The organism is Francisella hispaniensis FSC454, from assembly GCF_001885235.1.
GTDB classification, from domain to species: domain Bacteria; phylum Pseudomonadota; class Gammaproteobacteria; order Francisellales; family Francisellaceae; genus Francisella; species Francisella hispaniensis.
Map to the genome: position 1 here is coordinate 1557131 of NZ_CP018093.1, position 57671 is coordinate 1614801.

The window sequence follows — 57671 nt, forward strand, 5'->3', positions numbered from 1 at the left end:
ATAGCTAAAACTAACTAGTTTTAAGGACTTTCGCACAGAATGAGGTACCACTTTTTAGTGTAGATATTATACTATTCTCAGGAGCCACACTGTAGTGTGACTAGCTTAACTCTTTAAGGTTTTTAACTCAACTTAAGGTTAATATAATAAAGTAAAAAAGCTGGCTATTGCATTCAAATATTAACTAGGATATAAAATTGAATTTTTTTAAATTAGGCTTATCCCCATTACCTCCTCATCTTCGACAAATCAGTTTGTATAAGTTTCTATTATTGCACCATTTTTCAATAATTGCGACTCTATCTTGAATAGAAAAATATGGTTCTAGAAGAATACTTTTGTCTTTATAGCTTGGTCAAGGTCGGAACCTTATAACAATATGAGGCATAGTCTGTATATGCTTATTTTAGTGGCATTTCGGTCCAAAGCGAGGATATTGCACCTTCCAGGCAACTTCTCCCTGAGGTATACATGTCCATGCTAGGACTATAACGCTCTCCTTGTCTTTGGGCTCAGTAACTGGAATTCCAATATGATGATATTTATAATTCCACAAATTCCCCTTAGAAAATATCTGTTTTTACAAATTAGGACATAACTTCTCGAACGAAAAGAATTAAAATAGAAAAAATACCTTATAAAATAAAGGGTAGTTTTGTTTATAGTCTAATTTATTATTCATTAATGTACCGGAGTTAGCTAAATAAGATATCTAGCATCAATTCACAACATGTTTTAACATCATAATCGATACTAGAAAGTTTTTTTATAATTCATTTACAGCAATAATACCAGTTACACTTCCATCTGTAGCACTGAAAATTCTTGCTCTTGATTATCAAGTATACCAAAGCATAACATCCTTGTAATTAACTTTTTGAAAATGTTTTATCAGCAGTATACTTAATCCCCATAGTATTTAAGAATGTAGCCAAATCTTTACTCTTGAATTGGCTCAATCGTTTCAAAATATAATAACAAAAAACCATTCTTAAGAGTGGATATTCTCGTTGAATATTTTCACTATTAGCTGCATACTGGAGAACTTTTAGCTGAGTTATAAGTTCTTGAGTATTATTCTGTTCGATGTTCCTAAGTATTTCTACTGTTTAATTCTCAAACTTTTTTACGATATAGATCTAATATTATTACTATCACTAAACCAAAACTAATGCCAATATCAGTGTCATTTTATCTAATACATAATTTTTATACTGGATGTATTATATATATAAAGATTATAAAAATTAAGATTTTTCTATCATAGTATCTAATACTTGAATGATCTTACTCTCAGTATCAATAACCATTTCTTTGTGAATTTTTTTCAAATTCATCTACTACTATAATCATTACGTTGTTTATCATCAAATAATCTTTTTAACTCACTAAATAAGTTATCTACCGTACAGTCTTCTTTGTATTAATTCTTTGATAATTTCACTTTTATGCAAGATATTAGGAAAAGCCCAATAACTGTGATTGCCGCCAACAAGCATTCTACCAAGTAAAGCTGACAGCCATGATAATTTATAACCTACAACCATAGGTAATTTGCATAACATAGCCTCTAACGTGGCTGTTCCTGATGCCAATAAACTTAAATCAGATGCTTTTAAAACCTCATGTGAATTCGTTTCAAAACTTCCCGATGCCTAAACGATCAATTTGCTCTTTGTATTTAGCAAATGGCTTTAATGATGGTTTAGCTAAGGGGCATAATTGCCTTAAATTTATATCCAGCATCTACAAGTTTTTGCAATACTAATAAAAATAGCGGCAACAATCTTGGAAACTTCGGTCGTACGACTTCCTGGTAAAACTGATAATATTGGTAAAGAATTACTTTTTAATCCAAGTTTATCTCTGTATTTAGTTCGGTCAATATGTATTGGAATATTCTTCGCTAATGGATGCCCAACATAGATAGCTTCAAAATTATGTCTATTTTTATAATATTCAGTTTCAAAAGGCAGAATTGCTAATATTTTATCAGTTGCTTTGCGTATCTTCTTAATGCGGTATTCACGCCAAACCCATATTTTAGGACTTACATAATGTATAGTCTTAATACCGAAGCTCTTAACTCTTTTCAACTGTAAGGTTAAAGTCAGGAGCATCTATACTATGAAAATATCTGGCTTATTCTGCTTAAAGTAGTTAATAATTTTGTGGCGAATACTTAATATGCGTAGACCTTTTGAAATAATTTCCAAGAAACCAATTAAAGATAATGCATCCATTGGATAAAGGCTTTTAAAACCAGCTGACGCCATTTTTGGTCCGCCAATACCTCAATTTTCGCATTAGGGTATCTTTGCTTTAAAGCCTCAACTAGGGTACCACCCTAATTGGTCACCTGACAACTCTCCAGCTACAATACCTATTCTCATTACCTTAGTATACCTCTTCGCGAAGTACCAATCACATCAACAAAAGGCTCTAGAACTTTATCTTCTTTTGCCATTTCTTTGATTATCTCAAAAGCTTCTTTTATCATTAAACCTTTACGATATAATATCCTATAAACTTCTTTGATTTTTCATCTCTTCAGGTGTAAAGCCACGACGTTTTAAGCCTTCACTATTTATACCACAAGGAGTTGAACCAGCATTCACAGCAGTAACCATCAGATGTGGAGGAACATCCTTACCAACTAGCGCTGCGTGAGCAATAAAAGCATGTCTACCAACTCTACAAAATTGATGAACACCAACATTAGAACTTAATATTGCATAATCATCAATATGTACATGCCCTGCTAAACCAACACCATTAACTAAGTTTATGTAGCTACCTATTTTACAATCATGCCCAATATGCACATAACACATAATAATATTGTTGTTACCAACAGATGTTACCCCGATTTCTTTTGAAGTTCCACCATGAATCGTAGCACACTCTCTGATAATATTATTATCGCCAATTACAACTTGAGAAAAATCGCCTTTTTTATATGTATAATCAATTGGATCATCACCAATTGAGGCATATTGGAAAATGCGATTATTTTTACCTATAACTGCATTATCACCAATTGTTACATGGCTTTTTAATTCAGTGTTCTCGCCAATAACAACATTCTTCCCAATAACACAGAATGGCCCTATTATAGCACTATCGGCTATTTTGGCGCTCTCATGTACTACTGCCAAACTATGTATCACGATTAGTAGTCCTTATATGCTGCCATTAATTCAGCTGAACAAACAACTTGTCCATCAACTTTTGCCACTGACTCTGCTGTGCAGATGATATTTTTCTGTTTCACCATACGTGACTCAATAACTAAAACATCTCCAGGTACTACAGGTCTTTTTAACTCTTACTTTGTCAATACCAGCTAGCATAAAAGTTCTTCTACCACCACCAGCTTTCTCTACCACATGCGCAAACAATGTTTCCGCCATTAGCTCACCAAGTATAGCTGTCGCTTGAGCCATTGCTTCAACTATTAATACTCCAGGCATAACTGGGAAATCAGGGAAATGCCCATTAAAAAAATCCTCATTTATAGTGACATTTTTTTGTGCAATAATCGTTCTATCTTCAATACTCCAATCAACTATCTTATCCAAAAGTGCAAAAGGATACCTGTGAGGTAAGATTCTTCTAATCCCCATTACATCTATCTGTTTATTTTCTTCATTAAACTGGCTCATTAAACAATCCTTACTTATTTAATTTTTTCTAGTTGTTTTACTTTTGTTATTAGAGTGTCAATCTTAGCTAATTTTGCTACAAATCTACCCCATTGAATTCTAGGCTTAGCTTCAAACGCAGCATAATACATTCCTGGATTAGTGATCGACTTACCAATATTAGATGCGCCACCTATTATAGTATTATCACAAATACTAATATGTCCAGTTATCGCTGACTGACCTCCAATAAGGCAATTATCACCGATCGTTGTACTACCTGCAACAGCTGTAACTCCTGCTAAAAGCAGTGTTTTTGCCAATAGTTACATTATGAGCTATCTGTACTAAATTATCAATACGTGCACCTTTTTTAATTATCGTATCGTCAATAGCGCCTCTATCAACAGTTGTTCCAGAACCAATCTCAACATTATCTTCAATAACTACTCTGCCCAGTTGAGGAATCTTTGTCCAACTACCATCCTCATCTCTTGCATTACCAAAGCCATCACAGCCAATTACTGCATTTTGATGAATAATACATCCAGCGCCAATTATAACATCGTGAGCTATAGATACATTACTCTTTATCAACGTATCATTACCTATCTTAGTACCATTATCAATTGTTGCACAGGCTCCTATACAAACATTATCACCAATAACTACATTTTCACCAACAACAGCATTAGCACCTATAGTAACATTTTCACCAATTATTGCACTAGCGGCTATTACTGCTTTACTATGAATTTTACCATCTGGACGCGGTGATCTATCGAATAGTTCCATAACCTTTGCTAATGCCATATAAGGATTTGACAGTACTACTGCGTTTGTATTGCAAAACTCTAGTGCTTCTTCTGTTATTAAAACTGCCGAAGCTTTTGTTTCCAGATAATGCCTTTAAATATTTAGGGTTAGTACAAAAAGAAATATCACCCTCACGAGCTTGAGATAAAGTAGCAATCTTATTTATCTCAACATTCTTATTACCCTTAACCTCACCATCAAGCTTTGACGGCTAGAAAATCTAAAGTATACATTAATAAAACTCCCTAAACTAATCAGAGTCTTTTATTCATTAACTCCAACAACTTGGCTAGATATATCATCAACATTATTAACATACGCTAAAGCTTGTGTTGTAAGCACAACATTATAATTTTTTTGCTTTGCTATAGTTTGAACAGCTTTATCAAACGAGGCTTTGGAATTTCTTTGACAACTTATCTTTTGCCATATACTCTTTTGTTGTAAAATTCGCGCTCTCAGCAAAGCTTTGTTGTTCTTGTTGGATTTGCTGCTGTTTTTATCTAATTCATTCTTAGTCATAGTTGCAGGAATTATCTTGCAGAGTTTTCATCTGCTGCATAATATTATCTTGTTCTTGTTTGAGTTTGGTAGCTTCTGGCTTAAGGTCATTTTCAAGTTTTTTAACACTTACAGATCCTAGATCAGAATCATTGAAGATCTCAACTGGATTAACCACAGCCATTTTAGTGTCTGCATACGCTGCGGTAAATGCACTCGCTAAAACGCATATTGATAAAGCAATTTTTTTCATTAAGAAGATCTCCTTTAAATTTAACACAGTCATTTAACAATAAATTCTAACACAATATTATCAAATTTGTTAAACCGTTTTAAATACCAGATAAAATTAATCTGGGTTTTTCTTAAAGAAAATATCACGTCTAATTTAGAAATTTTGTCCTAATGAAAATTGGAATACTTGAGTTATATCACCTTTTTGTACATTAAACGGCTGAGCAAATGATACAGCTAATTGTCCCATTGGCGAAGCCCATCTAAACTCAACCCCAATAGAATATTTCAAGTTAGAAAATGAAGGAGTAGTTTCTTGCTTTGGTTGATCCGCTACAACACCATTTAAATTATAAGTTGTATATGTATTACCTATATCCAAAAAAAGCACCTATTCTCATCTTAGAACTATCCTTAATAAAAGGTACTGGGAATAATAGATCATAGTTATTATAAATATTAAGGTTACCGCCAATTGAATTACCAACTGTACCATTCTGCAAATTTATATCACGCGGACCTAATGAACCCTGTAGGAAACCACGTACGCTTCCCCAACCACCTCCGTAGAAGTTCTCGTAAAAAGGCAGTTGTTTTGTTTTACCATAGCCACCACCGTACTGAACTCCACCCCTAATAGTTAATGCCGACATGTCAGTATTTGGCACTGCTATATTATAAGTTCCACCAACCTCTATCTTATAAGCATTAATATTACTGATAACTGGAATATTAACTGAACCATTTAAGTTAAATGATCCACCATCTGTAGCAAAGATATATTTATTTGAATTATCATAACTCCAGCCTGCTGTTAGTGCTGGCTCATTAAAGTTGTTTCTACCACCTTGTTGCTCGATAAACCATTGTACAATCGAAGACTGGTAACCACTTGATTGCTTAACTGTATTATTAGCAAAAGTTATACCCCCTGAGACATTACTAAATGTTGATATAGGCACACCATACATCAACCTTGCACCAATCGTATCTAACTGATACGCAGCAACAGCATTTGTCTTAGCAAAGTTTGATCTATTTATATATGCAGAAATACTTTGGCTAACTCCTGATGTAGTAAAAAATGGATCAATATAACTTATGTCTAACTGCTGGAAAGGAATAGAAAGTTGCGCATTAAGGTTAAAAGTATTACCTGTACCAAAAACGTTAGGCATATTTAGCCTACCGCCTATCATAAATCCATATAAATCTGAGAAGCCTAAACTTCCACTTACAGAATTAGCATTTCTTTCTTTGATATTATAATTTACATCAACCAAATCATCAGATCCTGCAACAGGAACAAGCTCCATATCAGCTGCGCCAACATACGGTAGTTGCTCTAATCTTCTTTGAGACTTATCTATTGCTTCTTTGTTATATTGACTTTGTTCATAATATTGTAACTGACGACGAAATACATAATCATTAGTGACATTATTACCAAAGAAATTTATTCTATTTACATAAACTTTCTTTCCTGCATCAACAACAATCTTAAAAGAAACTATATGATTATTCTTATCAACAGTAGGAATAGGGTTAACAGTAGCAAAAGCATATCCTTTACTACCTAGTAGAGTCTTTATACCTTCAACTGTCTCAACTAATTTAGCCTTTGAAAATACCTCTCCTTGTTTTATCTTCACTAGAGACTCTAATTCTGATTTTGGTAAAATAAACTTACCTGTTAAGGAAACACTTCCAATCTTATAAATTTCACCTTCTGCAACATCAAAAGTAATATACGAATGCTCGCGATCCTTAGACATTGATGCTTGCTTTGAGGTAACCTTAAAATCTAAGTAACCTCTGTCTAGATAATAATTGGTTATACCTTGGACAGACTGATTCATACCGTCTGGTGAATAACTATCAAAGGGAGATAAAAAACCCCATAAATTCCATATCGATGGTACTTGGAAGGCAACACTACTATCTAAATCACTATCCTCAAAACTTTTATTACCAACAAAGTTTATCGAATCAACAGTCGCTGGTTTACCCTCTTGAAAGTTTATATTTATATCAATTCTATTATTTGGTAGCTTTCTAATATTCTCTTCTATCTTTGCTCCATATAAACCCATCATAGAGTATTGATTAAGTAAAGATTGCTTAAGCAAAAACATCGTATTAGGATTATAAACATTACCTACATATATACCGGCATCAGTAAATACTTTCTCAAGATTATCCTTACTAAGCTTTTTATTACCAGTAAAACTAAATCCTGCTATAATCGGTCTTTCTTTGACATTAATAAAAAGATTACTACCTTTACGGTATAGATCAACACTATTGAAAAATCCAGTACCATAAAGGTTATTAATAATCTGGTTTGTATCTTCAGGAGTAATGTAGCTACCTTTTTTATAGCCAATACGGCTCTTAACTACATCACTTTGTAGACCCTCTAAGCCATTAATAGATACATTATCTAATATAAAGCTATCATTATCAGCCCAACCATTAAATGCAATACCCACAAGAAGAGAGGCTAATACAAACTTCTTTCTTAAAAAAAACACTCAATTTACCCCAAAACAGAATCCACATATTCACGAGTTTTTCTATCTATTTCAAAAACTTCCTCTATATTTTTCGGATTCTCAAAATTTAACTCTTTTGTTACTTTTTTGTTTACTTCTATTATCTCTAAATATTTAATTTTTTTGTCTAAGAATGCAGCAACTAACTCTTCATTAGCAGCATTAAAAACTATGTTAGCAGCATAATTTTTATTTTTTAAATTATCAAAAACTATTTTTAAAGCTTCGAATCTATCAAAACAAACTTCTCTAAAAGTTAGCTCATGTTTTGTGAAATCTAAACTTCCAACATTAACTGATCCTCTCTTTGGATAATACATCGCATTAGCTATAGGTGTTTTCATATCGGGCACGCCCAACTGTGCTATATAGCTACCATCAACATATCTGACCATTGAATGAACTACACTCTGCGGATGAATCAGAACGCCTATTTTATCAGCTGAAACAGAAAAAAGCCAATATGCTTCGATAATTTCTAGAGCTTTATTTACCATTGTTGATGAATCAACCGATATTTTTCTACCCATTTGCCAATTAGGATGAGCACATGCCTGCTCAGGTGTAACATCAGTTAGATCACCTAATTGCTTATCTCTAAAAGGTCCTCCAGATGCTGTCAAAATTATCTTATCAATCTCTGTAGTGTATTTCTTGCTAGGGTTATCAATACACTGAAATATAGCATTATGCTCACTATCGACAGGTATCAATTGAGCATTATTTTTCATAACTTCATCTACTAGCAAGTGCCCCGCTGTTACTAAAGATTCCTTATTTGCAAGTAGAATTTTCTTACCTGCTTTGGCAGCTGCAAAAGTTGGTTTTAACCCTGCTATACCAACTATAGCAGACATAACAATATCAACCTCGGCTAAGCTAGATACTTTTTTAAGCCCACTTTCGCCAACCAAAACCTCAACACCAGTAACTAATGATTGTAACTTTTGTTTCTGAACCAAATTTGGAACTACCGCAAACTTAGGTTTAAACTCTTGGCATAGGTTTGCTAGTTTTTCAATATTACTAAATGCTGTTAATGCAAAAACCTCAAAATCATTACTATCTCTAATTACTGCCAAAGTGCTATCACCAATAGATCCTGTAGCCCCCAGTATAGTAACCTTAGTTTTATTAGACATGTCGACTATTCACTCTGCATAGTATCATCAGAAGACTCTATATCTTCACCATTATCAACATCATCCTGCTTAACTACTTTTAAGCTAATAAGCTTTTCATTATTTCTTAGATTAATTAATCTAACTCCTTGAGCAGAGCGTCCACATTCTCTAACCTCATCAGAGGATGTTCTCACCAAAGTACCATTATCAGTGATCATGACAATATCTTCATCATTCTCAACTAGAACAGCTACTACAACTTTACCATTTCTTTCAGAGGTTGATATAGCTATCACACCTTGACTTGCTCGTTTAGTCTTACGATATTCTGAAACCGCAGTACGCTTACCATATCCATTCTCTGTTGCAGCTAAAACAACTCCCTCATCAGGGTTCGTCACTAGCATTGAAACTATCTTTTGATCAGGATGAATACGCATTCCAGTTACTCCAGCTGCTGAACGACCCATTGCTCTGACATCAGATTCATCAAAACGGATTGCCTTACCCGCATCAGAAAACATCATGATCTGCTTATTTCCATCTGTAAGAGCAACATAAGATAACTCATCACCATCATTTAAACCAATAGCTATCTTGCCTGTAGAGCGTGGTCTAGCAAACTCAGACAGATCAACTTTCTTGACTCTACCAAGTCTAGTCGCCATAAACACATACCAACCTTCATTAAATTGAGAAATTGGCATCATCGCAGTTATTCTTTCATCTTTCTCTAGTGGCAAAATATTATTAATTGGTCTACCTTTAGAAATTCTACTTGCGACTGGAAAATCATAAACTTTTGACCAGTAAACTCGACCTAAACTTGAAAAACACAACATTGTATCATGAGTCGAAGCAAGCATTAGTTTAAATATACTATCTTCCTCTTTAGTTTTGGTTGCAGATTTACCTACTCCACCTCGTTTTTGTGCATTATACATACTTAGAGGTTGTGTTTTAACATAGCCATCCATAGATAGAGTTACAACCATATTCTCTTCTGCAATAAGATCTTCTCTAGTTAGATCTAATCTTGACTCTATAATCTCTGATTTTCTCTCATCACCATAATTATCTCTAATTTCAACAAGTTCTTCTTTAACAACTCGTATCAACTCATTCACATCACTTAAAATACCTATCAGATACTTAATTCTCTCAATAAGTTCTTTGAATTCATTAGTTATTTTGTCTTGTTCTAAACCTGTTAGTCTATGTAGTCTTAAAGCAAGGATTGCTTCGGCTTGCTCCTCTGTTAGATTATAAGAACTATCAGACTGAATACCATAATGAGATGCTAATGTTTCTTTACGATACATTTTAACATCTACACCTTCTAACATACTCTTGACCATAGAGCCATTCCATGACCTAGCAAGCATAGATTCTTTTGCATCAGCCGGTGATGGTGATGCTTTAATTAATTCAATCATCTCATCAATATTAGCTAACGAAAGCAGTAAGCCCTCTAAAATATGCGCTCGCTCTTTTGACTTTCTTAGCTCAAAAATTGTTCTTCTCGTTACAACTTCCTTTCTATGTTTGATAAACTGCTCTAAAATTTCTTTAAGATTCAATAACTTAGGTCTATTGTCACTAAGAGCAACCATATTAATCCCGAAACTACATTGTAATTGTGTTTGAGCATATAATGTATTTAATACAACTTCAGGCGACTCATCTCTCTTAAGATCGATTACAACTCGAATTCCATCTTTGTCAGACTCATCTCTTAACTCAGATATCCCTGTTACTTTTTTATCTTTTACAAGCTCGGCAATCTTTTCAACAAGCTTTGCTTTGTTTAATTGGTAAGGTATTTCTGTGACTACTATCTGTGCTTTACCAGATGCTTCATCTTCATGGATATCTGCCTTTGCACGCATAATCACGCGACCACGACCAGTTTTATAAGCCTCTAAGATACCATCTGTACCATTAATGTATGAGCCCGTAGGGAAATCTGGAGCTGGGATATAGTGGATTAAATCTTCTATTGTAAGTTCTGAGTTATCGATAAGAGCTATAGTTCCATTAATAACTTCAGTCATATTATGTGGCGGAATATTTGTCGCCATACCAACAGCAATACCAGATGAACCATTTACCAAAAGATTTGGAACTCTTGTCGGTAAAACATCAGGAACTAGTTCGGTGTTATCATAGTTAGGTGAAAAGTCTACAGTTTCTTTATCAATATCAATTAAAAGCTCATGCGTAAGCTTCTGCATTCTAATCTCAGTATAACGCATTGCTGCTGGAGAATCGCCATCAACAGAACCAAAGTTACCTTGACCATCGACCAATGTATAGCGTAATGAAAATGGCTGCGCCATTCTAACAATGGTATCATACACTGCTGTATCGCCATGAGGGTGATATTTACCGATTACATCACCGACAACCCTTGCAGACTTTTTATATGGCCTGTTATAGTAATTAGATAACTCATTCATCGCAAAAAGTACACGACGGTGAACAGGTTTCAAACCATCTCGCACATCTGGTAAAGCACGACCGACAATTACACTCATCGCATAATCAAGATACGATTGTTTTAGTTCTTTTTCGATATTTATAGATGATGACTCTTTAGTGATTATAGACATTAGTTATCGCTTTTAATGAAGATAAAACATATAGCCAATATTTTAACATAATAGATAGCAAAAAGCACTCTTTAGCAATCTATTCAAAAACCTAGCAAAATCTAGCCTTCAAAAATAACTGTCCTAGCAAAATATAAACCTTACCTTATCAATTTTTAACAGCTGTTATTAATAACTGATAAGGAAAATCTTACAAGAAAATCTATAATCTGAAACCATCTATCTAAAAACCTATTTTTGAGTAAAACAAGGGAAAATAATGAAGAAACTTATTACTAGTTCGATAATCGCATCAATTATGTTGCCAGCTGCAACTTTTGCTGATAATAAACAATTAAGCCAAGGAGAGGTTGCCTATCATAACACCTTCCCTATCAGTCAGTCAGAGGCATATGATATTTTTATTACCAATACGGACTACGCAAATACAGTTATTATGTCAAATACCATAGCTGGTGTGATGTACGGCTATTTGATTAAGCAAAAATATCCAAAAATGAAGTTTAACAAAGACTATTTATATGGTTCGTTGATAGGACAATTAATGCAAGAGTCTGACATGTCTAGCCAAATAGCTCAAAACTTTGATCCAAATAATCCTGATCAACTGATTCATAACGACACATATGCAAATATATTACTACAAGCTGGACAAGGCGGTCCTTATCAGATTAACGACTATTCAAAAAGACTACCTTCAGCCGAAGCTAAAGGTGCCCTTGGTCTAGTAAACTACGATGCTGTAGCCGCAATACTGGGTTATTCAATACAAGATCAAGATGATGGCTCACAGACAAAAAAAATAGGTCCTGAAGCATTAGATAATGTCTATTCTGGACCGATGATAACTACTTTCTATCATTTTAATGATATCAACAGAATGAATGTTAACTCAACAAATGATTGGTATGTATATCATGTTCAATGGAACAAATGTTTAGAAAACTCTCAGAAAAATACAGCTGGTGGTTTAACATTCCCATTTGTAATGAATGTTGTTTACAATGCTGGTGACTATAGTCCAGTACTTAAGACATATTTAAATATCTGTGCTGAAGGTAGCAGTGATACTAAAGAGTATAAAAATATCAATAATTGGTTATTAGATACGATCAGCTATCAAACTAGAATTGGCTCTGAAAAACCTAATACTGGTGAAGCTACATATTACAGATATCCACGCCAAGTTTCTTTTTACATCAACCAAATATTCAATAACAATAATAAAAAGCTTGAAGACACAGGTATTACAGTAAATAATCAAGTTACTTTCTCTGTATCAAGACTAAAACAAGTATTTGATATGGTCATGCATAAATTATCTTATCGAGATAATAATGATGATCTTCACTTTATCAGTATAGAAGATGCTAACAAAGCTTTCGATCAAGCTATTAATCAAATAACAGCAACAGATGGACAAATACCACAAGAGTTAAGTTTCTCAAATACTCAAAAGACAACAAACCAGCAAAGGTTATTGATTTATAAAATAATTCAAACAGCGATAACCAAACTTGCTCAAAACAATGATATCGATTTCACTAAAACTTATGATGCAAGCAAACCAGGTCCAGAACCTGGACCTACTCCAACTCCATCTTATACTTATCCAGATGGTATTGGTAATTATGTAAATGGAACTGTAGTAAAAGCAGGAGATAGTGAATATAAATGTAAAGAGGCTAACTGGTGTAACAATCCTGCTTATACTCCATTAGGCAACTTCTCTGAGGCTGCCTGGGAAAACTTAAATCCTCAACCTAAACCAACACCAGTAGGCACATGGAGTTCAGATAAGGTTTATGTAGAAGGTGATACTGTAAAAATTGATGATATAACATATACAGCTAAATACTGGAATAAAAACAACAACCCAACACTAGCAGGTAATAATTGTCAATACGGTTGTCCTTGGTGGGATGGTTCAACCAAGTAAGCTCCAATCTATCTTCTGATCTTTCTTTTCAACCAAATACTTATTACAATCAACAAAATGATTACAGCCTAGAAAACCTCTATGTGCTGATAATGGCGATGGATGTGTAGACTCTAAAATCAAATGCTTTGAACTATTAATAAGAGCTTTTTTCTTACGTGCATGCGAACCCCAAAGCATAAACACAACATTGTGTTTATTTTCTGAAATTTTGCTAATTACAGTATCTGTAAAAGTCTCCCAACCTATATCTTTATGCGAATTTGCTTTATGAGCTTCAACTGTTAAAGTAGTATTTAATAAAAATACTCCTTGTTTTGCCCAATCAACTAAATAACCATGATTTGGAATTTCAAACTCTGGAATACTGCGAGCAAGCTCTTTATAGATATTTTGCAATGACGGTGGAATATCTACCCCTTTTTGTACTGAGAACGCTAAACCATGAGCCTGATTATAGTTATGGTATGGATCTTGCCCTAAAATGACTACTTTTAGATTATCTAGCTCAGTATATTTAAAAGCATCGAAAATATTTTCCTTGGCTGGGAAAATCACCTTACCTTTAGAGATTTCACAAGCTAAAAAGTCAAGTATTTGTTTAAAATAAGCTTTCTGTTTCTCTTCTGATAGAATATCTGACCAAGTCATTTTTGGCACTCCTGTAAAATTTGATTACTTAAAATCATTTAAATAAGCCTATAACTAGTAAATATTTAGGCATAACTATCGTTATAGACTATTTTTTAGAATTTTTATGATTATAACAAAATGAGATATATAAAAAGAGAAAATTTTATAGAGTTAGAATTTTATAACAATTACTTTTTCTTTTGTGGCGGAAGATCTGTTGCAGTACCTTCATAGACTTCTGTAGCCATCATTAAGCTTTCAGATAGAGTTGGATGAGGATGAACTGTAAGAGCGATATCTTCAGCATCACAACCCATTTCTATTGCTAGAGCCGCCTCTGAAATAAGCTCACCAGCGTTAGTACCGACAATAGAGGCACCAATAATTTTATGATTTTCATCAAATAGAATTTTTGTCATACCTTCTGATCTATCGATACTTAATGACCTACCACTAGCTGCCCATGGGAATACACCTTTTTCATACTTGATACCTTTTGCTTTTGCAGAAGTCTCAGTCTCACCAACCCAAGCAACTTCTGGATCAGTATAAGCAACTGAAGGAATCACTAAAGGATCAAAACTATGATTTAGACCAGAAATAACTTCAGCAGCTGTTCTACCTTCTGGTACAGCTTTATGAGCAAGCATAGGCTGACCAACGATATCTCCTATTGCGAAGATATGTGGCACATTTGTACGAAGTTGCTTATCTACAGGGATAAAGCCTCTTTCATCAACTTTAACACCTGCTTTTTCTGCATCGATTAGTTTACCATTTGGCTTACGACCGATAGCCATAAGTACTCTATCGAATCTCTCATTCTTAGCAGGATGATCACCTTCCATAGTTACATAGATACCGTCTTCTTTAGCTTCCATAGCTGTTACACCTGTTTTCAGACGCACATCATAACGACTATTTACTTTTTGGTATGCTTTGACTAAATCTTTATCAACACCATTCATAAGCTGATCGGCAAACTCAACAACTGTAATCTTAGTACCTAACTCAGAATAAACCTGTGCCATCTCAAGACCAATGATACCACCACCTACTACGAGCATAGTCTCTGGGATTTCTTTCATCTCTAGAGCACCAGTAGAGTCAATTATTCTATCATCTTTAGGTACAAATGGTAAATTAATTACGCTCGATCCTGCCGCAATAATACAGTTATCAAAAGCAATCTTCGTAACTTTACCATCAGCAGCTTCTACAGCAAGCTCTTTATCAGAAGTAAATTTACCATAACCTTGTACGATTTTTACTTTTCTCATCTGAGCCATGCCTTTTAGACCGCCAGTAAGCTTACCGATAACACCATCTTTATACTTTAAAAGGTTTTCTCTGTTGATCTTAAGGCCACCCATCTCGATGATACCTAGAGATTCTAGATGACGCGCTTCATTGATAACTTTAGCAATATGCAACATAGCTTTAGATGGAATACATCCCACATTTAAGCACACACCACCAATCTCGGCATATCTCTCTACTAAAACAACTTCTAATCCTAAGTCAGCTGCTCTAAAAGCCGCACTATATCCACCAGGACCACTACCTAAAACTACAACTTGTGTTTTAATATCACTCATTTTAAAACTCCGCGTTTACATTATGATTTCACGTAAATCAGATAAAATCTGACAACATCTAGTTAAGAACTTAGCTGCTAATGCACCATCAATTACCCTATGATCTGCTGACATAGATAGAGGTAGCATAGTTCTAGGTTCAAATTCTTTACCATTCCACACTGGTTTCACAGCTGTTTTTGAAACACCCATAATAGCAACTTCTGGCATATTAATAATTGGTGTAAATGCTGTAGTCCCAAGCACACCTATACTAGAGATAGTAAATGTAGCGCCTGTCATATCTTTGGCACCAAGCTTACCATCACGCGCTTTACCAGCTAATTCCATAATATCTTTTGATATTTCAACAATACCTTTTTTGTCAGCATCCTTGATAACTGGAACCATTAGACCAGCTGGAGTATCTGCAGCAAAACCAATATTATAGTATTTCTTCAATATCAAGTTTTCACCATCATTTGATAATGAGCTATTCATTCTCGGGAACTCTTGAAGTGCAACTGCAGCAGCTTTGACCAAGAATGATAATGGAGTAATCTTAATGCCTGTTTTCTCAGAAAATGCTTTTTTAGACTTTCTAAACTCTTCAAGATCAGTAACATCTGCATCATCATAGAACGTAACGTGAGGAATCTTAACCCAGTTTCTATGCAGATTTTTTGCACTAATTTTGTTGATACGAGTCAATGGTTGAGTTTCAATCTCACCAAACTTAGCGAAGTCTACCACTGGATCATCTAGAAGATCTAAGCCACTGCCACTAGCAGCAACTTTACCAGTCTGAACTTGTGTTACAGCATGCTTAATGTAGTTATAACAATCTTCTTTTGTTACACGTCCTTTACGGCCTGTAGCTTTGACCTTGCTTAAATCGACATTTAAAATTCTAGCTAGCTTTCTCACCGCTGGGGAAGCATGAGCATTAGAATTATCTACCGCATAGTCATTAACATTAGTTTGAGCTGGAGCAGGTGCTAACGGTTTAGACTCTTGCTTAGGAGCTTCTTGCTTAGCTGGCTGACTAGGCGCTGCTACTGGAGCTGCACCTTTTGTCTTGACCTTAAGAATCAAGCTACCCTGAGAAACTTTATCACCAACTTTTGTAATAATTTCAACAACTTCACCAGCTACTGGAGATGGTACCTCCATACTAGCCTTGTCTGTTTCTAATGTAATCAATGAATCCTCTTCTGCAATTGTATCACCAACTGCTACTGATACTTCAATAACATCAACACTATCATAATCACCAATATCTGGAACTTTGACATCAATAACTTCTTCAGAAGCAGGTTGTGCAGATGTAGCTTGCTGTGCTGGTGCTTGTGTAGGTGCTGAAGCACTTGCTCCAGTTTCAACTTTTAATATTAAGCTACCCTGAGAAACCTTATCGCCGACTTTTGTGATAATCTCAACAACTTTTCCGGCAACAGGAGATGGTACCTCCATACTAGCTTTATCTGTTTCTAATGTAATCAAAGAGTCCTCTTCTGCAATCTCATCACCAACTGCTACAGATACTTCAATAACATCAACACTATCATAGTCACCAATATCTGGAACTTCTACATCAACTATTGCTGTAGCTTGCTGCTGTTGTGGCGCTGGAGCAGCTTCTTGCTTAGACTCAGCTGCTGTTGCATCACCCTCAACCTCTACTTCCATAATAGCTGAACCTTGAGAAACTTTGTCGCCAACTTTTACAGTCAACTTAACAATCTTACCAGCTACAGGAGATGGAACCTCCATACTAGCTTTGTCTGTTTCTAGTGTAATCAAAGAATCTTCTTCGGCGATGACATCACCTTCAGCAACATTAACTTCGATCACATCTACACTATCATAATCCCCGATATCAGGAACTTTAACTATCTCTATAGACATTAATATCTCCTTACCAATTAGCTATAAAAAGGTGCCATGCGCTCTGGATCTATATTGTACTTCTCGATCGCAGCTTTAACTTCACTAGCCTCAACTTTACCGTCTAGATATAGCGCATATAATGACGCAACAACAACATGATATCTATCAACCTCAAAGAAACTTCTTAATGCCGCACGAGTATCAGATCTACCAAAACCATCAGTACCTAAGTTTACAAAAGTATGCGGTATAAACTCTCTTAACTGATCAGTATAAAGCTTAATATAGTCAGTAGAAGCGATTACAGGACCTTGCTCATTTCTAAAACACTTCTCGATATAGCTTTCTTTTTTCTCTGCTGTTGGATGAAGCATATTAGTTCTAGCTACGTTTTTAGCTTCTCTATAAAGCTCATTAGCAGAAGTCATACTCCAAACATTAGAAGTAATACCATACTCTTCTTTTAGCATCTTAGCCGCAGCTTCAACTTCTCTTAGAATAGAGCCTGAACCTAATAACTGTACATGTTTAGCCGCTGGCTTCTTCTCTTCATCTAACTTATACAGACCTTTGATGATACCCTCTTCACAGCCCTCTGGCATTGCTCTATGAGAGTAATTTTCATTCATTACAGTGATATAGTAATATACATGATCACCATCAACATACATTCTCTTCATACCTTCGCCAAGGATTACAGCTAATTCATAAGCATAAGTAGGATCATAAGAAATACAATTAGGTATAAGTCCAGCTTGGATATGGCTATGACCATCCTCATGCTGCAGACCTTCACCATTTAGAGTTGTACGTCCTGAAGTACCTCCAATGACAAAACCTTTTGCCATCGAATCACCTGCAGCCCATGCAAGATCACCAAATCTTTGGAAACCAAACATTGAGTAGTAAATCATGAAAGGAATCATTGGCACTTTATGCACGCTATATGAAGTAGCTGCTGCTATCCAAGAACAAAAGCCTCCTTGCTCATTGATACCTTCTTGTAAAATCTGACCATCTACAGATTCCTTGTAGAACATTACTTGCTGTTTATCTTCTGGTACATATTGCTGACCTTTAGGGTTATAGATACCTAACTGTCTAAATAGACCTTCCATACCAAAAGTACGTGACTCATCTACCGTGATTGGTACAATATGCTTACCTAATTTCTTATCTTTCGCTAAGTGAGATAATATCCTTACAAAAGCGGTAGTAGTTGAAAATTCTCTATCACCACTATCATCCAATAAGCTCTTAGCAAAATCTTTATAGCTCGGAATCTCTAATGCTTGCTTATTCTCTAATCTCTTAGGAATATAACCACCCAGGTCTTTTCTCTTAGAGTGTAGATATTTCATCTCTGGCGAGTTTTCATCTAGCTTGATAAGTCTATAGTTTTCAATATCCTCTTTTGAAGCTGGAACATTAAATCTATTTTTAATATGCTCAAGCGCATCAGTATCAAGTTTTTTAACATTGTGAGCAATATTTTTTGACTCACCCCACTCGCCTAACCCATAACCTTTAACAGTCATAGGAAGAATTAGTGTTGGACGACCATTTGGATTCTCTACCGCCTTTTTGTATGCTGCATAAATTTTCAATGGATCATGCCCACCACGACGCAGTGCTTGAATATCATCATCTGTCATATCCTTAGCTAGCGCTTCTAAATCTTCATCGCCGCTAAATACTACTCTACGACACTCAGCACCGCCGTGAGCTTTGATTGTATGGAATTGTCCATCATTTAACTCACTTAATCTTTGAGCAAGCTTTTTACCAGCTTTTTGATCTTGTAGTAATCTATCCCAATCACTACTCCATAGTACTTTGATAACATTCCAACCAGCACCGGCAAATACATCCGCTAACTCTTCAACTATATTACCATTACCATTTACAAGACCATCTAATCTTTGTAAGTTACAATTAACGACAAAAATCAAGTTATCTAGGCCTTCACGACCTGCTCTAGTGATAGAACCAATTGATTCTGGCTCATCCATTTCACCATCACCACAGAAAGCCCAAACTTTACGATCAGATGTTTTTGCTAAACCTCTAGCCTCTAGATATTTCATAAATCTAGCTTGATAAATAGCTTGAAGTGGACCCAATCCCATAGAAACTGTAGGGAATTGCCAATAAGTAGGCTGTAAATAAGGATGAGGATATGAAGATACCGCATTTTGTCCATTAAATGCCTGCTTTCTAAAGTTCTCTAACTGTTCTGCTGTTATTCTACCCTCTAAGAATGAACGTGCGTAAACAATCGGAGAAAGATGTCCTTGATAGAATATCAAATCACCAGCATGTTGATCGTTTGGTGCTTTCCAGAAGTGGTTAAAACCGACCTCATAAAGCGTCATAGCTCCAGCTCCAGTACCAATATGGCCGCCTATCGAACCATCTTTTTTGTTAGCTGCAGCAACTATAACTGTAGAGTTCCATCTATTGATAGCTTCAATCTTTTGTTCAAGTTCTATATCACCTGGATAACTTGGTTGTTCAGAAACATCTATAGAGTTAACATAATTCTTAACTTTAGCAGTTGAATAAGCACTTTCTATACCAAGCTCCGAACCTTTGGTAAGCAGCTGTTCAAATAAAAACTTAGCTCTATCAGCACCTTCTCTTTTTATGACATCTTCAAAAGCCTCAAGCCACTCTTGGGTTTCTAAAACATCAATATCTTTAGTGAAATCCGACATCCTTTATCCTCCGAATTAATCGAATATTAACGAAATTAAAACTTATTGCTCGATTATAAGTCAATAGATAGACAACATCAACCAGTAACAAGCTTGTTAACTATTAATACTTAGTAATTATAATCTTGTAAAAATTTATTAACAACTTCAATAATCTCAAAGATTACCACATCATTTTTATATTTTTTAAAAAACAACTTAGTTTATGAGATTTTTAGCTCAATTAAATCGTAGTTTACATTCCGCTGCATACCACAATCCATAAAACCAATGAGGTAAAATCCAACTATACGTTTGATAATCTACAACAAATAATCAATATTATCTTGATTATCAAATACATCTAAAACAAATCAAAGTCCAATGAAAAAGCAATAACTTTAAAGACTTCTGCAAGTTTGTCATTAAACAATAAATCTTTTATATCATTGCTATATTTTAAGTACTGCTTAACACCCAAGTGTTGTGATATATTACTAAAGACTTCAGAAATACCTGCTCTCTTGAGAAAATTTGCCTGTGTCATATAGCCGTCAAGCTGAAAACCCACCTCAAACGCAGCCTCAGCAACAGTCGTGAAATCAACATGGGCAGTAATATCTTGCTCGCCAATATTTATAAATCAACATGGGCAGTAATATCTTGCTCGCCAATATTTATAAATGGTTCAAAATTAACTTGATGTTGATAATAACATGCCAAAGTCCCCATATATCTTTCTTTTGAATAATACAGCGACCTGTGGTAACCATAATCACACAAAAAAACTATACCCTGTGACAAAACCTCATGCAAAGACTTAATCCACGGACGAATCCAAGTATTTATCTCACTAGTATAACCATCATCAAAAGTAATACCATCATCTAGTATCTTACCCGATTCATACTCAAAACGGTCATCATTTTGCAGCATATCAGAAAATTTAAAATTATCTCCATTACTAGTAACGCCCTGCTGTACCAATTTATTATTCATAAATCTAAAAACATCAACAGGCATTGCGTCTAAAAGCTCGTTTGCAAACACAATAGCTTTAAGTTTTTGCTCAGGTAATTTATCAAGCCAAATAAACTTATCATATAAATGCGGAATATTTTCCTTGATATACTGCTGCTGTCTTAATCTTAGATCATTACTTAACTCTATGATTATATAATGTTTTGGCAAGTTTGATAAACTCTTAAGCTCATTGATACAATCTGCAGCAAACTTACCATTACCAGCACCAAATTCTATGACACTACAGTCGCTACCAAGTTGAGAAATTATAGTTGCAAACTGTCTAGCAAAAGTTCGCGCAAATAAAGAAGTTTGCGATGTGGCAGTAATAAAATCACCTTGAGGGGAAATTTTTTCTCTTGCTCCAGAATAATAACCTAGTAAGGGATAATATAAAGCCATCTGCATAAAATCTCTAAATAGTAATGGCTGTTTAGAAGATTTTATTCGCTCTAAGATAATATTTTTAAGCGACACAAAAATACAAATTTACAATAAAAACTCTAACTATTTTAAGCTCAAATTAGATTTTATTCAAAAAATATATGACTTTCTAAAAAAAAAATATTAAAATTTGTGCTCAAATAATTTTTACAAGTAAGTTGTAGATGAATTTTATAAATACTTATCCAATTGGTATAACTGGCGGAATTGCAAGTGGTAAATCAACAGCGACAAGAATTCTCAAAGAGAAACTAAACTTAAATGTTGTCTGTGCAGATACTATAAGCAGAGAAATCACTAAAAAACCTTCAGTAATAAAAAAAATAGCTGAAAAATTTGGTGATGAAATAATAATGAATAAGCAGATAAACAGAGCAATGCTTAGAGCTATTATCACTGAATCTAAAGAAGCTAAAAAATGGTTAGAAGATTATCTACACCCAGTAATCAATAAAGAGATAAAAAAACAAGTAAAAGAGTCTGATACTGTTATGACAATTGTTGACATACCACTATTAGGTCCATACAACTTTTGTCACTATGATTATCTAAAGAAAGTAATAGTCATCAAAGCAGATCTAGAAACTAGAATTAGAAGACTAATGGAACGTGATGGCAAAAATAGACAACAAGCCGTTGCATTTATCAATCTACAAATATCTGATAAAGAAAGGGAAAAAATTGCTGATTTTGTTATAGATAATACTGAGCTAAGCGATCAGGAGTTAGAAAATAAATTAATTACAATAATTAATGAAATAACCAACTTGACTAACTAAAAATATCGCTATATAATATCGCTCAAATCTATGCACCCATAGCTCAACTGGATAGAGTACTCGGCTACGAACCGAGCGGTTAGGGGTTCGAATCCCTTTGGGTGTGCCATGTTTCAGAAATTTGCGGGAATAGCTCAGTGGTAGAGCACAACCTTGCCAAGGTTGGGGTCGCGAGTTCGAGCCTCGTTTCCCGCTCCATAAATTTACGATAAATTCTCTTATTTTGATAGCTCTTATATGTTAAAATTTACATTGTTTTAAAATGTACTTAATATTTTACAGTCAATAGGATAAAAATGACGCAAAAAATAATTTTAACTGGGGTTACTCCATCAGGAACACCACATTTAGGTAACTATATTGGTGCTATCAAACCAGCAATAGATATGGTTAAAGATGATCAATACAAATGTATGTACTTTATTGCTGACCAACATTCATTAATAAAGCTTTGGGATAAAAAGTTACGCCAGCAATATATTTATGAAATAGCTTCATCATGGTTAGCACTTGGTCTTGACCCAGATAAAGCTTATTTCTATCGCCAGTCAGATATCCCTGAGATAATGGAATTAACATGGATCATAAGTACCACTACTGCTAAAGGACTACTTAATCGAGCTCACGCTTACAAAGCCTTAGTTGACCAAAATCTTCAAGAGGATAATGTTGATCCAGATAAAGGTATAACTATGGGACTATTTAACTACCCAGTACTTATGGCTGCAGATATTCTTATGTTCGATGCAGACCTAGTTCCTGTTGGTAAAGACCAAATTCAACATATAGAAATAGCTCGAGATATCGCTAACCGTTTCAATCATATTTACCAAAAATCAGTTCTCAAGGCACCCCAAGCTCTGACGAGTGAAGATAGTCAAACTATACTTGGTCTAGATGGTCGTAAGATGTCAAAAAGTTATGATAATACTATAGCTATTTTCTCAACTGAGAAGAAACTTAGAAAACAAGTAATGAAAATTATTACAAATTCTCAAACACCTGAAGAAAAAAAAGATCCAAATAGCTGTACCATTTTTGCAATATATAAAAGCATTGCAAGCCAAGTAGAGATAACAACTCTAGAGAAAAAATACTTGGCAGGCGGACTTGGTTGGGGAGATGCTAAACAAATACTTTTTGAAAAAATAAATGAATATCTAAGAGAAGCCAAAGAAAAATATGACTACTATATAAATAATCCTAAAATTGTTGATGATATTCTTACCCAAGGAGCTGCAAAAGTACGCCCTTTTGCAAAAAATAAACTCCAGCAAGTTAAAGATACTATAGGAATGTGAAATGCATAAGTTAGATAATATAATTATTGCTAACTACAGCATTCATTCTTTAGCACTTATATCCTGGGCAAAGCAAAATTTATCAGATAACTTCTATGTCTTATCTGTAGATACAGGTTTTGCTGCAACTAATTGGAATAGTTATTTAGGAGTAGTTTTTGATTGGCTAACAAAAGAAAATATCAGCTATTTTCATTTAAAATCAGAAAATACTTTTCAAGAACTAGTTTTAGCACGTAAGCAATTTCCATCACAAAAATTTAGCTGGTGCGCCAGTTTCCTAAAAGGTATAACTCTACTCAATAAAATCGATGAGCTTGATCCTAATGGTGATACCGCTATCCTACTTAGTCATCGTAAAGATATGTCTAGTGTCTCACAGCTTTTAAAAAACCTAAGTGAAGAAGAAAAATATGATTATAGACCTCTAGAATACCCTTTACTAAATCATAGCTATGATGACATTCTTGATTTAACCAAAGAGTTACCATTTAAGCCTGCAAAACATAGTCTTGAATGTCAACCATGTATACATCTAACTCAACAACAGTTTAAGATATTAACTAAACAAGATATTAAGAAAGTAACTGATTTAGAGGTTAAAACAAATAGTTTTATGTTTGAGAATCTACCTTTTGATAAGTTAAATAATGATTTCTTTAGACAAAAAAATATTTTAGAAGAGTTATCAAAGGCATGTAGTTGGGAATATAGCTGTGGCTTATAGGGGATTATTATGAGTGAATATTTTTTATTTAGTTTGCTAACCGTTGTAGCAGCATTGATGAGTTACATTAACACTAAGTTTCTAAAGTTACCCAAAGCGATAGGCTTAACAATTCTCTCGATAACATTTTCAGCGCTGTGTGCTTCTTTTTTAAGTCCATCAAATTTTTTAGTAGTTGCTTTATCAAGTTTTGATTTCAAAAAAACAGTACTTGATGGAATGTTATCTTTCTTATTATTTGCTAATGCACTGCATTTTAATATGATTGATCTAAAGAAAGAGCTAAAAGCTATATTTGGACTTGCAAGTATTGGTCTATTACTCTCAGCACTTACAACCGCTATATTAATTTATGGTTTCTGCCTCCTAGTTGGTTTTGAAATTAGTTTAGGCTATTGCTTAGTTTTTGGAGCGTTGATATCACCTACTGATCCAATTGCAGTAATTAGTACACTTGCTGGTAATAAATCTATACCCAAACATATCAAAACACGTGTAGTTGGTGAATCATTGTTTAATGATGCTACAGGGATTGTCCTTTTTGTAGTATTATCAAATATTGTTTTCTTTGGCAGTGGTGGTGAATTTGGACAAGCTATTAATGGTCATGGTATTGAATATATTTGGATAATAGCTAAACAGATTGGTTCAGAGGCTGGTGGTGGCATACTTCTTGGTTATATTTTTGCTAGATTTGCACTTATATTCCTAAAAACTAATCAAGACTCTGAAACTTCAATTTTCGTCACATTAGCTGTAGCAAGCATGGGATATGTAATTGCTCATAGCTTAAATGTATCAGGCCCTATTGCCATGGTAGTTGCTGGTTTATTTATCGGTAATAATCTTTCAGATCGTAAAAAAACATCTCCAGATCAAGTAGAAAAGCTCGATAACTTTTGGATGGTTATTGATAATATGCTTAACTCTTTCCTATTTATACTCATAGGTCTAGAGTTAACTAGTATACCATTTAACCATGGCGCTTTCTGGGTTGGTGCTGCTGGTATATTTATTGTGACGTTTGCTAGATTAGTTAGTATATCAATACCAATCACTGTAATTGATAAAAAACTTACTCAAGCTTCAGCTAAAGATAATTTACTTGTAGCTTGGTCTGGGGTAAGGGGCGGTATATCTTTAGCATTAGCGTTATCATTACCTGATGAAGGTAATGTTATAGTTAGTATTACATACACAGTTGTTATTCTCTCGATACTTGCTCAAGGCTCCACCTTGAAGATAGTTTTAAATATGATTTATCCACATAACATTACTAAGAAAGCAGCGAATACCGTAGACGTCGATAATTAATAAACTTATTATTCATATTTATGCTTATAATACGCTTCACCTAAATATTTAACTAAATAACTCACCTTACGCAAAAGATTGTAAGTTTTAAAAAGATATTTAGAATACTGATCATAGGAAATAAATGTATCTTCTGAGAAATGGACAAGGATTTACTAGATATATACACAGACTATCTTATAAGCCAAACTAAGTATGCTACAGCCACAAAATTATCAGATATATTAGATCAAGAAGTATCACATGACAAAATAACAAGGTTTTTAAGCAAGTCAGATTTGACAAGCTTAGAATTCTGGAAGTATATAAAACCGTTAGTTAGAAAGCATAATAGCAAATACGATGTTCTTTGTTTGGATGATACAATTAGTGAAAAGCCAAGCACAGATGAAAATGATATAGTCTGTTGGCATCACTCTCATGCTAAAGGTATTCATGTAAAGGGTATTAAATATAGTAAAGCTTAAAATTCACTCAATCAATTTTTTATTGTTAAGTTTGAACTTTGAATTTAGCAGTCACTTTTAAGCCACATGGTTTATTGTTTTCGATAAATACTTGAACATTATTAGCTTCAAATATTTTTTTTACAATGCATAAACCTAGCCCTGTGCCAGGGATATCACTATTTCTAGCAACATCAGAGCGAAAAAATGGCTGCCATATTTTATTAAGATCAGTTTTTTTAATACCTGGTCCTGTATCAGTAAATGTTACTTCTATATATTCTTTACGCGAGATAAAAATATCAACACAACCAGCATATTTAATAGCATTATTGATTATATTTGAAAAAGCTCTTTTCATCTCTTTAATTTGAATATACACAATTCCTTCCTCAATTGAGGAAGAGAAATTTACACAATCATAAACTTCATAATCTTCACATAAACATTCTACAAAATTTACAATATCTGTTTTAGTAGCTTCAACTTTTTTGTTACACTTTTTATTATAATTAGATATTTGTGAGAAAAGGTATTCTATATCATCAAAATATTTAAGAATTAATGAGTTATCAGGGTATTTATTTTCTATCAATAATTTAGCTTTTGTAAGAGGAGTTTTTAAATCATGAGATATTGCATTTAGGGTAAAAACTCTATTTCTTATCTCTTTTTTTAGAGAAAGTATAGTTTTAAAAATAGTTTTTGGAATAAGTTGAATATTTTTAGGAGCAAATAGATAAAAGTCTTTTATCTCACTATCGACTATTTTTAGTATCTTTTGAACCTAATTAGGCTAAATACTAAAGATTGGCTATATATTATATATAAAGGAAAAAATATTGATATTATTGTTGATAATAATAATGAAATATAATATAAATAAAATTTAGCTCTGCTTTTAATATGGATATTAAAACATCTATCATATTTAGGGTAGCAAATAGATATATCTTTTATAATGTCTTCGTTTCCAGTATATTTTTCAACTTTCTTTCTTTGTAGCTCATGATTAGCTTTATTGTCAAAGAGGTTTATAAAAAGGTTATTTTTAGGTTTAGCGCTTATAGTATATGTGATCTCTGCTGAACTTTTATCTATACTGTATATAGTGTTAAATTTTGAATTGTTATATTTATTATCTACTAAATCATCGTAAAAAGTATAACTTAAATCAGTGATTATATTTATAGGTCTGTAAATCTGTGTATTTAGATAGTAGGCATATGAAATATATAAGAAAAATAAATTAAATATAGCTATTAGGATAAGTGTTACTGAAATAGCTAGAGAGAATATTTTTTACTACTCTTATATTTATTTAGCATATATTATTTTCTATTAAAAATTATAATTTAAAATTGTACTGGATTAGATAAATCAAAAAATATATTTTTTAGGTTCCATGAACAAAATTTTTGCATAAATATGTTAAGTGTATTTAAATAGTTTTGCGAAACAAACAAAACACTTAACACAGATGAAATATTACATATCAGAATCTAACTGGTCAACTATTTTGACTTTTCTTAAATCTCAAAAAGGTCTACACACAAAAGATACCAAAAAACTTAGAGTATTTATCGAAGCTGTATTTTACATTCTGAAAACTGGAGCTCAATGGGGTTATCTTCATGAGGATTATGGTAATAGTAGAACAATCCATAAACGTTATAAATACTGGGCAGATAAAGGTATTTGGTCTAATTTAATGAGTTATATTTCTGTGAACAGTTCATGGTTGATTTATTATCTGTAAAAGCACATGCTTGTGCTAGTAGTTATGAGATAAATAGTAATAAAATACATGCTCTTGGTAGAAGTGCTGGAGGTTTTACAACTAAAATACATACTGTAACTGATGCACTAGGTAACCCTGTTAGATTTATATTATCAGTTGGTAATGTACATGACATAATTCCCTCACAAGATTTATTGAAAGGTATAAAAAATGCTCAAATATTGGCAGATAAGGCTTATTTTTCTGAAGATAACATAAAGTTTCTTATAAAAAATGGTAATATAGCTATTATTCCAGCTAAGGAAAATTATACTAAAGATCATAGTATTGATTGGCACACTTACAAGGATAGACACTTAATTGAGAACTTTTTTTCTAAAATTAAGCATTTTAGAAGAGTTTTTTCTAGGTTTGATAAAACTTGCTCTGCTTTTCTGGGATTTATTGCACTGGCAAGTACATTTATTTGGCTAAGATAATTTTTTATTCATGGAACCTAATATTACCAGCATATACTAAAAATAATCCTGTGATAAAAAATGCGGAAGTATACAATATTAGTTTTGGTGCTCCTAGATTTGTTGATAGCAAAGGCGCTAAAATTATTGAAGAAAAAGTTGGTAAAGGAAATATCATAAGATTTTGGAATGCTAGAGATCTAGTACCTTCTATTATGTTGGACTCACTTAACTCAGAACATGTAGGTATAGATATACCTTTAAAAGATAGATTCTCACATGAGTGATATAAGCCAATACTAACTCACCATTCTATGCAACGTTATTGGAATCTCTTTAAAGAAAGTTTTGACTAAGTCAGAGGCGAAAACATCAAAAAAATTAACCAACAAGACGATATCAGTATACTTGCTGATTACTTAAGAGTATCTAACTGAATCTAATGATACCACTAAAGATAGAATTAAACAATTGAGAGAAGAATTACGTCATTATAGTAAATATACACTTAAACAAGCCAAATTAGAATTAAGGGCAAAATTAAAGCAAATTATCAATAGGCTTGAAGAAAATAATATCTCAGATAATAATGATATGGAGAATCGTAAAGAGATTGATGAGCTAAAATTCTTAATTTTAGAGATTGAAAAAATTCAACCCCTTAAAGTTTCTATGGATACTAGTAAGCCTAAAGGTTTGACTAAATCAATCTTAAAGCTTAAGGCGCAATTAGAGAGTGATGATGATTTATCAACTGATGATGAAGAATGGCAGATTCTATAAATAACCCTTTCAATATCTACTATAACAGCAGCTATGCTCTATTATCATCTAAGATCTCATTGATATAAGTCGTATTATATCGACTGAAATCCAAAATAGAAGTCTCCTAAAATGATAATCAAAAACTCTAAATAAATAATTTACATTTATTTACATTATTCATATGTTATCATTAGGAGTAAATGTAATTTTTAGAATTCTATAATTATGAAAAGTATTTTAGTAGTCGATGACGAAAAAGAAATAAGAATCAACATAAGAGACTTATTAGAAAAAGAAGGCTATAAAGTTTATATTGCAGATTCAGCAGAAACTGCAGAGCGCATTCTAAACTCTGAAAAAATTGATTTAATGTTATTAGATATTATGATGCCTAATGAAAGTGGCTTAGATTTTTGTAAAAGGATATGTTTGCAGAAAAATATAAATATAATTATTGCTACAGCATCAAATGATGAGATAGATCAAATTCTAGCATACGAATTTGGTGCTAAAGACTATATATCAAAACCTTTCAACAGAAAACTTCTATTAGCAAAAATTAAAACTACTATTAATAGTGGCTTGATTCGCTGTAGATATTTATTTTTTGATGGAGTTGTTTTTGATACTTTAGAGAAAACAATTCAAAATAAACAAGATATACTTTATCAAATTAGTAATATCGAGTATAAGATTCTGCTATTACTAACTGAAAATGTTTATAGCTTTGTTAATCGTGATAAAATTTCCGAGGCGGTTTATAATCGTCCTTATGATGGTTATAGCCGAAGTATAGATGTAACAATTAGTAAAATTAGAAAAAAGATAAATGATAAAGATAAAGTTACTATACTTACAAGTTCACAAAATGGTTACTCTTTGAACAAAGAAGTAAAAAAGTTTGCCTCACAAAGTGATCTATCAGATTTCATAAAATCTTACAATCAATAAAAATTAAATCCAAATAATTTATACAAATCTGTTAATCGAATTTCAAAACCATTATCAAGTTCTTTTGACAGTTGTAAATATCTTTTTTCAACCCTGATCAAATAGACTTTGGCTTTACGCTCAATAAGCTTTTTATCAAAGAGCAAAACATATTAGTAATTTCTTTGCAGACGCATATTGTTTGCACCACTTGGCGCATACATACTTATACCCATAGTTGATGACATTAAATTATGATATTGGTAGTTTCTCCCATAAAAATCAAAATAATTATCTGTAAACTCCTCTGGGAAAGCAGCCTGAAGCGTATCCTCTTGTGGTTGCGAATAAGGTATATATTCTTGCTGCTGATTACGACCCCAAACTATCGTGTGCGGAATATTATTCATATCAATCACTGAAACTGGATCATCATTTAAATTAAGCTGTTTAGCACCTTGGGATTGCTGATTAGAAAATTCTGGCACACCATTTTGATATTTTTCATAAATAGTAGCATAGCTATCAAGACTAAACATAACGGTTATAAACAATATTAATAATCTCATCTTAGCTCTTTATAAAATTATTATTGTTCTTTAATATTGCCAAAGCTTTTTCATAATCACAATCATTTAATATCATTACTATTGCAACCTTGACAGATTTATTGGCTTTTAAGTAAAAATCAGTTGCTTTTGCATAATTTACTCCTGTAGCTTCACAAATAATATTTTTTGAGCGTTCAATTAGCTTTTGGTTAGTAGGTTTTACATCTACCATTAGATTTTGATAAACTTTACCGACAGAGACCATTGAAAGAGTTGATATCATATTGAGAATCAGCTTTTGAGTGGTACCAGCCTTTAGCCTTGTTGAACCTGTTAAAACTTCAGGTCCCGGTACTGCCTCTATATGATATTTAGCATATTGAGATATTTTTGCTTGCTTAGTACAACTAATAGCAACTGTAGTTGCACCAATACAGTTAGCATACTCAAGAGCACCAATCACATATGGTGTCCTACCGCTTGCAGCAATACCTATTACAATATCTTTAGCTGTAAGATTTATGCTCTGCAAATCTTCTTTACCAAAATTAGCATCATCTTCAGCACCTTCTTGAGCTTGGATAAATGCCTTTTCACCGCCAGCTATCAAGCCTATAATCGTATTATAATCAACACTAAATGTTGGTGGGCATTCAACAGCATCTAATATACCTAACCTACCACTAGTTCCCGCACCGACATATACAATCCTACCAGCATTTTTTAAGGCATAAGAAGTTGCTAAAATTACCTCTGTTATATTTGTATGTTGTTCTTTTAGTGCTTCAATTACACCATACTCTTCATCTATCATTAAACTGACTGCTTCAGCTATAGACATTGAATCAAGATTTAAACTTCTAGGATTTCTTTTTTCTGTATTAATATTTTCTAAGATATTCATAATTTGACTTCCTTGACTATCCCCAAAGGATAAAGATACTTACTGTCTAAATATACACGCTCAGCTGGCTCATTATCTTCTTCATCTTTGTTATCTTTTTCATCTTTAGTTTTACTACTCTTTTTTGCCAGCTCTTGTTTTTTTCTTTCAACCATTGATTTTGATTTGTTTTGCGAAGAAGATTTATCTTTATCGTTAATTTCAGACTTATCTTGTGGCTGACCTTCATCACCAAGCTCATCTCTAATTTCTTGGACTTTAACATCTAACGCTTCTGATTGGATGTATATCTTATTAATAGTGTTTTTAACCGCATCAAAATCAGCTAAAATTTGTGGGCTAGATGCGCCTATATCAATCTCTTGAAGTATGTCAAAATCATAGTTAAGTTGTAAAACCTTATCTGGTGTAAATACGAATAAATAGCCAAATTTTGGTACAACTAACTGAATACCTTCATCTTTTTTGTCATCTTCTTTTTTTGATTTTGGTAAGCCTACAACAACCATATCACTATTATTTTGACTATCAAATTCAAATTCTTTCTCAAGACCATTTGAGCCGTATTCCAAATTTATAAAACTACCATAGCCTTTTTTATACTCATATCGATGTAGTTTATTAGACTCAAATGTAATAATATACATCGAATCATTTGATTTAGATACTATTACTGGTTTGCCAAAGCTCTCGCCATCAATATATGTATCTAGACTCTTACCAACACGATGATCACCATTATAGTTAAAGTCACTAATACCCATAAGTGTTTTACTCTGATCATTAGGATGAAATATCAATACCATGTTTGCCTCAAGATTACTTGCCATATCTGGTACTAGCAATTTAACTGTATCTTCATTTAACTCTTCTTTAAACTCAATTCTATCAGCTAATTTTACAACATAATTTTTATCAACAGATGAATATCTCGAGTAGTAGATTTCTAGCTGTTGCCTAGTTATTTTTTTTAATTTACTACTCTTTTTTTCAGTATTACTGCCAGTTTGATTTTGCGTAACACTTCTAACGATCATCAACTCAGGTGGCGCATCATTTTTCTCAAAATACCAAACTACATTTATGATACCATTTTTGATAAACTGTTCTCCTGCTGAACTCATACCTCTGCCACCACCACTAATTACAGCTTGCCATTTACCAATTTGATTACCCAAAGCTTCATTATCAACTTCTAAGCCTTTAACCTTATCCTCATCAAGAAGATCATCTAAAAGTATATCTGTAGTAAATAATTTATCTGTATCATACAATATTAGATATAATGTCCACTTTCCTTTCTCAAGGTTCCAACCTACCTTAACTTTATAATCAGTCGCCATCTTTTCAGGAATTGGCACTCCGATTTTTGCATTCTTTGTAAAAATACTTAACTGCCTATTCTGTTTTTGTATAAAACCAATAAACCCTTTTGGCGCATCATCAATACTACCATCACTTTTTAAGCGATAAATCCTCTCTTGATAGTCAGTAATAGCATCAAGGTTTATCATAGGCACATTAATTGGAATAAACTCACCATCATAAGTTTGATAGCTATTTGCTGCTAATGCGTTATAGATAATTCTTTCAGTAAGGTCAACATGAGTACCTAGGTTAAAAGCTTTATATATCACATCATAACTATCATATTGTTGTGATTGAAAAAGCTCTGCGTTAGTATTACTAGGGAAAAATGTTGATATATCATCATTATTAACCACAATTTGAAACTTACTATCACCTATTTCAAATTCGGCTGATTTTGTAAAGTTTATATCATCCTTAACTTTAGAAATATATGTCTCACCTAAGACTTTTTCATTATTATTTTTGATGATACTTTTAGTCGTCAAAAGCCCCATTTTAAATGTATATAAAAGCCCCGTAAGCATCACCATAATTACAAAAGAAAATATTAAAGCCATTAAAAGTGCCGATCCAGAAACTTTTGTATTTAGCCTTTTCCTTTTATACATATAAGCACCTAAACTTGACCTAATAAGAATATCTTACTAGTTGGTTGACCTGATACTTTAAAAGAAATTTTAAGCGCCGCAATTGTAGCACTTTTTACTTTTATTAGCTGCTGTTGTGGCGATTGCCACTTTAGTTTTGCACTTCCTTGATGAATATCAGAATTTAAAACATATTCAATCTTTAAATCACTGACATTATCTATTAACTCATATATCTCCGAGTCATTAGAGTTTTGTTTAACATATTCATATAAAGAATAAATCTCTTGATCATCTTTATCTTTTTTGCCACTAGCTGCTACAAAGAAAACTTCTAGAATATACTTACCAACGTAGTCACCAATTTTAAACTTATCTTCAACTAGCTTAGTAGTTGAGATAAAATCTAGTGTAACAGCACCAACCTTAACTAGTTCACACTCAAAAGCATTACATAAAACTAAATAATCATTAGCTTTAAGATCTTTCTCTGGTGGTGTATCTTTTTGGAACTCATTTATTTTAAAAATATTATTTGATGAATTAGTTTTCAAAGTTGAGTCTAAGCTACTTTTTTGAATTATCAAAAAATCTGTATCTGGTTGTACACAATGAATACTTTCGTTTATATTCATATTTCTGAGATCTTCATCATGCAACATTCGCTCTTTACAAGCTTCAACTGAAAGACTTAATCCCTTTGGCAGACCTTCTAAATTTTGAATTGGAGCTTTTCCAATGGTTATTATACCCATTTTCCCAAAGATATCTCCAAAGTTATCCCCTGAGTTATCCACAAGCTGTTGATAGATATCGCCATATTTTGTCGTAAATCCTGCATGTCCTATAGCATTATAGAAGATTTGCTTAATCAAAAGCTGATTAGTGTTTATTTTATGCTTATCATTTAGTTTAATATATTGCTTCTTCATATCAATATAAATACCAATAGCCATTGCCATAACAATAGCTGCTATAACCATTGAAACCATTAACTCTGGTAATGTGAACCCAGCAGTTCTATTATTACGCTTGGTTATCATCTTGCTTTACCTCTCGCTCAATAATCTTAACGCGATCTGCAATACCAAGCTGGTTATCAACAGCAGCAATATTAACTACTTTATATACTACATTAACATCATTCGCAGCAGCTTTTTGGGCTTTTTTATCTGCTTTTTCAGCTATTTTTTTGATATCAGCAACACTCAATGATTTAAATCTATTCACAGCTTCTGAATTTTCTTCAGGCTTAGCATCATTTTCCTTTTCTAATACAACAGTTTTGATAAATTCTATACCATCTTTTGTTTTAGTATCATCAAAAACTCCTGTTAGACGGTACACACTTACTCTCTCATCAAGAATAGTTGCTATTTCATCTTTTTTGTTCTCAAGAGTTATGTTGACTAAGACACTATTTAAGAGGAGAAAACCTGAAGATAAAACAAACAATAAAATCAAAGCTGCAAGCATAGACTCTACTATTCCAAAACCTGCTTGTGATTTTACTTTTTTTAAAAGCATCGAAACATTTTTGTATCTAGTATTATAAACTATGCTTCCTTGAATCTTCCAAAAGACATTAGTTTATCATATCTTTTAGAATTTCTTTGTTCGACTGTCATCTCAGAAAGTATTTTTAGCTCTGCAGCTACAGCCTTCCTGATGTTAGTAGCAGTAGTTTCATAATCACGATGAGCTCCACCTAGAGGCTCAGCAATTACTTCATCAACTATTTTTAATTCTTTAAGGCGCCCTGAGGTAATATTCATCATTTGTGTAACTTCAGATGCTTTCTCAGCTGTTTTGTGTAGAATTGAAGCACATCCTTCAGGTGAAATAGTCGCAAAATAACTATACTGTAGCATAAGTAATCTATCACCAACACCTATGCCTAAGGCACCACCAGAACAACCCTCTCCAATCACGATACATACAACAGGAACTTTTAGTGCACTCATCTCTAATAAGTTTCTTGCAATAGCTTCACTTTGACCACGCTCTTCTGCTTTGATACCAGGGTATGCACCTGGAGTATCAATAAAAGTCACAACAGGCATATTAAACTTCTCTGCTAGCTTCATAAGTCTTAAAGCTTTACGATATCCTTCTGGATGCATCATACCGAAATTATGTTTTATTTTACTCTTGGTATCACGACCTTTTTCCTGACCAATTACCATAACTGGCTTGTCGTTTAATTTTGCTAAACCACCGATAACAGCTAAATCATCACCAAAAGTTCTATCACCATGCAACTCTTGGAAGTCAGTAAAAATTAACGGTAATAAATCTTTGAAATACGGTCTATCAGGATGGCGTGATAACTGTACTACTTGCCAATCTGTAAGCTTGGAATAAGTAGACTCCATAAGCTCAAGTCTTTTCTTACTTAGCTTTTTAATCTCAGCTTCTGTTTTTTCATCTTCAAACACATGCGACAAAGATGTGATTTTATCTTCGATTTCTTTTATTTTTGACTCAAAGTCTAAATAATTCATTTATTTTCTCCTTTCAAATGCAAATCAATTCATAAAAATCGCTACATCATATTCTAAAGTATTTTAGCAAAATAAAAAAGTAACAACGACTGATTTTGAAAGTTTGTTATGCTAAACATTTGTAATATAATCTTTGCTAACAAAAAGATTCTACAATTTAGCTATTATGCAAGATATTTCTAATCACACCCCGATGATACAACAATATTTAAAAATAAAATCACAGTATCAAGATATATTATTATTTTACCGTATGGGTGATTTTTATGAGCTTTTTTTTGATGATGCTAAAAAAGCTGCCGAACTCTTAGATATTACTCTGACTGCTCGTGGTAAATCAAATGGCGAATCAATCCCAATGGCTGGGGTACCATATCATGCTGCTGAAACTTATATTGCAAAAATTGTCAAAAAAGGTCTATCAATTGCTATCTGTGAGCAAACTGGTGATCCAAATACTTCAAAAGGTCCAGTGGAGAGGCAAGTCACACGAATTATAACTCCAGCAACAGTTTCTGAAGAGGCTTTCTTAGATAGTAATCAAGATAGTATTCTTGTGAGTATTTTTGTAAAAAATAATAAGTATAATTTAGCATACACAAGCTATACACAAGGGAAAATTTATCTAATCAAATCTCTTACAAACCCAAATGAGCTAAAAAATGCTGTTCTGAAATTATCACCTCAAGAGATTATTACTAACTCTCATGAACTTGCTCAGCAAAATCCTTTTAAAAGACCAATTAAAGCTTTAGAAGAATGGTATTATAGTAATTTTGAGGCAAAAAAATACATTAACGACTCTCTTGATTCCAATATTGCTAATAATGTCCTAAATCTTTATAAAAATGATCAGCTAGCAACTATTGGCTCGATACTTAGCTATCTTGCAAATATTCTTAAGGATACCCCTAGGCATATTACTGATATCAGCCATGAACAAGAGCAAGATACCCTTAACATCGATATAAATAGCCGCATAAATCTTGAGTTAGATAATAACTCAAAAAGTAGCTTACTTAGCATAATTGGTAAATGTAAGACTAGCCTTGGTAGTCGTTTACTAAAAAGGTATTTTAGCAATCCAACGAGAGATTTAAATATTTTAGCTACTCGCCATAGTATTATAAATAGTTTAGGTGAAAATCAACATTTTTTAAAAATTCAAGAGCTACTTAGTTATATTAGTGATATTGAAAGGATAATCTCACGGGTAGCACTTGGAACTGTAAAACCTAAAGATCTTGTTGCACTACGTGACTCTCTTAAGCAGTTACCAAAACTGAAAAAAATCCTTAGCGAAAAAAATACTCAAGAGATTGAAAATATTAATAAACGTATCTACCAGCTTGATGAACTTGTTACACTCTTAGACAAAGCAATTATTGATAATCCCCCAGCAACTATTCGTGATGGTGGTGTTATCAAAGATAGTTTTGATAAAGAGCTAGATGAACTAAAAAGCATAAAAGATAATTCTTATGATTTTCTTATCAAGTTTGAAGAGTTACAAAAACAAAAAACTGGTATAAGTACACTCAAAGTTGGTTACAATCGTGTTCATGGCTATTATATTGAGTTGTCTAAACAGCATGCTGATAAAATTCCAACTGAGTATGTCAGACGCCAAACTCTAAAAGCTAGTGAACGCTATATCACCGAAGAGCTAAAAAATTTCGAAGATAAAGTCCTTTCATCAAAAGAAAAAGCTCTAGCCCGTGAAAAGTTAATCTATGATACTCTATTAAAGAAAGTTATCGAATACTACAAGCAAATCCAAGAAACTGCCGCAAGTATTGCTGAAATAGATGTTTTAGCAAATTTTGCTGAGAGAGCTATTAAGCTTAAACTTAGTCAACCTAAGTTTAATAACTTAGCAAAATTAGAACTTAAAGAAGTTCGTCACCTTGCTATTGAGCATAATATTGATGAGCCATTTATACCTAATGATACATTACTGAGCAAAGATACTAATACCCTACAAATAATAACTGGTCCAAATATGGGCGGTAAATCGACATATATGCGCCAAGTTGCACAGCTAATATTTCTAGCTTATATCGGCTCATTTGTACCAGCAAGTTATGCGGATATTTGTGATATTGATACTATCTACACAAGGATTGGTGCATCTGATGATATATCTAGCGGTAGATCAACTTTTATGGTTGAAATGACTGAAACAGCTTATATTCTCAATAATGCTAGTGCCAAATCACTAGTAATAATGGATGAGATAGGTCGTGGCACAAGTACTTTTGATGGTTTAGCATTAGCTAAAGCATGCGCAGAGAAGTTTGCACAAATAGGAGCTTTTACTTTGTTTGCAACACATTATTTTGAGCTAACAGAATTAGCTAAACAATATCCAAATGTATGTAACATCCACTTTGAGGCAAAAGAATATAAGGATAATATCTACTTTATGCACAAAGCTGTCACAGGAGCAGCTAAAAAATCCTATGGCATCCAAGTAGCTAAACTTGCCGGAATATCTCAAGATGTCCTAGAGTCAGCAAAGCAAAATTTATATAATCTCGAAAAAAAACAACAGTTAACAGAATCAACCCAAGTCCAAGCCCAACTTGAGCTAGAACCAACAACTCAAAAAAATTCTTTACAACAAAAAATTGATGAAATCGATATCAACACAATAACACCCTTAGAGGCACTAAATATTCTCTTTGAACTAAAAAAACGCTAATTTAGTTATATAAACCTTTTTCAATTTGCTATAATTTTAAAAAACTATAAAACCTCATAAAAGTTCCTAGGAAAAATCATGCAAAATAATGAAATCCAGCTATCTTTCTTAATCCAAAAAGTATATACAAAAGATGTTTCTTTTGAGACTATTAATTCACCTGCTTGTTTTAAAGAACAATGGAATCCTAGTTCTGATTTCAATATTGATATAAATACCACAAAAATAAATGATGAAAATTTCGAACTAGATTTAACTATCACTGTAACTACAAAGAATAATGAAACTAATGCTTATATAGCTGAAGTTACTCAATCTGGAATATTTACAATCACTGGTATGAGCGAAGAACAAATTGATTCTGTACTTAATACATACTGTGCAAATACCCTTTTTCCTTATGCCAAAAGAATAATTGACTCTTCAATAATCAAAGGAGGCTTCTTACCTCTTAACCTTGCACCAATCAACTTTGATGCAATATACCTACAAAAGAAATCTTCTCCTCAACGCGAGCATTAATCTATTTGGATAACCAAAATCCTATCATATTGCAAAACCCTAGAATTTATAATACAATTTACCGACATACTCAGCAAATAGTTAACTCTTAATATATTGATGCCTGTAAATTATTTTGTCATGACACTAATCAATGCTGATATATTTCATAAGCTACAAAGTTCTTGATAAGTTTTAATAGGGGTTAATCTGCATGTCAACAGTATTAGAAAATAAGCCTAGAGTTTTAATTGTTGATCCAGTCGCTTCTGCAGATTATCTTATAACTGAGTTACATAAATTTGCTATAGAAACCTTTATACTATTTACTTTAGACCTAACCAAAATCTCATCTAATTTTTGTTTTAAATCTAAATTGGTAAATGAAAAAAATATTTTTATTTGTGAAAAAACTGCTATTGATATAACAAAATTCACACAATTAAATATTGATTATGTAATTTGTGGTTATGAAGACTCTGTAGCAATAGCAGATTATCTTATGCAGCAAATCACAAATTACTCAAATGATCTAAATACCTCAGAATATAGAAATAATAAATATCTGATGCACCAAGTGCTTAAGGATAACCAGATAAATTATCTTAAACAAGAAATTATTAATTTAAAAAATATTAAAAACAGTCATTTTAATTATCCTTGTTTTATAAAACCATTGGATGGTAGTGCAAGTGTTGGTACAGCAATTTTAAATTCTCAGGCTGAATTAGTTGATTATGTAAAAAGAGATTTTTATTCACCTGTAGGTAGAAACTATAGTGAATTCATTATCTCTGAGTATATTAAAGGTGTAGAATATGCTGTTGGAACATTTTCAAAAGATGGCGAACACTATGTATCTTCAGTACAAAAATATGTTACTAAAATACATCATGGGGCTCCAGTAATACTATCTTTTGAGTTAGAGAACAATAAAGAGATAATAGCTAAAGTTACTGAATATGCCAAGATAGTTTTGACAAAACTTGGAGTCAGAAATGGCTTTGCTCACACAGAAATTTTTTTGACTGCCGAGAATAATCCAGTTTTAATTGAAGTAAATCCCCGAATCTCTGGTGCATCTGGAGCGCTAAACACCTTAGCATCATATTCTGGTCTTGATACGCAGATTGAAATTTTTGCACAAAAAATTTTCAATAAAGAACTTGCTAAAAAAGAAAAATCTTTTTCGAAAGCCATATGTTTATATAACTTTTCTAACAAGCCTCTACCAGATCTGAATTTATTAAAATTAAAATATCCATCAATAAATATAGTCGACCAAAAAAAACCAGTAGGATATACTAGAACAACTACAAGTAATTTATATAAATCAGATGTAGTAACTTTTATAATACTTAAACATAAAAACATAAAACAGTTAGAACAAGATTATAAAGACATATTACAACTAGATTTGAGTGGTAATTATTTTTAAAATGAAACAACTATAAAGTAGAGAGATGAATAGCAATAGTAAAATAAAAATTTTAGGATCTATAATGATTATTGTCGGCACCATGATTGGCGGCGGCATATTAGCTTTACCAATAATTACTGCTAAACTTGGTTTTGTAATAGGTTCAGTGCTCATATTCATAGTTTGGAGCATAATGACCTATACCGCGGTAGTTATATCAGATATCTCATGCTCGATGCCTTATGGCAGTAGTTTCAAAACTATAGCAGAAAAGTATCTTGGTAAGCCTGGTGGAGTTATTGCAAGTATTGCTTTTTTGATATTAATGTATTTCATAAGTACTGCATATATCTCTGCAGCTGCATCTTCATTATCAACATCATTCCCGACTCTTGATGAAAAACTATCATCTTTAATTTTTGTGATTATCTTTGGTAGTATCGTAGTCTTAGGGACTAGATTTGTTGACTATGCTAATAGATTTTTTATAATCCTAAAAATCTTAGTTTTAGTAATTTTATGTGTAGTTTTTAACAGATATATTGATGTTCCAAATCTTTTTGTGACCCCTGTTGACCTTGGGATATCGCTAATAATAGCCATACCTGTTTTTACAACATCTTTTACTTCACATATTATTGTGCCAGCATTATCTGACTATCTTGGTAAAAATGCCAAAGATATGAAGCGTATTGTTATAATAGGTAGCATTATTCCATTGATCCTATATTTAGTATGGGTCGTAACTATTCTAGGTGTACTACCACTACATGGTCCAGTAAGCTTTATGGATTCAATTTTTAATCATATTCCAGTAGATAAAGCCAATATCGGTGATATCTTAAAAACGCTAGGTAATAAAGTAAGAACTCCAACAACAGATGCTGTATTACATATTTTTACTTATGTGGCGATTATGACATCATTCTTAAGTGTGAACTTATCATTATTTCATTTTAATTTAGACACCTATAAATTATACAAAACCAAAAAAGCTATAGGTTATTCTATAGCAGCAGTACTGACCTTTGCTATACCGCTAATAATAAACCAAATGGATCCAGACATCTTTATTTATGCAATGACTTGTGTTGGTTTATCAATTGCTATTTTATTAATGATTATGCCAGCACTTATGGCATTTAAGATAAATAGCCTCGGCGAGAACTTCAATTACAAGATATCCACGTATAAAAGTTTATGGCTAATTTCACTAATTTCTGGTGTAATAGTTATATTATGTGTTGTTGCTTAAAATTTAAGTATGACTAATTTAGAGCATATAAATAATTTTCTTGAAAACTTACTTTACCTTAAAAACTATTCTCAAGAAACTATCAATAACTACCAAAAAGATTTATTACAACTAAATCAAGCTCTTAATGATAAAAATATTACTAGCTTAACTTATAGTGATATATTGATATGGATAAAAAAGCTACACGCTCAAGGCAATTCTCCTAAGACACTCCAACGCAAACTTAGTTCAGTGAGAAGCTTTTTTAATTTTCTAATAAATAGTGAAATAGTAACACAAAATCCAGCTAGTGGTATCAAAGCACCTAAAAGTAGCAAAAGACTACCCAAAGTAGTCAACACAGATGAACTGGCATATCTACTAGATGTAAATCCAAGCAATGATATTGAGGCTCGCGATATTGCCTGTTTTGATCTGTTGTATAGCTGTGGAATTAGACTTAGTGAATTATCATCAATTGAACTAAAAGATATCAGTATCTCACAAAAAAGTATTCGTGTTACAGGCAAGGGTAACAAACAACGTATTACATACTTTGGTCCTAAAACCCTAAACAATCTTGATAGATGGCTTAAAATCAGAGATACCCTTAAACCAAACTGCAATTATCTATTTATTTCTCGTGATGGTAAACATTTGACAAATAGATCTATCCAAAAGCGTCTTGAGATATTTTCCCAAAAATATGCTAGCCGTCATATCCATCCACATATGCTAAGACATTCTTTTGCTAGTCATATGCTTGACTCATCTAAAGATCTACTAGCCGTGAAAGATTTATTAGGTCATGCTGATATTTCTAGCACACAGATATACACACATTTAAACTTCCAACAATTAGCAAATGTTTTTGATAAAGCACATCCTCGAGCAAAGAAAAAATAATGCAGATAAATATCTCTAACTTAGATGTAAAAAATCACCTTGATAAACTCATAGAAGACAGATTAGAATATGAGTTTTGCAAGCAACATAAATACTTATATCTTGAAAATGATAATCTAAAACTTCACTATGATAATAAAGAATTATTTATAGATTTTAATGATAGTGAAATCTTAAATAGAATAAACCCTAAAACTAAGAAATGCAGTGTTGTACAGGCAGTTGAAGGTCGCTCTAAAACTAAGCTTACTATCCTTGATACTACAGCAGGACTAGGTAAGGATACTTTTACACTAGCTGCCAGAGGTCACACTTTACTAACTCTAGAAAAAGATCGATATATCTATCTACTGCTAAAAGATGCTTTACAAAGAGCTCAACAAATAGATTATTTAAAAGAGATTGTCAATAAAATAACCTTAATCAATATAGATAGTAATGAATATATACTTAGAACTGATAAATCATTTGACTGTGTCTACATTGACCCAATGTTTCCACCACGTAAAAAAAGTGCTAAAGTCAAACAAGGTATGCAAATACTCCATCAAGTAGGATTTAATGATGAAATATCTAACTCAAATTTATTAGATAACATTATCCAAGCACGAATAACCACAAAAGCTGTGGTTAAAAGACCAATAAATTCCGACTTTCTCAGTAATAGAAAGCCAAGCTCTCAGCTTAAAGGCAAGACTAATAGATTTGATATTTACAGCCTATAAAAATATTAAATACTTCTTTTAGCATTAGTATATGAAGCAACAATTACTATTCCCGCAATAAATAGTAATATTGCTGATAGCCAATAGTACAGAATAAAATCTCTATAAAACTGTGGCGCATTTTGAATCACCATTGCAGAGTTTGCATAATTAACAGCATAACTAATAAATACTACAGAAAAAAATAATAATCCGATAGCTAATCTAAAAATAAGAAATACTCCACCTATTACAACCAACATATAGCATAAATAATCAAAACCAAAGAGTAACTTATAATCCAATATATAAGGGTTTACATATTTGTACATCAATCCAATCCATATGGCCAAGATAATTAATGCAATACCTGATATGGATAATTTCTTTTGTTTAGATACCTTGACATATGTTGGATTTCTTAACCAAATAATAGCTGCTAATATAGCGGTTAGTATCTGTGCAGATAAGTAGATCAGTGATGTTGATATTCCATACTTACCATAAATAAACACCTTTATAAGCAAACTAGCTAATACAAATAACCATGCATAGCTATTTTTTTTATAAAGTAAAAAAGCAAATATTAGTATAGATGCATTAGCTATACAGTCATAAATAACGTAGTCTAAAGTAATCATATAACCTCTTAAATTTTAAAAACTACTTAATGGTTGTAATATAAACATATATAATTGCAAATATAAAGTTTTAAAATATTTGTTTTTATGAATTATCCAAGATGTCTATACTTACTAATATTCATAGTAGTAGCTGCAAATATAGCTTATGCTAATGAAGATGATAACGTTTATACTTGGCGTGCTACAAATGGTACAGTAGTCTTCTCACAAACAGCACCAATTTTTGATCAAGAATATCAAAGAATTGGTGTTTACCATAAAAATCAAATCGAACAAAAAATCCCTGTTGAACAACAACTTGCTTCTTTAAAACACAATAACCTTTATTTAGATAAAGAAAGTACTCAAACAACTACAACCGAAGCAACTAATCAACTAGAGGTAGTTAAAGTGAAAATTATCTCACCGGCTAATGGTGAGAGCCGCTTTGTACATAATGAAAAATTAACAATAATACTAGAACCTAATTTAACAGCTGAAGATCATCCAATATTTATCATAAACGGTATACCTTACCCTGCTCATTTTGAAAATGGCGTTTGGAAGGTTAATCGACCAAATCCTGGTCAAGTAACTATTGCCGTTCGAGGTAGAACAAAAGATAATAAAATTATTAACTCTGATGATTCGGAATTTTACAGAAGGCAAGTATTAGGTAGATAAATTTAATCTAAGTACTCTTTTGATTAGAACTAATTTTATATATACTTGATACAATTAGCACTTTGAGAATTTAATAATGTCAAAATTTCATAAAAATATCTTTAGCATTATAATTTGCATATTGAGTTTTTTATCTATTGCTAAAGCAGCTGATACAAAAGTCTATTCTTGGCGTGCTGAGAATGGTAATGTAGTATTCTCAGAAGAAAAACCTAGCAATGATGTTGATTATAAAATTATTGAAGTAGGGCAGCCTACTGTTATTGACACTAAAGCTCCACAAAATCTTGGCAATGATAAACCAGTTAAAATAAATCAATCTGATGTGGCAAAACTAGCTACATCAGAGTTAGCTGAGAAAAACAAAGAAGTTCTTGAAGAGGGTCAGAATGCAGATTTAAGTGTACAGATTACATCACCTGCTAATGATGCTAATATTTTTACTAAAGAAGATAAGATTGCTATATCAACCAATCCTCAAATAGCTAGCAACGATAGTCCAACATTTATAATAAATGGTTCAGCAATTCCAGCAACTTATGAAGATGGACAATGGAAAATTGCTCGACCTACTCCTGGAGAGAATAAACTTAGCATCTCAGGACGCACTGCTCAAGGTAATGAAATAAAATCAACAAATGAAGTAACTTTTTATATCAAGAATGGCTGGTTACAACAAGCCAAAAATACTGGTAACTATAGCGGTAACTAACAAACATATTTGATTTAAATATAAAATAACTCGGCAGGCTAGTTGAGATTTTATACTATTGAATTACTTTTTGTTAATTACTAACCAGTCTCTTCATTATCATCCCAATTAACTTCTATAAATTTCTCAGGACTTTTCTCTTTGAGATGATTTAAATTAGGACAGCTTGTAGTATGAATAACCACTCCTTTTGAAACACTCATATAACCTTGAATTTGATCTGGATAAACAGGATGACAGCACTTAGCCATTTCATATTTCATACCATCAAAACCTGAAACTAAGACTTTTGGAGTTTTTGCTTTTATAGCTGTTGCTTTATATTTTTTCTTGATTAACTTCTCTTCTGCCGAATATGTATCAATAATATAGTTAACGACACTATTAGTCTTTAAGCTACCACCCTCAATCGCTGCAAAAAGACTATCACTTGTTTTCATATTAAACTTAGCAGCGACTTCAACAAAGTCAACCTCTTTAAGATCATAGCCTCTTAGTTCTTTTAGAAGACGATCTTTTCCTAACGCTATATTATCTTCTTTATTTTGCTCATTAAACCATTTAGTGACTCTTGATCTATTACGTGCAGAAGATAAATATCCTAAATTTTCTAATGCCCAATCTTTACTTGGATTTGGTTCTTTACCTGTTAGAATCTCAACTTTATCACCAGTTCTTAGCTTAGTTGTCAACGGTACTATCTTACCATTTAGTTTGGCACCCTTAGTACGGTGGCCAACCATAGTATGTACTGAGTAAGCAAAATCTAAAACTGTCGAACCTTCAGCTAAATCTATAAGCTCATTTGCTGGGGTAAATACATAAAGCCTTTTATTAAGCTCTTTTGTGATTTCACTTTCATCTTCATTAATCTCTCTCCCACTCAAGAAGGGATCTTAACCAAGCAACCCTGGCCTCATAAGAGGCATCAAACTTAACACCTTCTTTATAACGCCAATGAGCGGCAAACCCTAACTCAGACTCTTCATGCATTTGCTGTGTTCTAATTTGTACTTCAATATTCTGCTCGCCAACTTTGACAACTGTATGTATTGATTTATAGCCATTTGGCTTAGGGTGAGCAATATAATCACTAAACTCTTCAGGAATTGGTGAATATAGGTTATTAATCTCAGCAAGTACTTTATAACACTCGTCAACATTATTTGTGATAACCCTAACAGCTGTAATATCATATAAATCATCAAGTTCTTGATAACCTTTATTCTTAAACTTCTTGTATATACTATAGATATGCTTAACTCTACCTTGAATGCCAGCATGCAAATTGTACTTCTTAAGTGCCAACTTTAACTCTTGAATTACTTGAAGTAAGAAATCTTCGCGCTCTTTTCGCGTTGCACCTAGACTTTTAGCTATTCGTTTGTATTCATCTTGTTGTAAAAAGAAAAATGCTCTATCTTCTAGCTCCCATTTGATGGCACCTAAGCCAAGTCTATTTGCTAGTGGTGCATAGATATCTAACGTTTCCCTAGCAATAACTCTCTGGGTATTACTACTTAAAGATTTTAGATGGCGAATTGTACATAGTTTGTCGACAATCTTTACCAGAACGATTCTAACATCCTCAATAATTGTCAGCAGCATTTTCCTAAACGTATCAATTTGCTCTAAAGAGATGTTATCTGAGCGATACATCCTAATAGCCGACATTTTTCGCGTGCCTTGCAAAATCTTAAGTACTGTTTGATTAGTCGCCTGCTCGATATCTTCATCAGATATATCACCAAAATTATACAACTCATAAAGAATACCAGCAGAAACAGACTCTTCATCTGCTCTAATCTTGAAAAGTACATATGCCATCTCAATAGCATATAAAAATGAGCTGATCCCTGTAGGATGACGCACAGATTCAGCGCTTTTACTCTTAAGTAACTCTAAAGCTGCAGCTATAATCTCAAACTTATCACTAGTATAAAAACTTTTAAGCTCAGATATCAAAAGATCATCTTTTATCTGACCATCACTATCTAGAAGTTTAGAGTCAATAACTTGCATAATTACCCACTTTTTTTCTAAAAAAATACAAAGTCAGTCTATAAGCCGGGTTCTGTAATAGACAGTCATTTATCTAGGCCTATTGTCACCAATAAGCTCAAGCGACCTACCCTGCCACGATGCGAGCAACATCATAGTGGCACTATTTGGTCTTGCTTTAGATGGGGTTTACAATGCCATTGAATGTTACCATCAATGCGGTGCGCTCTTACCACACCTTTTCACCCTTACCTTACTAATAAAAATAAGGCGGTATATTTTCTGTTGCACTTTCCGTAGGCTCACGCCTCCCAGACGTTATCTGGCATCTTGCTCTATAAAGCCCGGACTTTCCTCACTCATTACAAGCGCGACTGTCCGACTGACTTTGCATTTATTAGCTTTCTCTAATTTTAGCTAACTCAATATTATTACTAGATTTTACCGAATTATACTCTTCCTGCAAAGCACATATTTTTGCATTATATTGTTTTTTTAATTTAATGACTTCACACTCAAGATCCATTCTATCGTTATTAAGTTTTAAACGATAACTATTATATTCTTCTTGCAGGCGTGTTCTATCATATCTAACTGCTTGGATCAGTTTAAAAAGCTCAATCATATCATTAGGGAACTGCTTAAGCCTATCTATACTAAACTCCTCAACACTAGGACTCTTACTATACTCATCGCCTACTAAGTCATCATTAGGAAAAGATTTTTTATTAATATCAAAATTAGGTTTCTTCATAGAAAATAATTAAAGATTTAAAAGTTAATGAAATTATATATGAGCTAATCTACCAAAGGCTACTAATAATTGCAATGCAATAATGCCAAGGCCACTAAATAATATCAAAGATAAGTATAATTTACTAAGAATATCATTTTTACCCTGCTTAGTTCTTATAACCCAAACCATTATAGCAGGCTGCACGATCAGTAACACTGATACAAAGATACTAGCATAACCTAAAGCAGCTATAAAACTATTGACAAAATATATCGCAAAAAGAAGCGGCGGTAATAAAGTTATCACCAAAGTTAGCAATTTTTTTCTTATATCTAAACCATAAAGATCTTTATTAAAAGAAAATAATGCTAAAGCAACACCTAAAAAAGATGTAATAATTGCAAAGTTCTCAAAAAGTCTTATAAACACTAATGGACCACTTTGCCCTAAACCTTCATAACCTTGTGCTAAAGTCTTGCCAGCTTTACTCAATACTATAAAACCATTATCTCCATATAGACTTACAGTTCCAAGTGTAGCTGCAACCCATACCAAATAAACAAGTAATGGCGCTAACGCTCCAATAGTGACTGTTCTTTTGAAAACAACATCATTCTCAAAATAATTTCTAATTGCTGGAATAACAATATGAAAACCAAATGATGTAACAAGGATAGGAATAGCAAACCAAACATACTCTACTCCAAGAGCTTTACTTTCTAGTAGAGTTGTACGAATTTGTGGTGCGACAAAAGCAATAAACAAAACAAAAGCTAGTACTTTTAAACTTAAAAATAGTTCATTAACACTAAATACTACTTTGATACCTTTATATATAAAAAAACCAAATATCAAACAAAATAGTAACTTTGCTAAGCTAGCATTTTCTAGATTTAACCAACCAAGTATATATGTTTGAAAAAGTTGTCCGCCCATAAAAATATAAGCCGTAAGCAACGAATATAATAATAATAGGTAAAATAACAGATTCAATACTCTACCAAGCTTACCTAATATACTATGTGCAATAGAGTCCATATCCGTACCTAAAGGCTGGGAAACATTAGCCTCGATAATCAATAAAGCAGTTGCATACATAATTATCCAAACAAGAAATAAAGCTGCTACTGCATAGTTAAACCCAACTGCTGCTACCGCAAAAGGAATCCCAAGCATACCTGCGCCAATAGCTGTTCCGGCTATAATAGCTATAGCACCAATTTGCTTAACTTTTGAGACTCGTTTCATTGCTTAACCTTTGAGCATTTTTTCCAAAAAACACTAAATTATACCAATTTTAATAATTTAATGTAAATAAACATCGACCAATCAATTAATACTAAATAAATATTTGCGATTATTGTAGTGACAATATAACTTAACTCAAAATACAAAACTAACCTTCACTTAAAATTTCTAGCTTGATTTTAAGAGCAAATAACTACAAACTTAACTCATATTTTTGACCTTTTAGCTATTATGAGTATTCAAAGAAAAGCTATTCTAGCACTTTTTATAGTTACGATATTTTGGGGAATAACATTTCCCTTAATAAAAATCTCTCTTGTGTATATTTCACCTGGGCTTTTTGTAGCTATTAGGCTTAGTTTGTCATGCTTATTATTTTTACCTTTAATTTTGAGAGCTAAATTTAACAACAAACTCTATTTGCTAAAAGTTGGGGCAATATTTGGCTCGCTTGAAGGTTTAAGTTTTTATTTCCAAACACATGGACTATATACAGTATCATCAAGCCAATCTGCATTTTTGACTGCTTTGAGTGTAGTTATGATTCCTTTTATTGGTAGCCTTTTCAAAGTTGATCGCCTAACAATATACGGTATAGTAGCCTCTTGTGTCTCATTGATAGGAATCTATGCATTATCTGGTGCAAGTTTTGACAATTTTACTATTGGCTACCTTTGGTCAGTGCTATGTGCTTTAATGTATGCTGTATCGGTTGTATATCTAAGCTATGAAACTAGAAAAGATCATCGTAGCGAAGCCTTTAAAGATTTACGCTTACTCATAATTCTACAAATAGCCTTTGGTATACCTCTACCACTAATTACTGATATATCATCTTTTATGTACTTACATTTTAATTATATATTGATAATCGCACTAACTTTTTGTGCAATTTCGACTATTACTTGCTACTACCTACAAAATACTTATCAAAAACATTTAAGCATGTCACAAGTTGCTGTTATATTCTCTTTTGAGCCTATTTTTGCAACAATCTTTGGAAAGCTAATAAATAATGAGAAAATATATTTATCAACTATTATTGGAGGCTCATTAATACTTGTGAGCTACTTTATAATTGAGATAGGGAATAGGAAAAGGCAAGACTAAGCCCTAGGATCAAAATTCATTTTTTCTTGCATCTGCTTATAGAACTCTTTTTTCTCGTCAGTATCAGCAGGTGGTAATTTGACATCATAAACAATATAGAAATCCCCATCTCCAAGACCTTTACCTTTGATACGCATTTTACGACCCGATTGACTACCTTCTGGTACTTTCATTTTTTTCTTACCATATGGGGTATCTATCTCTAATGAGGTACCAAGAGCCGCCTCCCAAGGTGCTATATTAATATGCTCATAAATATCATTGCCATCAACCTTATAGTTTTTATGATCGACCACTTCAACTTTGATATACAAATCTCCAGCTGGCGCATTTGCTCCAATGCCTGCACTACCTTTACCTTTGACACGTAGTTTTTTACCATTGCCCATAGCTGGTGGTATTTTGACATCTACACTTTTGTGTTGCATGGTTGGCATACCGTTAGCACCTACTTCTTGGTAATTATACGAAACTGTTCTTGAGCCTCCTTTGATCGCATCTTCGACATTTAAGCGCAAAGAGATATTTATATCTTCACCCTTTCTTGCTCTAGGCTGACCTCCACCGAAACCTCTAGCACTAGCTCCAGCTCCACCACCAAAAAGATCTCCAAAAATATCTCCTAAATCCTCAAAATTGAAACTTTGAGAGCGTCCTCCTTGAGAGAAACCACCAAAACCACCTCCAGCTCTGCCAAAACCGCCTTGCTGAACCTTATCCCAGTTTTCTCCATACGCATCATAGAGTTTTCTCTTCTCTTTATCACCTAAGACATCATAAGCTGTTTGAATTTCTTTAAATTTATCCTCAGCCCCTTTCTCTTTGTTTACATCAGGATGATATTTTTTTGCTAATCTTCTATATGCTTTCTTTATATCAGCTTCTGAAGCATCTCTACTAACTCCTAGTAAAGAATAATAATCTGCCATACTATTTAACTCCTAAAACTTATCAAATCAAAATACTTCTAAAATCTATAATATGGATATAAGGTCTTTTTGTATAAATACAAGCTATATAGTTTATTTTCAACTAAATTTTAGTACATGTATTTATTTGGTTGGATTATTGTGCTTAATACATACTTCAAAAACTACCTATTTTTTTGTAGCATAATATTCTTTAACAATATATCTAATCAAAGTACAATGGGAATAAATAGAGCTGTAACACCATACAAACAAGAGTTAGCCAAAAAACTAAATCTTTTTCACTTGATAGCTTTTGGTCTAAATTATATGATCCCTTTCGCACCCGCGATAATATTTGGCATCATCGCTAAAACATCTGGAACTACTGTGAGTTTACCATATCTTTTCGCTATGATTATTATGTCATTTACAGCTTTTAGTTATGTCTATATGGTCAAAAGAAATCCTGTAGCAGGCTCTTTGTATAGCTACGTCGAGTCTATCTTTGGCAAAAGATTGGGGTTTTTAGCTGGATGGATATTGTTTCTTGATTATATTTTAATACCTACTGTTGTTGCTATGAGTGCAACTATTTATCTACAACATTACATCCCAGAGATTCCATACTACGTGATTTTATGCTCATATGTATTAATAACCGGATTATTCAATCTTCTTGGTATTAATATAGTTGCTAATGTTGGACTAATATTATTAGTAATTATCGAAATTCTTCTAATAATCTGTTTATTTGTATTAGGTAGCTCTGCGATAAGTACCTCTCAAGGACTACTAAGCTTAAGACCTTTTGAATTTAACTCTATAAGTGGATTATTTACAGCAACTACCCTTTGTGTACTAAGCTACTTAGGTTATGATGCAATATCAACACTTGCAGAAGAGGCTAAAAACCCTAGAAGAGATGTCCCTAAAGCAATTATAATCAGTCTATTGTTCAGCGGCTTTATGATGTTCATCTTAGGTTATTTGGCTGTACTTGCGACGCCTAATATCAGTTCTAATTTTAATAGTCAAGACTGGGTTCAGAGCGCTTTGTTTTATATTATGAGTAATGCAGGCGGCTATAGTTTTACGATAGCATTTACAGCTGGTCTTATAGTCTGTATGGTTATTTTTAATATAGTCGCAACTGCAGCAGGTGCAAGACTTTTGTATGGAATGGGAAGAGATAGAGCAATCCCTAGGGCAATATTTGGTAAAGTAAACAAAAAATTCAAAACTCCTCACAACAATATACTAATTATTATAGTTATTGAACTAGTTCTTGGATTATTTCTAAACCTTAACTATATCGTTGATTTAGTAAATTTTGGCGCGATACTTGGATTTACTATTCTTAATATAGCAGTTTTTTACAAAATATTTTGTAAAAATAAAATTGAAAAATCGTATAAAAACATAACTATGCTTATTCCTCTTGCTGGTGCAGTATCTATGTTGATAATGATATCCATGATGGAGAAGTATACTCTAATAGTTGGAATAATATGGAGTATAATAGGTGTGGTACTAATGTTTAGTAACAAGCATCTAAAACCTTTTAGAAATAATTCCTCAAGTTTAACTTTAAGTATAAGCATAGGCGGTCAAAATAATAAACACGAGCAAATACAGGTACTTAAATCATATTGGAATTACGATCATTGGAACGTAAGTAATTCTCTACTAGAAATGATAGACACCATAAATCCTGAATCAATGATAATTATAGAGCAAGAACAAAAAGTAATTGGAAGTATAGTTGCATATAATTATGATTCTAATTTTGCTTATTTTGGACTTTACTACATTGTCTCTGAGTTTAGAGGACAAAACTATGGCGCATACTTAACAGGAGCTGCACTAATGCTCTGGCAAAGGCGTAATGTAGCATGCGATTCAGTATTTAGCCAGGTATTGAAATATCAAAAATTAGGCTTCAAACCAATTTATGAAAATAGACGTTTTGTATTTAGCTTAGAAATAACACATAAAATTTCAAAAAATATATTACCTGCTAAAAGTGTTGATATTAATGATATTATCAAATATGATTCTGAACATTTTTATTGTACAAGAGACAAAGAAATAACTTTTTGGATAAAGCACAAACTTAACGAATCATTTGTCTATCTAAATAGTGAAACTAAGCAAATAGAAGGATTAGTATGTATAGTACCATCTAAAGAAGCCTATCGTGTAGGGCCTCTTTATGCTAAAAATCCTAAAATTTGTATCGAGCTCTTAAAAGCCACAACTAACAATAAAATAAACAAGCTTATAAATATCGACATTCCTATGATAAACTCAAATAAAGACATTCTAATAAATCACTTTAATATGACACAAACTAGTCTTAAGTTTATCAGGATGCACAAAGGTAATCTTATAACCAAAAATATAAATAATCTGTACGGCCACCTATCAATAGAATTAGGGTAAAGACTATATATATCTAACTTGTAGCAATTTATAGCTCTTACTTCAAACATCAAACAACTCTAATCTAAGGCTAAAAACCCTATAGCAAGGAGTAAATTTAGAGTTATAATTATTTACCAGCAACAGCCTTATATATAAATCCTGCTAATATTGCCCAAATATAGTTAAAGACAATATTCATAATGAAGACTTCAGTCCCAGCATTTACTGCAAAAAAACCTTGTCCTGCTAATGGCATTTTAACTAAAAAAATTAAATAATATAACTGCTAAAGCTATAATCGAGCTTTTAATAAAAATATTCTTTGATAATGGTAGTGCAAATAAAATAGCCCAAACTCCACCCCATACCATTAGGCGATAAAGTTCGTACTTAAACTGATCATTAAGCTCAACTCCATGCTGACGAATAAATATAAATATAAAATATAAGACACAGGCACTAATTAATCCCGCCATAAAGCCCACAAAAGTTTTGTTTAAAAAATTTCTCATTATAATTGCTCCTTAATTTTTTCGTGACAGTAAAATTCATAACAACGGTACAGCGTAGTCCATAAAACTAACAATGTATAAATCAAACCTAGGACAAATACAGTACTCGGTAATAAAATCATAACTATAAAAAAAGATAAATGTTTCAGCTCTCTCAATCAAGCCAGGACTATAGTAAAAACTCTTTGATGATTCTTTTTGACTGAAAATCCCTACTAACAAAAAACTACTAATACAAACAATTATAGACATCATCATTAATAAACCAACCCATGCTATATCAAGCTGATTAATGAAAATTGCAATAATAATAAAACTCTCAACGAAACGATCACTCAAAATATCTAACATAGTCCCGAATGATGAAGAACTACCTTGTAAGCGTGCAACCGATCCATCTAAAATATCTAGATATCCTGATAACAGTAACAAAAACACACATAAGTATTGGTTTATAAAAAATGATGCTGCAGCAACTAAACCACAGATTAAAGATAATATTGTAATCAAGTTAGGCGCTATTATAGGTGCTACAAGCTTAGCAACATTATCAACAAAGATTTTCTGAAAAGCTGGTCTGATTTTTTGCTCTATCATAACCTCTTACCAAATACTTTCATTAACAATCTAACTAAGCGCCTAACTTTGTTACTATATAGTTTCGGTGTGAAATAACTTCCAGCAATTCTTTTATTTAGTTCACTCAAAGTTGGATATGCCACAATATGAGAAGCCATCTCTTTTATCTTTAGTTTATTTTTGATTGCTAGAGTCCATTGTACAATTAGTTCGCTAGCGTTCTCTCCTATAATTGTAGCTCCAAGGATATAACCTTTTTTACTTATTGCTATCTTTATCAATCCATTAGTTGCTAAACTTGCTACTGCACGATCATTATTTTGATATGATAGCTTTAAAACTTTAGCACCTTGAGTTTGTGCCTGTGCAATATTTTGTCCAACATGAGCTATTTCTGGGCTAGTATATATAGACCAGGGTAAGTTACTATAATCTACTTTTGCTGGTAGTTTAAAAAGGATATTCTGAATTACAATACCTGCATGAAAGCCAGCCACATGAGTGAACTGATACCCTCCGGTGACATCGCCTATAGCATAGATATTCTTATAGTTTGTTCTCAAGCGCTTATCAACATTTATACCTCTAGAGGTATACCTAACACCCACATTATCTAAATTTAACTTAGCTAAATTTGGCTGTCTCCCAGCTGCAACTAATAGATGCGACCCCTCGTAGTACTTATCGCCACAATAAACATTTATCTGTTGATTTTGCTGTTCAATCTCTGTGATATTCACATTTGTAATTATGTTGATACCTAGACGATCAAACTCCTTAATCACAACTTTGCGACATTCACTATCAAGCATACCCAAGATAGTATCTGAAGCTTCAAAAATTGTAACTTGGCTACCCAACAAAGCATAAGCCTGTGCTAGCTCTACACCTATGGGTCCACCACCAATAATCATTAAATGTTGCGACTTTTCTTTAAGTTCAAAAATTGTTTCATTGGTTAGAAAATCAATTGTATCCAAACCTTTAATATTAGGAATACTTGCTCTTGAACCAGTAGCTATAACAATATATTTAGCCTTGATAATATTATCACCGGCTTTGACTGTATAGCGATCAACTATCTCAGCATATTCTTGGATAACTTTGACACCTAATTTCTCAAAACGGTCGACTGAGTCATGTGGCTCTATTTTTGCTATAGTAGCTTTGATATGTGCTTGTACCTTGGCGTAATCAATATCTATGCTATCTACATTTATACCAAAGTCTTTAGCCTTATTTAATTTTGCAATAACTCTAGAAGCTTCTATAATTGCCTTAGATGGCACACAACCATAATTAAGACAATCCCCCCCCATCCTGCCACCTTCACAAAGAACTACGCTTGCACCCATTTGTACTGCACCAGCTGCTACAGAAAGTCCACCTGAACCACCACCTATAATACAAATATCTGTTTTAATCATAGCTACTTTCTCTTTTTAATAATTACTGGAACAATTGACAGTACTGCCAAGGCTATTAATGGTAAAATAAATTGTGGCTCTAATATGATACCTAAGTTAATATCTGCTCCTTGCTGAATTACATAAGCAAAGCTTGTACCAACCCATACATAAACAGCACTACCAGGAATTATCCCCAGTAGTGTAGCCCAGAAAAAGTCTCTGAATTTAACACCAAACATACCCGCTGCGATATTTATAATAAAAAATGGAAATATAGGTATTAACCTAAGAATCAGCAAATAATTAAAGACATCTTTTTCAAAGCCTCGTCGCATTTTTTCGATACTGCCTTTAGCCTTGCTCTTTAGTGAATCTCCCAATGCTGTTCTAACAGCAATGAAAACTACACTTGCTCCTAATGTTGCAGCTAATACAACAATAATTGAACCTAATACCAAACCAAATAGTAAACCACCTAACAAAGTCATAATAGTAGCCCCTGGTATAGATAATGCTACAACTACTATGTATGCAACCGAAAATACCAATAAACAAGCTAAAAAATGCTGATTAGCAAAGTCTAATATTGTTTGATAGTTGTTTTTGAGTGCTTCAAGAGATAAATACTGTTGCCCCCCAAAACTAAAGAAAGAGATTATGCCAATGATTAGTACTGCTATTGGAAAAAATTTATAAAATTTACTATTTGCCATTACTTCGCTATTATCTAATGTATCTAAATTACATAATATACTTATGCTCAAAGAAACTCATCAAATTTATTTAGCTGCAATTAACAAAGAAAATTATAAAACAGTATTTTATGCCGAAGAAATTAAAACTCCTATTGGTAATCTCATTGCAATTGCTGATGATAATTACCTATATGCTTGCTTTTTTATTAGTGATTTAAATATTTACTCGATAGAAAAATTACTAAAAGCGTATAATGCAAAAATATCATTCAAAACAAATGACATAACCAACCAAACTAGAAATCAACTTGATAAATACTTTAAAAAAGAATTAAAAACATTCTCTATTCCCCTAAAACTAACAGGCACTGATTTTCAAAAACAAGTTTGGCACGAACTGATAAAGATGCCGTATGGAAAAACTACCAGCTATCTTGAAGAAGCTACAAATATCGGTAAACCAACCGCTTTTAGAGCTGTAGCTAATGC

The 57671-nt window shown here is 32.8% G+C and carries 38 protein-coding genes, 2 tRNA genes, 1 other RNA gene and 14 pseudogenes (1 of these 55 cut by a window edge); 24 read left to right on the top strand and 31 right to left on the bottom strand.

The annotated features are described in order from the left end of the window. Positions 1–704: 704 nt before the first annotated feature. From FSC454_RS10200 to gyrA, 9 genes and pseudogenes are all read right to left on the bottom strand, one after another. Positions 705–1190: pseudogene (locus tag FSC454_RS10200) on the bottom strand (cell division protein ZipA C-terminal FtsZ-binding domain-containing protein); the annotation flags it as partial. Positions 1191–1397: 207 nt separating this feature from the next. Then, a pseudogene (gene lpxB, locus FSC454_RS07715) lies at positions 1398–2276 on the bottom strand (lipid-A-disaccharide synthase). Positions 2277–2392: 116 nt separating this feature from the next. Next, positions 2393–3170, bottom strand: a pseudogene (gene lpxA / locus FSC454_RS07720) (acyl-ACP--UDP-N-acetylglucosamine O-acyltransferase). Positions 3171–3172: 2 nt separating this feature from the next. Next, positions 3173–3665, bottom strand: a pseudogene (gene fabZ / locus FSC454_RS07725) (3-hydroxyacyl-ACP dehydratase FabZ). Between the two features lie 14 nt (positions 3666–3679). Beyond that, positions 3680–4693 (bottom strand): annotated as a pseudogene (gene lpxD, locus FSC454_RS07730) (UDP-3-O-(3-hydroxymyristoyl)glucosamine N-acyltransferase). Positions 4694–4714: 21 nt separating this feature from the next. Continuing rightward, positions 4715–5214: pseudogene (locus FSC454_RS07735) on the bottom strand (OmpH/Skp family outer membrane protein). 135 nt (positions 5215–5349) lie between these two features. Further along, a pseudogene (bamA, locus tag FSC454_RS07740) lies at positions 5350–7729 on the bottom strand (outer membrane protein assembly factor BamA). A gap of 5 nt (positions 7730–7734) precedes the next feature. Beyond that, on the bottom strand, positions 7735–8892 hold the full coding sequence (gene dxr, locus FSC454_RS07745; RefSeq protein WP_066046541.1) for a 1-deoxy-D-xylulose-5-phosphate reductoisomerase: 1158 nt from the start codon (positions 8890–8892) through the stop codon (positions 7735–7737). A 5-nt stretch (positions 8893–8897) separates the two neighbouring features. After that, a complete protein-coding gene (gene gyrA / locus FSC454_RS07750) occupies positions 8898–11486 on the bottom strand; it encodes a DNA gyrase subunit A (RefSeq protein WP_066046543.1) in 2589 nt (862 codons plus the stop codon). Between the two features lie 880 nt (positions 11487–12366). On the opposite strand from gyrA, the gene FSC454_RS10205 reads away from it, so the two are divergent. Further along, positions 12367–13425 (top strand): carbohydrate-binding protein, encoded by a 1059-nt coding sequence (locus FSC454_RS10205; protein ID WP_331709119.1) that lies wholly within the window; start codon positions 12367–12369, stop codon positions 13423–13425. Here the strand turns inward: FSC454_RS10205 and ung are convergent. From ung to FSC454_RS07780, 5 genes and pseudogenes are all read right to left on the bottom strand, one after another. After that, positions 13414–14076, bottom strand: a complete 663-nt coding sequence (gene ung / locus FSC454_RS07760) for a uracil-DNA glycosylase (protein ID WP_066046548.1) — start codon at positions 14074–14076, stop codon at positions 13414–13416. The genes FSC454_RS10205 and ung overlap by 12 nt on opposite strands. Positions 14077–14246: 170 nt before the next feature. Beyond that, the gene (gene lpdA, locus FSC454_RS07765; RefSeq protein ID WP_014548837.1) at positions 14247–15656 is read right to left on the bottom strand and encodes a dihydrolipoyl dehydrogenase; all 1410 of its coding nucleotides are present in this window, start codon (positions 15654–15656) and stop codon (positions 14247–14249) included. 15 nt (positions 15657–15671) lie between these two features. Further along, positions 15672–17543, bottom strand: a complete 1872-nt coding sequence (gene aceF, locus FSC454_RS07770) for a pyruvate dehydrogenase complex dihydrolipoyllysine-residue acetyltransferase (protein WP_066046550.1) — start codon at positions 17541–17543, stop codon at positions 15672–15674. Between the two features lie 17 nt (positions 17544–17560). Continuing rightward, the gene (gene aceE / locus FSC454_RS07775; RefSeq protein WP_066046552.1) at positions 17561–20242 is read right to left on the bottom strand and encodes a pyruvate dehydrogenase (acetyl-transferring), homodimeric type; all 2682 of its coding nucleotides are present in this window, start codon (positions 20240–20242) and stop codon (positions 17561–17563) included. 302 nt (positions 20243–20544) lie between these two features. Next, positions 20545–21721, bottom strand: a pseudogene (locus FSC454_RS07780) (class I SAM-dependent methyltransferase). Between the two features lie 131 nt (positions 21722–21852). Between FSC454_RS07780 and coaE the strand changes: the two are divergent. From coaE to FSC454_RS07815, 7 genes and pseudogenes are all read left to right on the top strand, one after another. Beyond that, positions 21853–22467, top strand: coding sequence for a dephospho-CoA kinase (gene coaE / locus FSC454_RS07785; protein ID WP_014548841.1), 615 nt, complete (start codon positions 21853–21855; stop codon positions 22465–22467). A 32-nt stretch (positions 22468–22499) separates the two neighbouring features. Next, a tRNA-Arg gene (locus FSC454_RS07790) sits at positions 22500–22576 on the top strand. A gap of 14 nt (positions 22577–22590) precedes the next feature. Continuing rightward, a tRNA-Gly gene (locus FSC454_RS07795) sits at positions 22591–22665 on the top strand. 98 nt (positions 22666–22763) lie between these two features. Next, positions 22764–23768: a tryptophan--tRNA ligase gene (gene trpS / locus FSC454_RS07800; protein ID WP_066046556.1), complete on the top strand. Its 1005-nt coding sequence runs from the start codon at positions 22764–22766 to the stop codon at positions 23766–23768. A gap of 1 nt (position 23769) precedes the next feature. Next, positions 23770–24495: a hypothetical protein gene (locus tag FSC454_RS07805; protein ID WP_066046558.1), complete on the top strand. Its 726-nt coding sequence runs from the start codon at positions 23770–23772 to the stop codon at positions 24493–24495. Between the two features lie 9 nt (positions 24496–24504). Then, the gene (locus tag FSC454_RS07810; protein WP_066046560.1) at positions 24505–25809 is read left to right on the top strand and encodes a cation:proton antiporter; all 1305 of its coding nucleotides are present in this window, start codon (positions 24505–24507) and stop codon (positions 25807–25809) included. 140 nt (positions 25810–25949) lie between these two features. After that, positions 25950–26258, top strand: a pseudogene (locus tag FSC454_RS07815) (IS701 family transposase); the annotation flags it as partial. A 43-nt stretch (positions 26259–26301) separates the two neighbouring features. Here FSC454_RS07815 and FSC454_RS10030 read toward each other — a convergent pair. Next, positions 26302–26850, bottom strand: coding sequence for a sensor histidine kinase (locus FSC454_RS10030; protein WP_244148257.1), 549 nt, complete (start codon positions 26848–26850; stop codon positions 26302–26304). Between the two features lie 885 nt (positions 26851–27735). Between FSC454_RS10030 and FSC454_RS07825 the strand changes: the two are divergent. The 4 genes and pseudogenes from FSC454_RS07825 (at position 27736) to FSC454_RS07840 (ending at position 30170) form a co-directional block, all read left to right on the top strand. Continuing rightward, positions 27736–28475, top strand: a pseudogene (locus tag FSC454_RS07825) (IS5 family transposase). After that, a complete protein-coding gene (locus FSC454_RS07830; protein ID WP_167359448.1) occupies positions 28463–28741 on the top strand; it encodes a lipase family protein in 279 nt (92 codons plus the stop codon). Before FSC454_RS07825 ends, FSC454_RS07830 begins: the two are co-directional and overlap by 13 nt. A gap of 184 nt (positions 28742–28925) precedes the next feature. Further along, complete coding sequence (locus tag FSC454_RS07835; protein WP_066045397.1) at positions 28926–29237, top strand: hypothetical protein; 312 nt, start codon at positions 28926–28928, stop codon at positions 29235–29237. Positions 29238–29444: 207 nt separating this feature from the next. Beyond that, positions 29445–30170, top strand: coding sequence for a response regulator transcription factor (locus FSC454_RS07840; protein ID WP_066046829.1), 726 nt, complete (start codon positions 29445–29447; stop codon positions 30168–30170). Between the two features lie 152 nt (positions 30171–30322). On the opposite strand, the gene FSC454_RS07845 is transcribed toward FSC454_RS07840, so the two are convergent. Genes FSC454_RS07845 through FSC454_RS07870 form a run of 6 tightly spaced genes read right to left on the bottom strand, consistent with a single transcriptional unit; the run spans position 30323 to position 36066 of the window. Next, entirely contained in the window at positions 30323–30718 is a 396-nt protein-coding gene (locus FSC454_RS07845; protein WP_066046827.1) for a hypothetical protein, read from the bottom strand. 1 nt (position 30719) lies between these two features. Then, positions 30720–31604 (bottom strand): N-acetylmuramic acid 6-phosphate etherase, encoded by an 885-nt coding sequence (gene murQ / locus FSC454_RS07850; RefSeq protein WP_066046826.1) that lies wholly within the window; start codon positions 31602–31604, stop codon positions 30720–30722. Continuing rightward, a complete protein-coding gene (locus FSC454_RS07855; protein WP_066046824.1) occupies positions 31601–33583 on the bottom strand; it encodes a hypothetical protein in 1983 nt (660 codons plus the stop codon). The genes murQ and FSC454_RS07855 overlap by 4 nt, the downstream gene beginning before the upstream one ends. 8 nt (positions 33584–33591) lie before the next feature. Continuing rightward, complete coding sequence (locus tag FSC454_RS07860; protein WP_066046822.1) at positions 33592–34605, bottom strand: PilW family protein; 1014 nt, start codon at positions 34603–34605, stop codon at positions 33592–33594. Next, positions 34589–35089, bottom strand: a complete 501-nt coding sequence (locus FSC454_RS07865; RefSeq protein WP_014548854.1) for a hypothetical protein — start codon at positions 35087–35089, stop codon at positions 34589–34591. Before FSC454_RS07865 ends, FSC454_RS07860 begins: the two co-directional genes overlap by 17 nt. Before the next feature lie 29 nt (positions 35090–35118). Beyond that, positions 35119–36066 (bottom strand): acetyl-CoA carboxylase carboxyltransferase subunit alpha, encoded by a 948-nt coding sequence (locus FSC454_RS07870; protein ID WP_066046820.1) that lies wholly within the window; start codon positions 36064–36066, stop codon positions 35119–35121. Positions 36067–36232: 166 nt separating this feature from the next. On the opposite strand from FSC454_RS07870, the gene mutS reads away from it, so the two are divergent. The 6 genes from mutS to FSC454_RS07900 all read left to right on the top strand — a co-directional run bounded on the left by mutS (position 36233) and on the right by FSC454_RS07900 (position 43559). Beyond that, entirely contained in the window at positions 36233–38770 is a 2538-nt protein-coding gene (mutS, locus tag FSC454_RS07875) for a DNA mismatch repair protein MutS (RefSeq protein WP_066046818.1), read from the top strand. Positions 38771–38848: 78 nt separating this feature from the next. After that, positions 38849–39292: a protein-export chaperone SecB gene (gene secB, locus FSC454_RS07880; protein ID WP_066046816.1), complete on the top strand. Its 444-nt coding sequence runs from the start codon at positions 38849–38851 to the stop codon at positions 39290–39292. Between the two features lie 193 nt (positions 39293–39485). Further along, on the top strand, positions 39486–40709 hold the full coding sequence (locus tag FSC454_RS07885; RefSeq protein WP_066046814.1) for an ATP-grasp domain-containing protein: 1224 nt from the start codon (positions 39486–39488) through the stop codon (positions 40707–40709). Positions 40710–40734: 25 nt separating this feature from the next. After that, positions 40735–41946 carry an amino acid permease gene (locus FSC454_RS07890; protein ID WP_066046812.1) on the top strand — a complete coding sequence of 404 codons (1212 nt, stop codon included), beginning with the start codon at positions 40735–40737 and terminating at the stop codon, positions 41944–41946. A 9-nt stretch (positions 41947–41955) separates the two neighbouring features. Continuing rightward, entirely contained in the window at positions 41956–42834 is an 879-nt protein-coding gene (locus tag FSC454_RS07895; protein WP_066046811.1) for a tyrosine-type recombinase/integrase, read from the top strand. Next, positions 42834–43559 (top strand): class I SAM-dependent methyltransferase, encoded by a 726-nt coding sequence (locus FSC454_RS07900; protein WP_014548861.1) that lies wholly within the window; start codon positions 42834–42836, stop codon positions 43557–43559. Before FSC454_RS07895 ends, FSC454_RS07900 begins: the two co-directional genes overlap by 1 nt. A gap of 5 nt (positions 43560–43564) precedes the next feature. Here the strand turns inward: FSC454_RS07900 and FSC454_RS07905 are convergent, their stop codons facing one another. Next, entirely contained in the window at positions 43565–44179 is a 615-nt protein-coding gene (locus FSC454_RS07905; RefSeq protein ID WP_066046809.1) for a hypothetical protein, read from the bottom strand. A gap of 87 nt (positions 44180–44266) precedes the next feature. Here FSC454_RS07905 and FSC454_RS07910 point away from each other — a divergent pair, with 87 nt between their 5' ends. Together FSC454_RS07910 and FSC454_RS07915 are read left to right on the top strand one after the other, a co-directional pair. Further along, positions 44267–44845, top strand: a complete 579-nt coding sequence (locus tag FSC454_RS07910) for a DUF4124 domain-containing protein (protein WP_066046807.1) — start codon at positions 44267–44269, stop codon at positions 44843–44845. 76 nt (positions 44846–44921) lie between these two features. Continuing rightward, entirely contained in the window at positions 44922–45557 is a 636-nt protein-coding gene (locus FSC454_RS07915) for a DUF4124 domain-containing protein (protein WP_066046805.1), read from the top strand. Between the two features lie 80 nt (positions 45558–45637). Here the strand turns inward: FSC454_RS07915 and FSC454_RS07920 are convergent. The 4 genes and pseudogenes from FSC454_RS07920 to FSC454_RS07935 form a co-directional block, all read right to left on the bottom strand. After that, positions 45638–47579: pseudogene (locus FSC454_RS07920) on the bottom strand (RelA/SpoT family protein). Positions 47580–47604: 25 nt separating this feature from the next. Continuing rightward, positions 47605–47948, bottom strand: an RNA gene (rnpB, locus tag FSC454_RS07925) — RNase P RNA component class A. Positions 47949–47955: 7 nt separating this feature from the next. Beyond that, on the bottom strand, positions 47956–48312 hold the full coding sequence (locus tag FSC454_RS07930; protein ID WP_014548866.1) for a hypothetical protein: 357 nt from the start codon (positions 48310–48312) through the stop codon (positions 47956–47958). Between the two features lie 33 nt (positions 48313–48345). Then, complete coding sequence (locus tag FSC454_RS07935) at positions 48346–49542, bottom strand: amino acid permease (RefSeq protein ID WP_066046803.1); 1197 nt, start codon at positions 49540–49542, stop codon at positions 48346–48348. 231 nt (positions 49543–49773) lie between these two features. Between FSC454_RS07935 and FSC454_RS07940 the strand changes: the two genes are divergently transcribed. Then, a complete protein-coding gene (locus FSC454_RS07940; protein WP_066046801.1) occupies positions 49774–50652 on the top strand; it encodes a DMT family transporter in 879 nt (292 codons plus the stop codon). Here FSC454_RS07940 and FSC454_RS07945 read toward each other — a convergent pair. Continuing rightward, a complete protein-coding gene (locus tag FSC454_RS07945; RefSeq protein WP_066046799.1) occupies positions 50649–51581 on the bottom strand; it encodes a DnaJ C-terminal domain-containing protein in 933 nt (310 codons plus the stop codon). The genes FSC454_RS07940 and FSC454_RS07945 overlap by 4 nt on opposite strands. 219 nt (positions 51582–51800) lie before the next feature. On the opposite strand from FSC454_RS07945, the pseudogene FSC454_RS10035 reads away from it, so the two are divergent. Continuing rightward, positions 51801–53036 (top strand): annotated as a pseudogene (locus FSC454_RS10035) (APC family permease); the annotation flags it as partial. 246 nt (positions 53037–53282) lie between these two features. Continuing rightward, a complete protein-coding gene (locus FSC454_RS10040) occupies positions 53283–54005 on the top strand; it encodes a GNAT family N-acetyltransferase (RefSeq protein ID WP_341853300.1) in 723 nt (240 codons plus the stop codon). 109 nt (positions 54006–54114) lie between these two features. Here FSC454_RS10040 and FSC454_RS07955 read toward each other — a convergent pair. From FSC454_RS07955 to FSC454_RS07970, 4 genes and pseudogenes are all read right to left on the bottom strand, one after another. After that, a pseudogene (locus tag FSC454_RS07955) lies at positions 54115–54499 on the bottom strand (membrane lipoprotein). Next, a pseudogene (locus tag FSC454_RS07960) lies at positions 54499–55096 on the bottom strand (CDP-alcohol phosphatidyltransferase family protein). The pseudogenes FSC454_RS07955 and FSC454_RS07960 overlap by 1 nt, the downstream one beginning before the upstream one ends. Then, positions 55093–56505 (bottom strand): dihydrolipoyl dehydrogenase family protein, encoded by a 1413-nt coding sequence (locus tag FSC454_RS07965; RefSeq protein ID WP_066046793.1) that lies wholly within the window; start codon positions 56503–56505, stop codon positions 55093–55095. The pseudogene FSC454_RS07960 and the gene FSC454_RS07965 overlap by 4 nt, the downstream one beginning before the upstream one ends. Before the next feature lie 2 nt (positions 56506–56507). Further along, positions 56508–57200: a TVP38/TMEM64 family protein gene (locus FSC454_RS07970; RefSeq protein WP_066046791.1), complete on the bottom strand. Its 693-nt coding sequence runs from the start codon at positions 57198–57200 to the stop codon at positions 56508–56510. Between the two features lie 43 nt (positions 57201–57243). On the opposite strand from FSC454_RS07970, the gene FSC454_RS07975 reads away from it, so the two are divergent. Then, positions 57244–57671, top strand: partial view of a methylated-DNA--[protein]-cysteine S-methyltransferase gene (locus FSC454_RS07975; RefSeq protein ID WP_066046788.1) — the 5' portion only. Its footprint extends 136 nt past the window's final position; 428 of the gene's 564 nt are visible here — the first part of the coding sequence; its start codon is at positions 57244–57246; the stop codon falls past the right edge of the window.

Bases quoted from the DNA above. Each gene is read 5' to 3' on its own strand.
- FSC454_RS07865 (WP_014548854.1), bottom strand. From the start codon at position 35,089: ATGCTTTTAAAAAAAGTAAAATCACAAGCAGGTTTTGGAATAGTAGAG.
- FSC454_RS10205 (WP_331709119.1), top strand. From the start codon at position 12,367: ATGAATGTTAACTCAACAAATGATTGGTATGTATATCATGTTCAATGG.
- murQ (WP_066046826.1), bottom strand. From the start codon at position 31,604: ATGAATATCTTAGAAAATATTAATACAGAAAAAAGAAATCCTAGAAGT.
- FSC454_RS07965 (WP_066046793.1), bottom strand. From the start codon at position 56,505: ATGATTAAAACAGATATTTGTATTATAGGTGGTGGTTCAGGTGGACTT.
- FSC454_RS07855 (WP_066046824.1), bottom strand. From the start codon at position 33,583: ATGTATAAAAGGAAAAGGCTAAATACAAAAGTTTCTGGATCGGCACTT.
- ung (WP_066046548.1), bottom strand. From the start codon at position 14,076: ATGACTTGGTCAGATATTCTATCAGAAGAGAAACAGAAAGCTTATTTT.
- aceF (WP_066046550.1), bottom strand. From the start codon at position 17,543: ATGTCTATAGAGATAGTTAAAGTTCCTGATATCGGGGATTATGATAGT.
- FSC454_RS07870 (WP_066046820.1), bottom strand. From the start codon at position 36,066: ATGAATTATTTAGACTTTGAGTCAAAAATAAAAGAAATCGAAGATAAA.
- trpS (WP_066046556.1), top strand. From the start codon at position 22,764: ATGACGCAAAAAATAATTTTAACTGGGGTTACTCCATCAGGAACACCA.
- FSC454_RS07885 (WP_066046814.1), top strand. From the start codon at position 39,486: ATGTCAACAGTATTAGAAAATAAGCCTAGAGTTTTAATTGTTGATCCA.
- FSC454_RS07860 (WP_066046822.1), bottom strand. From the start codon at position 34,605: ATGATAACCAAGCGTAATAATAGAACTGCTGGGTTCACATTACCAGAG.
- FSC454_RS07840 (WP_066046829.1), top strand. From the start codon at position 29,445: ATGAAAAGTATTTTAGTAGTCGATGACGAAAAAGAAATAAGAATCAAC.
- FSC454_RS07895 (WP_066046811.1), top strand. From the start codon at position 41,956: ATGACTAATTTAGAGCATATAAATAATTTTCTTGAAAACTTACTTTAC.
- FSC454_RS07905 (WP_066046809.1), bottom strand. From the start codon at position 44,179: ATGATTACTTTAGACTACGTTATTTATGACTGTATAGCTAATGCATCT.
- lpdA (WP_014548837.1), bottom strand. From the start codon at position 15,656: ATGAGTGATATTAAAACACAAGTTGTAGTTTTAGGTAGTGGTCCTGGT.
- coaE (WP_014548841.1), top strand. From the start codon at position 21,853: ATGAATTTTATAAATACTTATCCAATTGGTATAACTGGCGGAATTGCA.
- FSC454_RS07810 (WP_066046560.1), top strand. From the start codon at position 24,505: ATGAGTGAATATTTTTTATTTAGTTTGCTAACCGTTGTAGCAGCATTG.
- FSC454_RS07845 (WP_066046827.1), bottom strand. From the start codon at position 30,718: ATGAGATTATTAATATTGTTTATAACCGTTATGTTTAGTCTTGATAGC.
- FSC454_RS07935 (WP_066046803.1), bottom strand. From the start codon at position 49,542: ATGAAACGAGTCTCAAAAGTTAAGCAAATTGGTGCTATAGCTATTATA.
- FSC454_RS07890 (WP_066046812.1), top strand. From the start codon at position 40,735: ATGAATAGCAATAGTAAAATAAAAATTTTAGGATCTATAATGATTATT.
- FSC454_RS07900 (WP_014548861.1), top strand. From the start codon at position 42,834: ATGCAGATAAATATCTCTAACTTAGATGTAAAAAATCACCTTGATAAA.
- FSC454_RS07930 (WP_014548866.1), bottom strand. From the start codon at position 48,312: ATGAAGAAACCTAATTTTGATATTAATAAAAAATCTTTTCCTAATGAT.
- mutS (WP_066046818.1), top strand. From the start codon at position 36,233: ATGCAAGATATTTCTAATCACACCCCGATGATACAACAATATTTAAAA.
- dxr (WP_066046541.1), bottom strand. From the start codon at position 8,892: ATGTCTAATAAAACTAAGGTTACTATACTGGGGGCTACAGGATCTATT.
- FSC454_RS07805 (WP_066046558.1), top strand. From the start codon at position 23,770: ATGCATAAGTTAGATAATATAATTATTGCTAACTACAGCATTCATTCT.
- FSC454_RS07970 (WP_066046791.1), bottom strand. From the start codon at position 57,200: ATGGCAAATAGTAAATTTTATAAATTTTTTCCAATAGCAGTACTAATC.
- FSC454_RS07910 (WP_066046807.1), top strand. From the start codon at position 44,267: ATGAATTATCCAAGATGTCTATACTTACTAATATTCATAGTAGTAGCT.
- aceE (WP_066046552.1), bottom strand. From the start codon at position 20,242: ATGTCGGATTTCACTAAAGATATTGATGTTTTAGAAACCCAAGAGTGG.
- FSC454_RS07915 (WP_066046805.1), top strand. From the start codon at position 44,922: ATGTCAAAATTTCATAAAAATATCTTTAGCATTATAATTTGCATATTG.
- secB (WP_066046816.1), top strand. From the start codon at position 38,849: ATGCAAAATAATGAAATCCAGCTATCTTTCTTAATCCAAAAAGTATAT.
- gyrA (WP_066046543.1), bottom strand. From the start codon at position 11,486: ATGTCTATAATCACTAAAGAGTCATCATCTATAAATATCGAAAAAGAA.
- FSC454_RS07940 (WP_066046801.1), top strand. From the start codon at position 49,774: ATGAGTATTCAAAGAAAAGCTATTCTAGCACTTTTTATAGTTACGATA.
- FSC454_RS07945 (WP_066046799.1), bottom strand. From the start codon at position 51,581: ATGGCAGATTATTATTCTTTACTAGGAGTTAGTAGAGATGCTTCAGAA.
- FSC454_RS10040 (WP_341853300.1), top strand. From the start codon at position 53,283: ATGATAATTATAGAGCAAGAACAAAAAGTAATTGGAAGTATAGTTGCA.